Annotated in this window: 59 protein-coding genes (2 of these 59 cut by a window edge); 31 read left to right on the top strand and 28 right to left on the bottom strand. The window is 72.9% G+C overall.

What is annotated here, in order from left to right; genetic code table 11:
- Window positions 1-275: the 5' portion of an NAD-dependent epimerase/dehydratase family protein gene (locus ACSU6L_RS32650; RefSeq protein WP_437062642.1), read on the bottom strand. It extends 748 nt beyond the left edge of the window; 275 of the gene's 1,023 nt are visible here — the first part of the coding sequence; it begins with the start codon at window positions 273-275; the stop codon falls past the left edge of the window.
- A 342-nt stretch (window positions 276-617) separates the two neighbouring features.
- Between ACSU6L_RS32650 and ACSU6L_RS32645 the strand changes: the two genes are divergently transcribed.
- The gene (locus tag ACSU6L_RS32645) at window positions 618-1,802 is read left to right on the top strand and encodes a phosphodiester glycosidase family protein (RefSeq protein ID WP_437062640.1); all 1,185 of its coding nucleotides are present in this window, start codon (window positions 618-620) and stop codon (window positions 1,800-1,802) included.
- A gap of 28 nt (window positions 1,803-1,830) precedes the next feature.
- On the opposite strand, the gene ACSU6L_RS32640 is transcribed toward ACSU6L_RS32645, so the two are convergent.
- The 6 genes from ACSU6L_RS32640 to ACSU6L_RS32615 form a co-directional block, all read right to left on the bottom strand.
- A complete protein-coding gene (locus ACSU6L_RS32640; RefSeq protein WP_073943541.1) occupies window positions 1,831-2,025 on the bottom strand; it encodes a hypothetical protein in 195 nt (64 codons plus the stop codon).
- 113 nt (window positions 2,026-2,138) lie between these two features.
- Window positions 2,139-3,002, bottom strand: coding sequence for a phosphatidylinositol-specific phospholipase C/glycerophosphodiester phosphodiesterase family protein (locus ACSU6L_RS32635; RefSeq protein ID WP_437062638.1), 864 nt, complete (start codon window positions 3,000-3,002; stop codon window positions 2,139-2,141).
- A gap of 175 nt (window positions 3,003-3,177) precedes the next feature.
- Entirely contained in the window at window positions 3,178-4,257 is a 1,080-nt protein-coding gene (locus tag ACSU6L_RS32630; protein ID WP_437062636.1) for an acyl-CoA dehydrogenase family protein, read from the bottom strand.
- Window positions 4,254-5,435, bottom strand: coding sequence for an acyl-CoA dehydrogenase family protein (locus ACSU6L_RS32625; RefSeq protein WP_437062634.1), 1,182 nt, complete (start codon window positions 5,433-5,435; stop codon window positions 4,254-4,256). Before ACSU6L_RS32625 ends, ACSU6L_RS32630 begins: the two co-directional genes overlap by 4 nt.
- Window positions 5,432-6,397, bottom strand: a complete 966-nt coding sequence (locus tag ACSU6L_RS32620; protein WP_073943537.1) for an NADPH:quinone oxidoreductase family protein — start codon at window positions 6,395-6,397, stop codon at window positions 5,432-5,434. The genes ACSU6L_RS32625 and ACSU6L_RS32620 overlap by 4 nt, the downstream gene beginning before the upstream one ends.
- Before the next feature lie 86 nt (window positions 6,398-6,483).
- On the bottom strand, window positions 6,484-7,065 hold the full coding sequence (locus ACSU6L_RS32615) for a helix-turn-helix domain-containing protein (protein ID WP_437062631.1): 582 nt from the start codon (window positions 7,063-7,065) through the stop codon (window positions 6,484-6,486).
- Window positions 7,066-7,144: 79 nt separating this feature from the next.
- Here ACSU6L_RS32615 and ACSU6L_RS32610 point away from each other — a divergent pair, with 79 nt between their 5' ends.
- From ACSU6L_RS32610 to ACSU6L_RS32590, 5 genes are all read left to right on the top strand, one after another.
- Window positions 7,145-8,131, top strand: a complete 987-nt coding sequence (locus ACSU6L_RS32610; RefSeq protein WP_437062629.1) for an NAD(P)/FAD-dependent oxidoreductase — start codon at window positions 7,145-7,147, stop codon at window positions 8,129-8,131.
- Between the two features lie 29 nt (window positions 8,132-8,160).
- On the top strand, window positions 8,161-9,699 hold the full coding sequence (locus ACSU6L_RS32605) for an ATP-dependent DNA ligase (RefSeq protein WP_437062627.1): 1,539 nt from the start codon (window positions 8,161-8,163) through the stop codon (window positions 9,697-9,699).
- Entirely contained in the window at window positions 9,696-10,160 is a 465-nt protein-coding gene (locus ACSU6L_RS32600; RefSeq protein ID WP_437062625.1) for an NUDIX domain-containing protein, read from the top strand. The genes ACSU6L_RS32605 and ACSU6L_RS32600 overlap by 4 nt, the downstream gene beginning before the upstream one ends.
- 73 nt (window positions 10,161-10,233) lie before the next feature.
- The gene (locus ACSU6L_RS32595) at window positions 10,234-11,619 is read left to right on the top strand and encodes an NADP-dependent succinic semialdehyde dehydrogenase (protein WP_437062623.1); all 1,386 of its coding nucleotides are present in this window, start codon (window positions 10,234-10,236) and stop codon (window positions 11,617-11,619) included.
- Window positions 11,620-11,644: 25 nt separating this feature from the next.
- Window positions 11,645-11,884 carry a DUF6213 family protein gene (locus tag ACSU6L_RS32590; RefSeq protein WP_073943533.1) on the top strand — a complete coding sequence of 80 codons (240 nt, stop codon included), beginning with the start codon at window positions 11,645-11,647 and terminating at the stop codon, window positions 11,882-11,884.
- Between the two features lie 179 nt (window positions 11,885-12,063).
- Here ACSU6L_RS32590 and ACSU6L_RS32585 read toward each other — a convergent pair whose 3' ends face one another.
- Window positions 12,064-13,290, bottom strand: coding sequence for an acyl-CoA dehydrogenase family protein (locus ACSU6L_RS32585; protein ID WP_437062621.1), 1,227 nt, complete (start codon window positions 13,288-13,290; stop codon window positions 12,064-12,066).
- Window positions 13,291-13,459: 169 nt separating this feature from the next.
- Here ACSU6L_RS32585 and ACSU6L_RS32580 point away from each other — a divergent pair, with 169 nt between their 5' ends.
- Complete coding sequence (locus ACSU6L_RS32580; protein WP_437062619.1) at window positions 13,460-14,104, top strand: TetR family transcriptional regulator; 645 nt, start codon at window positions 13,460-13,462, stop codon at window positions 14,102-14,104.
- Window positions 14,105-14,117: 13 nt separating this feature from the next.
- On the opposite strand, the gene def is transcribed toward ACSU6L_RS32580, so the two are convergent.
- Window positions 14,118-14,657: a peptide deformylase gene (gene def / locus ACSU6L_RS32575; protein ID WP_437062617.1), complete on the bottom strand. Its 540-nt coding sequence runs from the start codon at window positions 14,655-14,657 to the stop codon at window positions 14,118-14,120.
- Between the two features lie 149 nt (window positions 14,658-14,806).
- On the opposite strand from def, the gene ACSU6L_RS32570 reads away from it, so the two are divergent.
- From ACSU6L_RS32570 to ACSU6L_RS32540, 7 genes are all read left to right on the top strand, one after another.
- On the top strand, window positions 14,807-16,045 hold the full coding sequence (locus tag ACSU6L_RS32570) for a MurT ligase domain-containing protein (RefSeq protein WP_437062615.1): 1,239 nt from the start codon (window positions 14,807-14,809) through the stop codon (window positions 16,043-16,045).
- Window positions 16,046-16,067: 22 nt separating this feature from the next.
- Window positions 16,068-16,796 carry a type 1 glutamine amidotransferase gene (locus ACSU6L_RS32565; protein WP_073943528.1) on the top strand — a complete coding sequence of 243 codons (729 nt, stop codon included), beginning with the start codon at window positions 16,068-16,070 and terminating at the stop codon, window positions 16,794-16,796.
- Window positions 16,797-17,002: 206 nt separating this feature from the next.
- Window positions 17,003-18,028, top strand: coding sequence for a 6-phosphofructokinase (locus tag ACSU6L_RS32560; RefSeq protein ID WP_073943527.1), 1,026 nt, complete (start codon window positions 17,003-17,005; stop codon window positions 18,026-18,028).
- Between the two features lie 108 nt (window positions 18,029-18,136).
- Window positions 18,137-19,087, top strand: a complete 951-nt coding sequence (locus tag ACSU6L_RS32555) for a cytochrome c oxidase assembly protein (RefSeq protein ID WP_073943526.1) — start codon at window positions 18,137-18,139, stop codon at window positions 19,085-19,087.
- A gap of 68 nt (window positions 19,088-19,155) precedes the next feature.
- Window positions 19,156-20,622 (top strand): DUF6777 domain-containing protein, encoded by a 1,467-nt coding sequence (locus ACSU6L_RS32550; protein WP_437062612.1) that lies wholly within the window; start codon window positions 19,156-19,158, stop codon window positions 20,620-20,622.
- Between the two features lie 26 nt (window positions 20,623-20,648).
- Entirely contained in the window at window positions 20,649-22,466 is a 1,818-nt protein-coding gene (locus ACSU6L_RS32545) for a protein kinase domain-containing protein (RefSeq protein WP_437062610.1), read from the top strand.
- A gap of 13 nt (window positions 22,467-22,479) precedes the next feature.
- The gene (locus ACSU6L_RS32540) at window positions 22,480-22,650 is read left to right on the top strand and encodes a hypothetical protein (protein ID WP_107468745.1); all 171 of its coding nucleotides are present in this window, start codon (window positions 22,480-22,482) and stop codon (window positions 22,648-22,650) included.
- 15 nt (window positions 22,651-22,665) lie between these two features.
- On the opposite strand, the gene ACSU6L_RS32535 is transcribed toward ACSU6L_RS32540, so the two are convergent.
- Genes ACSU6L_RS32535 through ACSU6L_RS32520 form a run of 4 tightly spaced genes read right to left on the bottom strand, consistent with a single transcriptional unit; the run spans window position 22,666 to window position 26,717 of the window.
- Window positions 22,666-23,871 carry a sensor histidine kinase gene (locus tag ACSU6L_RS32535; protein ID WP_437062608.1) on the bottom strand — a complete coding sequence of 402 codons (1,206 nt, stop codon included), beginning with the start codon at window positions 23,869-23,871 and terminating at the stop codon, window positions 22,666-22,668.
- Window positions 23,868-25,580, bottom strand: coding sequence for a cation acetate symporter (locus ACSU6L_RS32530; RefSeq protein WP_437062606.1), 1,713 nt, complete (start codon window positions 25,578-25,580; stop codon window positions 23,868-23,870). Before ACSU6L_RS32530 ends, ACSU6L_RS32535 begins: the two co-directional genes overlap by 4 nt.
- A gap of 18 nt (window positions 25,581-25,598) precedes the next feature.
- Complete coding sequence (locus ACSU6L_RS32525; RefSeq protein WP_437062604.1) at window positions 25,599-25,958, bottom strand: hypothetical protein; 360 nt, start codon at window positions 25,956-25,958, stop codon at window positions 25,599-25,601.
- A 3-nt stretch (window positions 25,959-25,961) separates the two neighbouring features.
- Window positions 25,962-26,717 carry a LytR/AlgR family response regulator transcription factor gene (locus tag ACSU6L_RS32520; protein WP_437062602.1) on the bottom strand — a complete coding sequence of 252 codons (756 nt, stop codon included), beginning with the start codon at window positions 26,715-26,717 and terminating at the stop codon, window positions 25,962-25,964.
- 111 nt (window positions 26,718-26,828) lie between these two features.
- On the opposite strand from ACSU6L_RS32520, the gene ACSU6L_RS32515 reads away from it, so the two are divergent.
- From ACSU6L_RS32515 to rocD, 3 genes are all read left to right on the top strand, one after another.
- Window positions 26,829-27,338 (top strand): Lrp/AsnC family transcriptional regulator, encoded by a 510-nt coding sequence (locus tag ACSU6L_RS32515; RefSeq protein ID WP_073943519.1) that lies wholly within the window; start codon window positions 26,829-26,831, stop codon window positions 27,336-27,338.
- A 118-nt stretch (window positions 27,339-27,456) separates the two neighbouring features.
- Window positions 27,457-28,281 (top strand): dimethylargininase, encoded by an 825-nt coding sequence (gene ddaH / locus ACSU6L_RS32510; RefSeq protein ID WP_073943518.1) that lies wholly within the window; start codon window positions 27,457-27,459, stop codon window positions 28,279-28,281.
- Window positions 28,278-29,504: an ornithine--oxo-acid transaminase gene (rocD, locus tag ACSU6L_RS32505; protein ID WP_437062599.1), complete on the top strand. Its 1,227-nt coding sequence runs from the start codon at window positions 28,278-28,280 to the stop codon at window positions 29,502-29,504. The genes ddaH and rocD overlap by 4 nt, the downstream gene beginning before the upstream one ends.
- A gap of 56 nt (window positions 29,505-29,560) precedes the next feature.
- Here the strand turns inward: rocD and ACSU6L_RS32500 are convergent, their stop codons facing one another.
- Both ACSU6L_RS32500 and ACSU6L_RS32495 read right to left on the bottom strand, forming a co-directional pair.
- Window positions 29,561-29,758 carry a hypothetical protein gene (locus ACSU6L_RS32500; RefSeq protein WP_437062597.1) on the bottom strand — a complete coding sequence of 66 codons (198 nt, stop codon included), beginning with the start codon at window positions 29,756-29,758 and terminating at the stop codon, window positions 29,561-29,563.
- A 334-nt stretch (window positions 29,759-30,092) separates the two neighbouring features.
- Window positions 30,093-30,701, bottom strand: a complete 609-nt coding sequence (locus ACSU6L_RS32495; RefSeq protein WP_437062595.1) for a hypothetical protein — start codon at window positions 30,699-30,701, stop codon at window positions 30,093-30,095.
- A gap of 65 nt (window positions 30,702-30,766) precedes the next feature.
- Here ACSU6L_RS32495 and ACSU6L_RS32490 point away from each other — a divergent pair, with 65 nt between their 5' ends.
- The gene (locus ACSU6L_RS32490; protein ID WP_437062593.1) at window positions 30,767-31,486 is read left to right on the top strand and encodes a lysophospholipid acyltransferase family protein; all 720 of its coding nucleotides are present in this window, start codon (window positions 30,767-30,769) and stop codon (window positions 31,484-31,486) included.
- A 58-nt stretch (window positions 31,487-31,544) separates the two neighbouring features.
- On the top strand, window positions 31,545-32,582 hold the full coding sequence (locus ACSU6L_RS32485) for an NAD-dependent epimerase/dehydratase family protein (RefSeq protein ID WP_437062591.1): 1,038 nt from the start codon (window positions 31,545-31,547) through the stop codon (window positions 32,580-32,582).
- Window positions 32,583-32,644: 62 nt separating this feature from the next.
- On the opposite strand, the gene ACSU6L_RS32480 is transcribed toward ACSU6L_RS32485, so the two are convergent.
- The 8 genes from ACSU6L_RS32480 to ACSU6L_RS32445 all read right to left on the bottom strand — a co-directional run bounded on the left by ACSU6L_RS32480 (window position 32,645) and on the right by ACSU6L_RS32445 (window position 40,013).
- Entirely contained in the window at window positions 32,645-34,273 is a 1,629-nt protein-coding gene (locus tag ACSU6L_RS32480; protein ID WP_437062589.1) for an alpha/beta hydrolase, read from the bottom strand.
- A gap of 132 nt (window positions 34,274-34,405) precedes the next feature.
- A complete protein-coding gene (locus tag ACSU6L_RS32475) occupies window positions 34,406-35,167 on the bottom strand; it encodes an urease accessory protein UreD (RefSeq protein ID WP_437062587.1) in 762 nt (253 codons plus the stop codon).
- The gene (gene ureG / locus ACSU6L_RS32470) at window positions 35,164-35,841 is read right to left on the bottom strand and encodes an urease accessory protein UreG (protein WP_437062585.1); all 678 of its coding nucleotides are present in this window, start codon (window positions 35,839-35,841) and stop codon (window positions 35,164-35,166) included. The genes ACSU6L_RS32475 and ureG overlap by 4 nt, the downstream gene beginning before the upstream one ends.
- A 341-nt stretch (window positions 35,842-36,182) precedes the next feature.
- Entirely contained in the window at window positions 36,183-36,857 is a 675-nt protein-coding gene (locus ACSU6L_RS32465) for an urease accessory protein UreF (protein ID WP_437062583.1), read from the bottom strand.
- Window positions 36,857-38,578 carry an urease subunit alpha gene (locus ACSU6L_RS32460; RefSeq protein WP_437062581.1) on the bottom strand — a complete coding sequence of 574 codons (1,722 nt, stop codon included), beginning with the start codon at window positions 38,576-38,578 and terminating at the stop codon, window positions 36,857-36,859. The genes ACSU6L_RS32465 and ACSU6L_RS32460 overlap by 1 nt, the downstream gene beginning before the upstream one ends.
- A complete protein-coding gene (locus ACSU6L_RS32455) occupies window positions 38,571-38,882 on the bottom strand; it encodes an urease subunit beta (protein ID WP_437062579.1) in 312 nt (103 codons plus the stop codon). The genes ACSU6L_RS32460 and ACSU6L_RS32455 overlap by 8 nt, the downstream gene beginning before the upstream one ends.
- Window positions 38,883-38,892: 10 nt before the next feature.
- Window positions 38,893-39,195, bottom strand: coding sequence for an urease subunit gamma (locus tag ACSU6L_RS32450; RefSeq protein ID WP_010355509.1), 303 nt, complete (start codon window positions 39,193-39,195; stop codon window positions 38,893-38,895).
- A 188-nt stretch (window positions 39,196-39,383) separates the two neighbouring features.
- Window positions 39,384-40,013: a TetR/AcrR family transcriptional regulator gene (locus ACSU6L_RS32445; RefSeq protein WP_437062575.1), complete on the bottom strand. Its 630-nt coding sequence runs from the start codon at window positions 40,011-40,013 to the stop codon at window positions 39,384-39,386.
- A gap of 109 nt (window positions 40,014-40,122) precedes the next feature.
- Here ACSU6L_RS32445 and ACSU6L_RS32440 point away from each other — a divergent pair, with 109 nt between their 5' ends.
- A complete protein-coding gene (locus tag ACSU6L_RS32440; protein ID WP_437062573.1) occupies window positions 40,123-41,127 on the top strand; it encodes an ABC transporter permease in 1,005 nt (334 codons plus the stop codon).
- A 56-nt stretch (window positions 41,128-41,183) separates the two neighbouring features.
- Here the strand turns inward: ACSU6L_RS32440 and ACSU6L_RS32435 are convergent, their stop codons facing one another.
- Window positions 41,184-41,462, bottom strand: coding sequence for a type II toxin-antitoxin system Phd/YefM family antitoxin (locus ACSU6L_RS32435; RefSeq protein ID WP_437062571.1), 279 nt, complete (start codon window positions 41,460-41,462; stop codon window positions 41,184-41,186).
- 72 nt (window positions 41,463-41,534) lie between these two features.
- Between ACSU6L_RS32435 and ACSU6L_RS32430 the strand changes: the two genes are divergently transcribed.
- The 3 genes from ACSU6L_RS32430 to ACSU6L_RS32420 all read left to right on the top strand — a co-directional run bounded on the left by ACSU6L_RS32430 (window position 41,535) and on the right by ACSU6L_RS32420 (window position 43,528).
- Complete coding sequence (locus ACSU6L_RS32430) at window positions 41,535-42,182, top strand: ATP-dependent Clp protease proteolytic subunit (RefSeq protein ID WP_437062569.1); 648 nt, start codon at window positions 41,535-41,537, stop codon at window positions 42,180-42,182.
- A 7-nt stretch (window positions 42,183-42,189) separates the two neighbouring features.
- Window positions 42,190-42,498: a hypothetical protein gene (locus ACSU6L_RS32425; protein ID WP_437062567.1), complete on the top strand. Its 309-nt coding sequence runs from the start codon at window positions 42,190-42,192 to the stop codon at window positions 42,496-42,498.
- A gap of 556 nt (window positions 42,499-43,054) precedes the next feature.
- Window positions 43,055-43,528 carry a C40 family peptidase gene (locus tag ACSU6L_RS32420; protein WP_437062565.1) on the top strand — a complete coding sequence of 158 codons (474 nt, stop codon included), beginning with the start codon at window positions 43,055-43,057 and terminating at the stop codon, window positions 43,526-43,528.
- Between the two features lie 68 nt (window positions 43,529-43,596).
- Here ACSU6L_RS32420 and ACSU6L_RS32415 read toward each other — a convergent pair whose 3' ends face one another.
- Window positions 43,597-44,055: an ATP-binding protein gene (locus tag ACSU6L_RS32415; protein ID WP_073943504.1), complete on the bottom strand. Its 459-nt coding sequence runs from the start codon at window positions 44,053-44,055 to the stop codon at window positions 43,597-43,599.
- A 212-nt stretch (window positions 44,056-44,267) separates the two neighbouring features.
- On the opposite strand from ACSU6L_RS32415, the gene ACSU6L_RS32410 reads away from it, so the two are divergent.
- Both ACSU6L_RS32410 and ACSU6L_RS32405 read left to right on the top strand, forming a co-directional pair.
- A complete protein-coding gene (locus ACSU6L_RS32410; protein ID WP_437062562.1) occupies window positions 44,268-45,128 on the top strand; it encodes a helix-turn-helix domain-containing protein in 861 nt (286 codons plus the stop codon).
- 10 nt (window positions 45,129-45,138) lie between these two features.
- Window positions 45,139-45,360 (top strand): DUF397 domain-containing protein, encoded by a 222-nt coding sequence (locus tag ACSU6L_RS32405; RefSeq protein ID WP_437062560.1) that lies wholly within the window; start codon window positions 45,139-45,141, stop codon window positions 45,358-45,360.
- A 42-nt stretch (window positions 45,361-45,402) separates the two neighbouring features.
- Here the strand turns inward: ACSU6L_RS32405 and ACSU6L_RS32400 are convergent, their stop codons facing one another.
- The gene (locus ACSU6L_RS32400; protein ID WP_437062556.1) at window positions 45,403-46,530 is read right to left on the bottom strand and encodes an 8-amino-7-oxononanoate synthase; all 1,128 of its coding nucleotides are present in this window, start codon (window positions 46,528-46,530) and stop codon (window positions 45,403-45,405) included.
- A 147-nt stretch (window positions 46,531-46,677) separates the two neighbouring features.
- On the opposite strand from ACSU6L_RS32400, the gene bioB reads away from it, so the two are divergent.
- The 4 genes from bioB to ACSU6L_RS32380 all read left to right on the top strand — a co-directional run bounded on the left by bioB (window position 46,678) and on the right by ACSU6L_RS32380 (window position 50,736).
- Window positions 46,678-47,904, top strand: coding sequence for a biotin synthase BioB (bioB, locus tag ACSU6L_RS32395; protein WP_437062554.1), 1,227 nt, complete (start codon window positions 46,678-46,680; stop codon window positions 47,902-47,904).
- Window positions 47,897-49,177, top strand: coding sequence for an adenosylmethionine--8-amino-7-oxononanoate transaminase (locus ACSU6L_RS32390; protein WP_437062552.1), 1,281 nt, complete (start codon window positions 47,897-47,899; stop codon window positions 49,175-49,177). The genes bioB and ACSU6L_RS32390 overlap by 8 nt, the downstream gene beginning before the upstream one ends.
- A 1-nt stretch (window position 49,178) precedes the next feature.
- A complete protein-coding gene (bioD, locus tag ACSU6L_RS32385; RefSeq protein WP_437062550.1) occupies window positions 49,179-49,901 on the top strand; it encodes a dethiobiotin synthase in 723 nt (240 codons plus the stop codon).
- Between the two features lie 154 nt (window positions 49,902-50,055).
- A complete protein-coding gene (locus ACSU6L_RS32380; protein WP_437062548.1) occupies window positions 50,056-50,736 on the top strand; it encodes a class I SAM-dependent methyltransferase in 681 nt (226 codons plus the stop codon).
- A gap of 15 nt (window positions 50,737-50,751) precedes the next feature.
- Here the strand turns inward: ACSU6L_RS32380 and ACSU6L_RS32375 are convergent, their stop codons facing one another.
- Both ACSU6L_RS32375 and ACSU6L_RS32370 read right to left on the bottom strand, forming a co-directional pair.
- Complete coding sequence (locus ACSU6L_RS32375) at window positions 50,752-51,126, bottom strand: fic family toxin-antitoxin system, toxin component (RefSeq protein ID WP_437062546.1); 375 nt, start codon at window positions 51,124-51,126, stop codon at window positions 50,752-50,754.
- Between the two features lie 3 nt (window positions 51,127-51,129).
- Entirely contained in the window at window positions 51,130-51,348 is a 219-nt protein-coding gene (locus ACSU6L_RS32370) for an antitoxin (protein WP_073943495.1), read from the bottom strand.
- Between the two features lie 162 nt (window positions 51,349-51,510).
- Here ACSU6L_RS32370 and ACSU6L_RS32365 point away from each other — a divergent pair, with 162 nt between their 5' ends.
- Window positions 51,511-52,335, top strand: a complete 825-nt coding sequence (locus ACSU6L_RS32365) for an ABC transporter ATP-binding protein (protein WP_437062543.1) — start codon at window positions 51,511-51,513, stop codon at window positions 52,333-52,335.
- Window positions 52,336-52,338: 3 nt separating this feature from the next.
- Window positions 52,339-53,068 carry the 5' portion of an ABC transporter permease gene (locus ACSU6L_RS32360; protein WP_437062541.1) on the top strand. It continues 1,838 nt past the right edge of the window, so only the first 730 of its 2,568 coding nucleotides appear in the window; its start codon is at window positions 52,339-52,341; its stop codon lies beyond the right edge, outside the window.

The raw sequence follows: 53,068 nt of genomic DNA, 5'->3' as shown, positions 1-53,068 counted from the left end.
AGGACCAGGTCGTAGGGGCCGGGCAGCGCGTCGGGGCAGCCGGGGGCGCTCACGTCCTGGCGCAGGAACCGGAGACCGGGGCGTCCGGCCAGCCGGCGGACGGTGTCCGCGGAGCCGGTCGACAGGTCGTCCGCACAGTCGACCTCGATCCCGTCATCGAGCAGGCGTTCGCACAGATGGGAGCCCAGGAACCCGGCGCCCCCGGTGACCAGGGCGCGCCGCCAGCCCGGCCGGGACAGCGGCAGCGGTATCGCGGAGTACGCCGTCGGCGTCATGAGCGCGGCCTCCCTTCCGCCGAATGGTGAAGCACTTGTCGTTGAGGAGGGGTGGTCGGCGACCGGCGCCCGAGTGCCCCGCGGGGCCGCTTTTCATACTGCGCCGTCCGGGGCGGGTGTGCCACATGGGTCCGCCGGGGCTCCTGTGACCGCTCGCCGACCGCCCGCCGGGGGTTCCGTTCGCCGGCCCGTCTCCGGCCCGTCGAGTCCCGCCACCCGATCGGACATCGCGGTCTGGTGCACTTCCCGTCGTTCCTGGGACAGTTGACGGGACCTCAGGGGGAGAGTGTGACGCATCGTCAAAGGCGGTTCCACGCAGGCAGAACGGTTCTGGTACTCCTCATGGCACTCGGCTCGCTGGCCGGTGCGGCCCTGGCCGGGGCGGCACCGGCCGGTGCCGTTCCCACGGCCGTCGACCTCGCACCGGGCGTGCGCTACGAGGAGTTCGACCTCCAGGCGGCGGGCGGCCCGGCCCGCGCGCACGTGCTCGACATCGACCTGAGCGATCCGAGGGTGCGTCTGGACCTGCTGTATCCGGGGGCGGTGGCCGCGCGGTCCACCGTGTCCCGGCTCGCCGACGCCCAGGGGGCCGTCGCGGGCGTCAACGGCGACTTCTTCAACATCACCGAGACCCAGCACCCGGGCGTGGAGGCCACCGGCGCGAGCGTCGGACCCGCCGTCGCGGCCGGCCGGACCCTGAAGGCGGCCGTGCCGGACGGGCAGCGCTTCGGCCCGGCGCTGCCGCCCGGCACCTCCACCCGAGACGTGTTCGGGGTGGGCGTCGACCGGCGCGCCCGGCTGGACGGCCTCGCCCTGGACGGGTCGGTCACCACGGCGCAGGAGGTGCTGCCGCTCGGCGGCCTCAACCAGTACGCGCTGCCGGTGGGCTCCGTCGGCGCGTTCACCGCGGACTGGGGCAGCGCCTCCCGGGTGCGCGCCACCTGCGGCACGGACACCGAGCGGGCCGCGCCCTGCAGTGCGGACACCTATGAAGTGACGGTCCGCGCCGGCCGCGTGGTGGCGGCGGCGCAGACCCCGGGCCGCGGACCGATCGCCGCCGGCACGACCGTGCTCGTCGGCCGGGAGGCCGGGGCGCGGTGGCTGCGGGGACTCGCCGTGGGTGAGGCCGTACGGGTGCGGCACCGGCTGGTGGCGGCCCGGACCCGGGTGCCGTACCGCTTCGCCGTCGGCGGGTATCCGGTGCTGTCCGGCGGGCAGCCCCTGCCGGGCCTGGACGACCGGACCACGGCCGTGCGTTCCGCGGCGGGCCTGGCGGACGGCGGGCGGCGCGTGCTGCTGCTCTCGCTGGACGGCGCGCCCGAGTACCGCACCGGGCTGACGATCGCCGAGCTGGCGGCCGTCATGCGGCGCCTGGGCGCGGTCGACGCCTTCAGCCTGGACGGGGGCGGCTCCTCCGCTCTGGTCGCCCGGGGACCGGGCGAGACCGCCGTGACGGTGCGCAACCATCCGGCGGGCGGCGCCGAGCGGCCCGTGCCGAACGGGGTCGGGGTGTTCTCGACGCGGTGACCCCCGCGTCCCTCGCGACCGGCCGCCCTTACGGCCTGAGGCTGCTGACGATGTCCGCCGTCGCCGTCAGGCCGCTGTGGATCGTGGGGGCGATGCTCGTGCTCGCCAGGTAGAAGCCGAGCAGCAGGCAGACCAGCGCGTGGGAGATCTTCAGACCGCCGTTGCGCAGGAAGATCACCGCAAGGACCAGAAGCAGCAGCACCACCGAGATGGAAATGGCCATCGTCAACCTCCTCCGCCACGCCGTCACGCGTCCGGTTCACGGCGTTCGGCCGCAAGTGTGGCGTAGCGGAGGGTTCGTCCGGGCGGCTGACCTGTCCGCCGAACGTGTGGTGTCTACGCGGGCCGGTGAGCGTCGAGGAACGCTTCGAGGCCCGCGAGGTCGTCGGTGTTGAGGTGGTCGACGCCCGCGGTGAGCAGTTCGGTCCACACCGCGTCCCGCTCCGGGCCGGGCTGGTCGGGGGTGGCCCAGAACCGCACCCGCTGCCCGCGCGCGTGCGCCGCCCGCACGATGCCGTGCAGCTTGTCCCGCTCGGCCCCGGGGAACGCGCCGGCGCCCCGCCAGGTGAACTGCCGGGTCCAGTTGTCGCTGATCAGCGGGGCGAAGGAGGCGGGTGCGGGGCCGCCGAGGTCGGTGAGCCGGCCGTCGTAGAAGGCCCGGCGGACGGTCTGGGCCTCCATGGGGGCGCGGGCCGCGCGGTCGCCGGAGATCACGGCCGTGACCGGGCCGGGGAGGACCCGGCCGTGGGCGTACGTGGTGAACAGGTGCCGGTAGCGGCGCAGGTGGCGGTCCAGCTCCGCGTAGGTCGACGAGCCCTCGGTCTTGAGGTCGACGAGCAGCTGGAGGGAGCCCCGGTACCCCCGGTACACGGAGCCCTTGTGGGCGCGGACACGGGCGGCGAGCGGGTCGAGGTACAGGGATTCCAGGGTGCGGGCCGGGTCGAGGTCCTGCGGGTCGTGGGCGACGAGGAGCTGGTCGCCGACGAGGTAGATGTCGGCCTCGACGCTGCCGAAGCGGTGGTCGAGGGCGTCGAGCAGGGGGCGGGGGTGCTCGTAGTCGTTGTGGGCGTGGGCGCGCCACAACGGGCGCTGCCGGTGGCGCTGTTCACCGGCGAGGGCGCTGCCGGCGGGCAGGGCGACGGTGCCCGCGAGGGCGGCGCCGAGGGTGGTGAGGGCTCTGCGGCGGGTGGTGAGGGCCATGTGCGCTGCCTCCCTTGAGGTGCCGGACGGATCGCAGTGAGTATGCGGTCGTCGGGGGCTCAGGAAGCAGTGCTGTGCGGTTAGTTGGCCGGAGTGCCGTCAGGTGTTCACTTCGCCGGGGCGGCGCGCGCGGAAAGGCCCGCCCCTGGTGGGGCGGGCTTCCTCCGCGTGTCCGTCAGGGGGCCTGGAGGTCCACCAGTTCGGCCAGCGCCGCGCGGTGGGCGCCCGCGGTGCCGTAGGCGATCGAGTCGGCCTTGGCGCGCTTGAGGTACAGATGGATGGGGTGTTCCCAGGTCATCCCGATACCGGCGTGCAGTTGCAGCGCCTCCTCGGCGGCGTGCACGGCGACCGGGGCGGCGTAGGCCTGCGCGACCGCGACCGCCACATCGGTGTCGGCGCCGGTCGCGAGCGCGTCGGCCGCGCCGCGGGCCGCGGCCCGCAGGTTGACGACCTCCAGCCACAGCTGGGCGAGCCGGTGCTTGAGCGCCTGGAAGCCGCCGACGGGCCGGTTGAACTGCTTGCGTTCCTTGAGGTAGCGGACGGTCTCGGTCAGCGTCCAGTCGGCGACGCCCAGTTGCTCGGAGGCGAGCAGCCCGGCCGCGGCCCGCAGGGCCCGGCGTACCGCGGGCTCCGCGTCACCCAGCCGCCGTCCCGGCGCCCCGTCGAGGACGACGGTGGCCACCGGCCGGGTCAGATCGAGGGAGGGCTTCGCGGTGACGGTCGCGGCGCCGGCGGCCACCGCGTACAGGCCGCCGTCGTCCGCGGGGACGAGCAGCACGTCGGCGACGGCCGCGTCCGCGATGCCGGTCAGCTCCCCGTGCAGGGTGCCGTTCTCCACCCGTACGGTGCGGAAGGCGCCGTCCGGGGCCGTGTTCAGGGCGACGGCGAGGGCGCCGATCGTGGTGGCGGTCGCCAGCTCGGTGAGCAGGTCGTCGGCGCCGCACTCCAGCAGCACCTCGGTGGCGACGACCGCGCTCGTCAGGTACGGCACGGGCGCGACCGCCCGCCCCAGTTCCTCCAGGACGACGGCGACCTCCCGGTGGGTGGCGCCCTGGCCGTCGAGCTCCTCCGGGATCAGCAGGCCGGCCAGGCCCATCCCGTCGGCGAGCGCCTTCCACAGCGCGATGTCGTGCGGGGTCTCCGACTCGGTGCGCGCGATGACGCCCGCCGGGTCGCAGTGGTCGGCGAGCAGACCCCGGACGGCGGCGCGCAGCGCCTCTTCCTCCTCGGAGTACAGCAGGTCGGGGTCGGTCATCGGGCGAGGTCCTTCCAGGCGACGTCCTTGTCGGTGCGCGGTTCGGAGGGCAGGCCGAGGACGCGCTCGGCGACGATGTTCAGCAGGACCTCGCTGGTCCCGCCCTCGATGCTGTTGCCCTTGGCGCGCAGATAGCGGTATCCGGCGTCCCGGCCGGTGAAGTCGACCAGTTCCGGCCGGCGCATGGTCCAGTCGTCGTACAGCAGGCCCTCCTCGCCGCGCAGTTCCACCTCCAGGCCGCTGATCTCCTGGTTGAGGCGGGCGAAGCCGAGCTTCATGCCGGCGCCCTCCGGGCCGGGCTGCCCGGCGACGAGCTGCTGGCGCAGGCGTTCGCCGGTGAGGCGGGCGACCTCGGCGTCCACCCACAGCTTCAGCAGCCGCTGGTGCAGGTCGTGGGTGCGCAGTTCGGGGCGTTCGCGCCAGGTCTTCGCGACGGGGCCGATCATGCCGCCCTCGCGGGGCAGCCGCATGCCGCCGATGGCGACGCGCTCGTTGTTCAGTGTGGTCTGGGCGACCCGCCAGCCGTCGCCGGTCTCGCCGAGGCGGCAGGAGTCGGGGATGCGGACGTCGGTGAGGAAGACCTCGTTGAACTCGGCCTCGCCGGTGATCTGCCGCAGCGGCCGCACCTCGACGCCGGGGTCCGTCATGTCGCAGAGGAAGTAGGTGATGCCCTTGTGCTTGGGCACGTCCGGGTCGGTGCGGGCGATGAGGATGGCCCAGCGGGAGTTGTGCGCGCCGGACGTCCACACCTTCTGCCCGTTGACCACCCAGTCGTCGCCCTCACGGACGGCCCGCGTGCCGAGCGCGGCCAGGTCGGATCCGGCGCCCGGCTCGCTGAACAGCTGGCACCAGACCTCCTCACCGGTCCACAGGGGCTTGAGGAAGCGCCGCTTCTGCTCCTCGGTGCCGTAGTGGAGGATCGTCGGCGCGGCCATGCCGAGCCCGATGCCGTTGCGGCGCGCGTCGTTGTCGGGGGCGCCCGCCGCCTCCAGTTCGGCGTCGACGACGGCCTGGAGGGAGCGCGGGGCGCCCAGTCCGCCGAGGCCCTCCGGGAAGTGCACCCAGGCGAGTCCGGCGTCGAAGCGGGCCCGGAGGAATTCCATCCGGTCGGTGTCGGCGGGCGGGTGCGCGGCCAGCAACTCCTGGGTGCGGCGGCGCAGTTCGGCGGCGTCGGTCATCGGGCCTCCTCCATCACTACGGCGATCCGGCCCGTGCTGCGGCCGTCCGCCACCTTCTGCACGGCGGCCGCGGCCTCGCCCAGCGGGACGCGCTCGCTGATCAGCGGCTTGATCGCGCCCCGGGCGGCCAGGTCGGTGAGCTGGTCGTGGCAGTGCCGGACCAGCTTCGGGTTCTTGGTGTTGTACAGGCCCCAGTGCAGGCCGAGGATCGAGTAGTTCTTCACCAGGGCGTGGTTGAGCGCGGGGCTGGGGATGGTGCCGCTGGCGAAGCCGACGACCACGATCCGCCCCTCGAAGGCGACGGTCTTGGCGGACTGGGCGTAGGCGGCGCCGCCGACCGGGTCGTAGATCACGTCGGCGCCCCGGCCGCCGGTGGCCTCCTTGACGGCGGCGACCACGTCCTCGGCGTGCCGGTCGATCACCACGTCGCAGCCCAGCTCGCGGGCGACGGCGGCCTTGTCGGCGCCGCCGACGACGCCGATGACGGTGGCACCGGCCGCCTTGCCGAGCTGGACGGCGGCGCTGCCGACGCCGCCCGCGGCGGCGTGCACCAGCAGGGTCTCGCCGGCCTCCAGGCCGGCCCGCCGGTGCAGACCGAACCAGCCCGTCTGGTAGCCGATGTGCAGGGCGGCCGCCTCGGCGTCGTCCAGCGACTCGGGCGCGGGCAGCAGGGCGGCGGCGTCCGCGACGGCGTACTCGGCGAAACCGCCGTACGGCAGCGCCGGGTTGCCGATGACGCGGCGCCCGTCCTCGGTCTCGCCGCAGATCTCCACGCCCGGGGTGAACGGCAGTGGCGGCCGGATCTGGTACTGGCCGCGGCACAGCAGCGCGTCCGGGAAGTTGATGTTCGCGGCGCGCACCCGCACCAGGACCTGGCCGTCTCCGGGCGTGGGCCGCTCGACTTCCGCGAGGCGCATCACCTCACTCGGCTCGCCGTTCTCGTGCACGTGCCATGCCTGCATGCGCTGCCTCCACGGGACTGCGTCGTCTGACCGGGGTCGACGGCATACTAAGCGGTCGCTTGCCCATCAGGGAACAGTTGCGTGGGTCACCCGTTCGGTGCGCCCTTCGGCCGCGCCCGCACATGCATCCGCTCGCCCTGCGGCCCGAACAGACTGAGGAACTCCACCGGGCCCTCCCCCGTCGACCCGAACCAGTGCGGCACCCGGGTGTCGAACTCCGCCGCCTCGCCGGCCGAGAGCACCACGTCGTGCTCCCCCAGCACCAGCCGCAGCTTCCCCGAGAGCACGTACAGCCATTCGTAGCCCTCGTGGGTGCGCGGGTCGGGCTCCTGCCTGCGCTGCGGCTCCAGCACCTTGAACGCCTGGAGACCGCCGGGCTGCCGGGTGAGCGGCCAGTGGGTGCGCCCGCCCCGCGTCACGGGCTTCGCCCGCACCCGCGGGTCGCCGACCGGAGGGGCGCCCACCAGCTCGTCCAGCGGCACCTGATGGGCCTGCGCGATCGGCAGCAGCAGCTCCAGCGACGGCTTGCGCAGCCCCGACTCCAGCCGCGAGAGCGTGCTGACCGAGATGCCGGTCGCCTCGGAGAGGGCGGAGAGGGTCACCTCCCGCTCCTTGCGCAGCCGCCGCAGCCTCGGACCCACACCCGCCAGCACGTCATCGGTACTCATGACCGCCATTGCAGTTTCGGCAAACATGTTTGTCAATACGGCACCGCTTCGGCGACCGTCGGGCGTGGAGGTGGTCACCATGACCGAGAACACCGGCAACACGCAGAACACCGGGAGCACCGGGAGCACCGAGGGCGCGAGCGACCGGTACGAAGTGATCGTCGTCGGCGGTGGCGCCGCCGGCCTGTCCGCCGCGCTGGTGCTGGGCCGCGCCAGGCGCCGCACCCTGGTCGTCGACGCGGGCGAGCCCCGCAACGCCCCGTCCGGCCACATGCAGGGCTATCTGACGCGGGACGGCATGCCGCCCGCCGAGTTCCTGGCGGCCGGCCGCGAGGAGATCGCCCGTTACGGCGTCGAACTGCTCCGGGACCGGGTGGTGGACGCCGTCCGCGACGGGGACTTCGCGGTGACCCTCGCGAGCGGGCGGACCCTGCGCGCCCGGCGTCTCGTCGTCACCACCGGCCTCAAGGACGAGCTGCCCGACGTCGAGGGCGTCGCCGAGCGGTTCGGACGCGATGTGCTGCACTGCCCGTACTGCCACGGCTGGGAGGTGCGCGACCGCGCCTTCGGGGTGCTGGCCGCCTCGCCGCTGAGCGTGCACCAGGCGCTGATGGTCTCCCAGTGGTCCGACGACGTGACGTTCTTCCCGCACACGGTCGCCGAGGGGGATCTGTCCGACGACGACCTGCGCCGGCTGGCCACGGCCGGCGTGAAGGTGGTGCCCGGCGAGGTGGCCGGCCTGGTGGCCGAGGACGACCGGCTCACCGGGGTACGGCTCGTGGACGGCACGGTGCACGCCCGCGAGGTGCTGTTCGTCTCGCCGCGCCCGGTGCCGCAGACGGGGCTGCTGGAACGGCTGGGCGCCGAGCTGCACGACACCCCGTTCGGCAGCTACCCGGTGGTCGACGCGACGGGCCTGACCAGCGTGCCCGGCGTGTGGGCGGCGGGCAACGCGGTCGGCTTCGCCGAACAGGTCGTCCACGCGGCGAGCGGCGGCTACCGGGCGGCCGCCACGATCAACGGGGAACTGCTGATGTCGGACCTGGACTCGGCCGTGGGGGTGTAGGCCCGACGCCGCCGGTGCACCCTGAGGGCATGCTGCTGGCCAGGCTCGCCCAGGTTTCCCGGGAGGTCGCCGCCACCTCGGCGCGCTCCCGCAAGACCGCCCTGCTCGCGGAACTGTTCCGCGACGCGGAGCCGGACGACGCGCCCGTGGTCATCCCGTATCTGGCGGGACGGCTGCCCCAGGGGCGGCTGGGCGTCGGCTGGAAGGTGCTCGGCCGCCCGGTCGCCCCGGCCGCCGGGCCCACCCTCACCGTGCGCGAGGTGGACGCCCGGCTCACCGAACTCGGCAAGGTGTCCGGGCCCGGCTCGCAGGCGGAGCGGGCCCGGCTGGTCGGGGAGCTGATGGGCGCGGCCACCGAGGAGGAGCAGCGGTTCCTGCTGGGGCTGCTCACCGGGGAGGTCCGGCAGGGCGCCCTGGACGCGGTCGCCGTGGAGGGCCTGGCCGAGGCGACCGGGGCGCCGCCCGCCGACGTGCGCCGCGCGGTGATGCTGGCGGGCTCGCTGCAGAGGGTGGCCGAGGCGCTGCTCACCGAGGGTCCGGCCGCCCTGGACCGGTTCCGGCTCACCGTCGGCCGCCCGGTGCTGCCGATGCTCGCGCACAGCGCGACCTCGGTCGCGGAGGCGGTCGGCAGGCTCGGCGCGTGCGCGGTGGAGGAGAAGCTGGACGGCATCCGCGTCCAGGTCCACCGGGACGGCGACATCGTACGGCTGTACACCCGCACCCTCGACGACATCACCGACCGCCTGCCGGAGGTGACGTCCGCCGCGCTGGAGCTGCGCGGATCGCGGTTCGTGCTGGACGGCGAGGTCATCGCGTTCGACGAGGGCGGCCGGCCGCGCTCGTTCCAGGAGACCGCCGGACGGGTGGGCTCCCGGGTGGACGTGGCGACCGCCGCCGAGGCGGTCCCCGTCTCCCCCGTCTTCTTCGACGCGCTCTCGGTCGACGGCCGCGACCTGCTCGACCTGCCGTTCGCCGAGCGGCACGCGGAGCTGACCCGGCTGGTGCCGGAGCCGATGCGGGTGCGGCGCGCGCTGGTGTCCGGCCCCGACGACCTGCCCGCGGCCGAGGAGTTCCTGGCCGGGACGCTGGCGCGCGGCCACGAGGGCGTGGTGGTCAAGGACCTCGCCGCGCCGTACAGCGCGGGCCGGCGCGGCGCGTCCTGGCTGAAGGTGAAACCGGTGCACACCCTCGACCTGGTGGTGCTGGCCGCCGAGTGGGGCCACGGCCGCCGCACCGGCAAGCTGTCCAACCTGCACCTGGGCGCCCGGCGCGAGGACGGCTCGTACGCCATGCTCGGCAAGACCTTCAAGGGCATGACCGATGTGATGCTGGCCTGGCAGACCGAGCGGCTGCGGGAGCTGGCGGTGTCCGACGACGGCCATGTGGTGACCGTCCGCCCGGAACTGGTCGTGGAGATCGCCTACGACGGTCTCCAGCGCTCCACCCGCTACCCGGCCGGCGTCACCCTCCGCTTCGCCCGCGTGATCCGCTACCGCGAGGACAAGCGGCCGGAGGACGCCGACACCGTCGAGGCCCTGCTGGCGGCGCATCCGGAGGTACGGCGGTGACCGGGCGCCGCAGCGCGGGGCTGCTGCTGTTCCGCCGCACCGAGCGGGGCCTGGAGGTGCTGCTCGGCCACATGGGCGGCCCCTACTTCGCCCGGAAGGACGCCGGGGCGTGGACGGTTCCGAAGGGCGAGTACGAGGCGGACGAACCCGCCTGGGAGGCGGCCCGCCGGGAGTTCCGGGAGGAGCTGGGGGTGACGCCGCCGGACGGGGAGGCCGTACCGCTGGGCGAGGTCCGCCAGACCGGCGGCAAGACCGTCACGGTGTGGGCGGTGGAGGGGGATCTGGACCCCGGCTCCGTCGCCCCGGGGACGTTCACCATGGAGTGGCCGCCGAGGAGCGGCCGCACCCGGGAGTTCCCCGAGCTGGACCGGGTCGGCTGGTTCGGTCTGGACGCCGCCCGGGCCGTGATCGTGCGGGCACAGGCCGCGTTTCTCGACCGGCTGGCGGAGCACTCGCCCTGAGGAGGCGCCCCGCGTTGCGGCCCCCGCCGCCGCGCGCGAAGGTCGAAGCACAACCCTTGCCAGGAGGTCAGCCATGCCCATCGCGACGGTGAACCCGGCGAACGGCGAGACGGTCAAGACGTACGAGGCCATGGGCGAGGAGGAGATCGAGCGCCGGCTCCAGCTCGCCGAGGCCACCTTCCGCACCTACCGGACGACCGACTTCGCCGAGCGCGCCCGGCTGATGCACCGGGCCGCCGACCTCCTCGACGAGGACCAGCGGGACATCGCCCGGGTGATCACCACGGAGATGGGCAAGCCGGTCAGGCAGGCGCGCGCCGAGGCGGCGAAGTGCGCCAAGGCGATGCGCTGGTACGCCGACCACGCCGAGGAGCTGCTGGCGGACGAGGAGCCCGCCGAGGCCGATGTGAAGGACTCCGGCGCCTCCCGCGTCCTCGTCCGCTACCGGCCGCTCGGGCCGGTGCTCGCGGTGATGCCGTGGAACTTCCCGCTGTGGCAGGTGATCCGGTTCGCGGCGCCCGCGCTGATGGCGGGCAACGTCGGGCTGCTCAAGCACGCCTCGAACGTGCCGCAGACCGCCCTCTACCTGGAGGACCTGTTCCACCGCGCGGGCTTCACCGAGGGCTGCTTCCAGACCCTGCTGATCGGCTCCGCCGCGGTGAACGACATCCTGCACGACGAGCGGATCAAGGCGGCCACCCTCACCGGCAGCGAGCCCGCGGGCCGCGCGGTCGCCTCCACCGCCGGCGAGATGATCAAGAAGACGGTGCTGGAGCTGGGCGGCAGCGACCCGTTCGTCGTGATGCCCTCCGCCGACCTGGACCGGGCCGCCGAGGTCGCGGTGAACGCCCGCTGCCAGAACGCCGGGCAGTCCTGCATCGCCGCCAAGCGGTTCATCGTGCACACGGACGTCTTCGACGCCTTCGCCGAGCGGTTCGTCGCCGGGATGCGGGCGCTGAAACTCGGCGACCCCACCGACGAGGAGACCGAGGTCGGGCCGCTCTCCAGCGAGCGGGGGCGGACCGACGTGGAGGAGCTGGTGGACGACGCGGTGCGCGGCGGGGCGACCGTGCTGTGCGGCGGGGAGCGCCCCGACGGGCCCGGCTGGTACTACCCGCCGACCGTGCTCGCCGGGATCACCCGGGAGATGCGGATCCACCGCGAGGAGGCGTTCGGGCCGGTCGCCACGCTGTACCGGGCGGGTGACCTGGACGAGGCGGTGCTGATCGCCAACGACTCGTCGTTCGGGCTGAGTTCGAATGTGTGGACCCGGGACGAGAACGAGGTCGACCGGTTCGTCCGGGACCTGGAGGCGGGCGGTGTGTACGTCAACGGGATGACGGCCTCGCACCCGGCGTTCCCGTTCGGCGGAGTGAAGCGGTCCGGGTACGGGCGTGAGCTGTCCGGGCACGGAATCCGCGAGTTCTGCAACATCACCACGGTTTGGCACGGTGCGTGAGGGCCGCACGGATACGATCCCGGTTGTGAACCGCGAAGTGACTCTGCCTCTGATCGTCGACGACCGCGGGACCCTTCAGGTGGCCGCGGCCGATGTGAGCAAGCTGCTCCGCGTGGTGGGCGGGCGGTGGCTGCGTCTTGTCGAGGCCGGTGAGGAGGGGCTCGACGAGGACACCGTCGCGGCGCTGACCATCGAGCTGGCGAAACTGGCCGATCGCATCGACGTGGCCTGCATCGCGCACAGCAGCGGGGCAGGGGTGGACTGAGCGGTGGACTGAGCGCCTTTCAGGCGCGACGCCTCGCCCGGCACTCCTTGTGGAACTCCCGGACGATCCAGACGCCCGCCGTGAACACGGCGAGCAGTACGGCGACGCCGCCCAGGAACGGATAGATCATGCCGTCAGCATGACAGACGTCCGTCCCGGGCGGCGCACCGGTGTCCGCGCTAGCGGATCGGCATGCCCGACAGCGTCCGGGCGATCACCAGGCGCTGGATCTCGCTCGTACCTTCGAAGATCGTGTAGATGGCGGCGTCGCGGTGCATGCGCTCCACCGGGTACTCCCGGGTGTAGCCGTTGCCGCCGAGGATCTGGATGGCCTGGGCGGTGACCTTCTTCGCCGTCTCGCTGGCGAACAGCTTGGACATCGACCCCTCGGCCGCGGTGAACGGCCTGCCGTTGACCGCCATCCAGGAGGCACGCCACACCAGCAGGCGGGCGGCGTCGATCTGGGTGCGCATGTCGGCGAGCTGGAAGGCGAGGCCCTGGTTGTCGATGATCGGGCGGCCGAACTGCTCACGGGTCCGCGCGTAGTCGAGGGCGACCTCGTACGCGGCTCGGGCGGTGCCGACCGCCATCGCGCCGACCGCCGGGCGGGACGCCTCGAAGGTGGCCATGGCGGCGTTCTTCACGCGCTCCCCGCCGGCCTTCGCCTTCTCGCGGGCCCGCGCCAGCCGCTCGTCCAGCTTCTCCTTGCCGCCGAGCAGGCAGGAGCCCGGGACGCGCACGTTGTCGAGGATGACCTCGGCGGTGTGCGAGGCGCGGATGCCGTGCTTCTTGAACTTCTGCCCCTGGGCGAGGCCCGGCGTGTTCGGCGGGACGATGAAGGAGGCGTGGCCCTTGGAGCCCAGCTCCGGGTCGACGACGGCGACGACCACGTGGACGTTGGCTATCCCGCCGTTGGTCGCCCAGGTCTTCGTGCCGTTGATCACCCACTCGTCCTTGGCCTCGTCGTACACCGCACGTGTGCGCATGGAGGCCACGTCGGAGCCGGCGTCCGGCTCGGAGGAGCAGAACGCGGCGACCTTGACGTCGTTCGCGTCGCCGTACATCTGGGGGATCCAGGTGCCGATCTGCTCGTCGGTGCCGTTGGCGAGGACGCCTACGGCGGCGAGGCCGGTGCCGACGATGGAGAGGGCGATGCCGGCGTCGCCCCAGAACAGCTCCTCCATGGCCATGGGGATGCCGAGGCCGGTGGGGTCGAAGTACTGCTGGGCGTAGAAGTCGAGGGAGTAGATGCCGACCTTCGCGGCCTCCTGGATGACCGGCCAGGGAGTTTCCTCACGCTCGTCCCATTCGGCGGCCGCGGGCCGGATGACATCGGCGGCGAAGCCGTGCAGCCAGTCCCGGACCTCCTTCTGTTCGTCGTTGAGCTCCATGGTGAACTCGGCCATGTCCCCTCCAGCGGCGCACATGCATGTTACTTGCGGTAACCGCAGTCTGTTACCGGCGGGTAGGAAAAGTCAACTCACCGGCCGCCCCCGGCAGCCCGTTCGATGCCCACCACGCGTTGAGTGTTAGTTTGCGCAGGCGTCACCGAATGAGCACGGGTGGGGAGAGCACATGGACACCACGCAGCGGACCGAGCAGCAGCGGTCCGCCGACCGCCGACGGCGCGAGCTGCTGGAGGCCGCGGACCGGGTCGTGCTGCGCGACGGCCCGCAGGCGTCCATGAACGCCATCGCCGCGGAGGCGGGCATCACCAAGCCGATCCTCTACCGCCACTTCGGCGACAAGGGAGGCCTCTACGCGGCGCTCGCCAAGCGGCACACCGACGCGCTGCTGGACTCGCTGCGGGCGGCGCTCGACGCGCCGGCCGACCGGCGCGAGCGGGTCGAGGCCACCCTGGACACCTACCTGGCGGCCATCGAGGCACGTCCCCAGGTGTACCGGTTCCTGATGCACCCGGCGGAGGGCGGCCAGGCCGGCGACCAGGGCTTCGACGTCGGCAAGCACTCGGCGCCGCTGCTGCGGCGGATGGGCGAGGAACTGGGCAAGGTCATCGAGGAGCGGCTGGACCTCGGACCGGGCAGCGAGCAGCTCGCCCGGGTGTGGGGCCACGGCATCGTCGGCATGATGCACGCGGCCGGCGACTGGTGGCTCGGGGAACGCCCCTGCTCCCGGCAGGAGCTGGTGCGCAGCCTGGCCGACCTGCTGTGGGGACGGCTCGCCGCGGCCGGGGACAAAATGGGAGGTCCGGGGTTCTGAGGCGGTCTCCCGCTCACCGGCGCCAGGAGGCCCTGGCCACCTGGCGCATCAGCCGGCGGTGGCGCCGGCCCGAGAGACGGTCGGCGTACACCTTGCCGTCCAGGTGGTCGCACTCGTGCTGAAGGCAGCGCGCGAAGAACCCCGTGCCGTGGATCGTGACCGGCTCGCCGGTCGCCGTGAACCCCTCGACCACGGCGTGGTCGTAACGCTCCGTGCCCGCCTCCAGCCCCGGAAGGGACAGACATCCCTCGGGTCCCCGGACCACGACTCCGTCCGTCTCCACCAGCCGGGGGTTCACCACATGACCGAGGTGCCGCACGTCCTCGTCGTCCGGGCAGTCGAAGACGAACACCCGCAGCGGCTCCCCCACTTGGTTCGCGGCCAGGCCCACCCCTTGGGCCGCGTACATCGTCGCGAACAAGTCCTCCACGAGCCGGGACAGTTCGGGACCGAAGTCGGTGACCTCCGCACAAGGGGTGCGCAGAACGGGGTCGCCGAGCAGGGTGAGAGGCCGGACGCGCCCGTGGGCGCCCGGGATCGAGCCGTGTCGCATGGGCGCAAGGGTACGGTTCCCTCAGCCCGCGCAGGTCGCCCGGGCATGGGCCGGGATTCGGGAGTGCGAATGGATCTCGATAGGCTGACCACCACCACGTTGCCGGCAGGCCCCAGGCACGGCGCGTACGCAAGGAGGATCGAGAACTGATGGCAGGCAACTCGGACCCGCTCACGCCGCGGGCCAAGCTGGCCGTGACCGCGGGCAAGGCGGTCGCTGCGGCATCGCGCGCCGCGGGACGCGGCAGCGGTTCGGTGATCGGTGGCCGGGTGGCACTCAAACTCGACCCCGACCTCCTGGCCAGGCTCGCCCAGAACCTGGACGTCGTCCTGGTCTCGGCGACCAACGGCAAGACCACCACCACCCGGCTGATCGCCGAGGCCCTGCGGGCCGCGGGCCCGGTGGTGTCCAACGCGCTCGGCGCCAACATGCCGGCCGGCATCACCTCGGCGCTCGCGGGCGGCTCGGACGCCCGGTACGGCGTCATCGAGGTCGACGAGAAGTACCTCGCCGGCGTCGCCCGGGACACCGACCCCAAGTGCATCGCGCTGCTGAACCTCTCGCGCGACCAGCTCGACCGCGCCGCCGAGACCCGCATGCTCGCGGAGAACTGGCGCGAGGGCCTGGCCGGGTCCAAGGCCGTGATCGTCGCGAACGCCGACGACCCGCTGGTCGTGTGGGCGGCGTCGTCGTCCCCGAATGTGATCTGGGTCGCAGCCGGGCAGATGTGGAAGGACGACGCCTGGTCCTGCCCCGCCTGCGGCGGTGTGATGCAGCGCCCCGGCGACGACTGGTTCTGCGGTGAGTGCGGCTTCCGCCGGCCCACCCCGACCTGGGCGCTCTCCGGCGACCACGTCCTCGACCCGCACGGCTCCGCCTGGCCGATCCACCTCCAGCTGCCGGGCCGCGCCAACAAGGCCAACGCCGCCAGCTCGGCCGCCGTCGCCGCCGTGTTCGGCGTGCCGCCGCAGGTCGCCCTGGAGCGGATGTACCAGGTGCAGGCCGTGGCCGGCCGCTACGACGTCGTCCAGTTCCAGGGCCGCGACCTGCGGCTGCTGCTGGCGAAGAACCCGGCCGGCTGGCTGGAGACGTTCTCGCTGATCGACCCGCCGCCCGCCCCGGTGATCCTGTCCGTGAACGCGCGCAGCGCCGACGGCACCGACACCTCGTGGCTGTGGGACGTCGACTACACCCGGCTCACCGGCCACCCGATCTTCGTCGTCGGCGACCGCAAGCTGGACCTGGCGGTGCGACTGGAGGTCGCCAACCAGCACTTCCAGGTGTGCGAGAACCTCGACCAGGCCGTGCAGATGTGCCCGCCGGGCCGGATCGAGGTCATCGCGAACTACACCGCGTTCCAGGATCTGCGCCGCCGCGTCGGCAACTGAGTGAGTCGGAAGGACAGTGACTATGAGCGACAACGGTCTGCGGATCGTCTGGATCTACCCCGACCTGCTCAGCACCTACGGCGACCAGGGCAACGTCCTCGTCGTGGAGCGCCGGGCGCGGCAGCGGGGCCTGGACGTGGCCCGGCTCGACGTGCGCAGCGACCAGCCGATCCCGACCTCCGGTGACATCTACCTGATCGGCGGCGGCGAGGACCGGCCGCAGCGGCTCGCGGCCGAGCGGCTGCGCCGCGACGGCGGTCTGCACCGTGCGGTGGGCAACGGCGCGATCGTCTTCTCCGTCTGCGCCGGCTACCAGATCCTCGGCCACGAGTTCATCAACGACCTCGGGCAGCGCGAGCCCGGCCTCGGCCTGCTCGACGTGGTCTCGGTGCGCGGCGAGGGCGAGCGATGCGTCGGTGACGTGCTCGCGGACATGGACCCGCGCCTCGGGCTGCCGCCGCTGACCGGCTTCGAGAACCACCAGGGCGTCACCCACCTCGGCCCCACCGCCCGCCCGCTGGCGCAGGTGCGGCTCGGCAACGGCAACGGCACCGGCGACGGCACCGAGGGCGCGTACAACGACACCGTGTTCGGCACGTACATGCACGGCCCGGTCCTCGCCCGCAACCCGCTGATCGCGGACCACCTGCTGAAGCTGGCCCTCGATGTGAACGCGCTCCCGCCGGTGGACGACCGCTGGTACGACGCGCTGCGCAACGAGCGCATCGCGGCCGCGCAGCAGCCCGCGTGAGAACAGCCGCGCGACAGCCCGCGTGAACCGGGAGTGAACCCGCGGTTCACCAGCCCGTCTGACGGTACGTCCGCACAGGTGAGCGGGGTCGTCCAGCAGGCGGACGCCTGCTACGGCCCCGCCCCCCGAAGCCGCTAGGGTGGCGGGGATTCCAGCCGGACAACGTGGTCCGGTCCCCGGCCCACGTTGAGAAGGTATTTCGGGCTATGCGCATTGGTGTCCTCACGTCCGGCGGCGACTGCCCCGGCCTGAACGCCGTCATCCGGTCCGTCGTGCACCGTGCCGTCGCCGACCACGGCGACGAGGTCATCGGTTTCCGGGACGGCTGGAAAGGCCTCCTGGAGTGCGACTATCTGAAGCTCGACCTCGACGCGGTCGGCGGCATCCTGGCCCGCGGCGGCACCATCCTCGGCTCCTCCCGGGTCCGTCCCGAGCACCTGCGGGACGGCGTGGAGCGCGCCAAGGGGCACGTCGCGGAGCTGGGCCTCGACGCGATCATCCCGATCGGCGGTGAGGGCACGCTGAAGGCGGCCCGGCTGCTGTCGGACAACGGCCTGCCCATCGTGGGCGTGCCGAAGACCATCGACAACGACATAGCGGTCACCGACGTCACCTTCGGCTTCGACACGGCCGTCGGTGTCGCCACGGAGGCGCTGGACCGGCTGAAGACCACCGCCGAGTCCCACCAGCGGGTGCTGATCGTCGAGGTCATGGGGCGGCACACCGGCTGGATCGCGCTGCACTCCGGGATGGCGGCGGGCGCGCACGCCATCGTCGTGCCGGAGCGGCCGTTCGACATCGACGAGCTGACCGCGCGGGTCGGCGAGCGGTTCGAGGCGGGCAAGCGGTTCGCCATCGTCGTCGCGGCGGAGGGGGCCAAGCCGAAGCCCGGCACCATGGCCTTCGACGAGGGCGGCAAGGACATCTACGGGCACGAGCGGTTCGCCGGGATAGCCCGTCAGCTCTCCGTCGAACTGGAGCAGCGGCTCGGCAAGGAGGCGCGTCCGGTCATCCTCGGACACGTCCAGCGGGGCGGGACGCCGACGGCGTACGACCGGGTGCTGGCGACCCGGTTCGGGTGGCACGCGGTGGAGGCCGCGCACCGCGGCGAGTTCGGGATGATGACGGCCCTGCGGGGGACCGACATCGTGATGGTGTCGCTGGCGGAGGCCGTGGAGTCGCTGAAGACCGTGCCGGCGGAGCGGTACGCGGAGGCGGAGACCGTGCTGTAGCGGGGCGAGCCTCCGATCCCCTGCCCCCGGTCGAAGGCTCGGCCGGGGGCAGCTCTACTCTTGTGGGCGGACATCAGCACAAACCCCCCACGAATCAGGAGCCGGCGGATGGATCACAGCGGGCACGGCATGATGACGGATCTGCCGCCGTTCACGCTGGGGCGAGGGCTTCAGTGGTCCGCGGACCCGTTCTTCCTCGTCGCGTGTCTGCTGGGGCTGGCGCTCTACACGTGGGGCGTCGTCCGGCTGACCCGCCGGGGTGACAAGTGGCCGGTCGGCCGGACCGCCTTCTTCTTCGCCGGTGTGCTGAGCATCGGGCTGATGATGAACACCAAGCTGAACGACTACGGAATGGTCATGTTCAGCGTGCACATGGTGCAGCACATGGTGATCAGCATGCTGTCGCCGATCCTGATCCTGCTCGGCGCCCCGGTCACGCTGGCGCTGCGCGCGCTGCCGCCGGCCGGACGGGGCCGCAAGGGGCCGCGCGAGCTGCTGCTGATGCTGCTGCACAGCCGGTACATGCGGATCATCACCCACCCGGTGTTCACGATCCCGCTGTTCATCGCCAGCCTGTACGGCCTGTACTTCACCCCGCTGTTCGACTTCCTGATGGAGTCCAAGCCGGGGCACATCGCGATGATGGTGCACTTCCTCGCCGTCGGCCTGGTGTTCTTCTGGCCGATCATGGGCGTGGACCCGGGTCCGCACCGGCCCGGCTATGTGATGCGGATGCTGGAGCTGTTCGCGGGCATGCCGTTCCACGCGTTCTTCGGCATCGCGCTGATGATGGCCTCGCAGCCGATGGTCGGCACCTACACCGACCCGCCCGCCTCGCTCGGCATCGACGCCCTCTCCGACCAGAACGCGGCCGGCGGCATCGCCTGGGCGTTCAGCGAGATCCCGTCCGTGCTGGTGCTGATCGTGCTGCTGTTCCAGTGGTACGGCTCGGAGCAGCGGCAGGCCAAGCGCAAGGACCGGGCCGCCGACCGGGACGGCGACAAGGAACTCGAGGCTTACAACGCCTATTTGGCCTCACTGAACGCACAAAGCCGCTGAACTTCTTTTGCGGCCGGTTCGGTTCAGTAGCATGAAACCCGTCGGGGGGACCGCCGGGGGGAGCGGTGATGACCGTTCGTGTTTTCATGCGCAGGGCCGCGATCGCGCTGGTATTCGTACTGGCATTGGGCGGATGCGATCGCGACGCACAGGTGTTCGTGGTGAAGGCGGTGGCGGCGGGTGTGCCGTCCACCGCGCCGTTCTTCGACGAGGACGCGGGGCTCGGCCATGACGCCGACGTGCGTTCGCGACCGGCGCCCGGCGGGCTTCAGCAGGGGGACGCACCGGGTCTGTACGGCGGTACGAAACAGCCGGAGATATGTGATGTGGAGCGGCTGGAGGAATTCCTCACCGATCCCGGTAATGACCGCAAGGCACAGGCCTGGGCGACCGCGCTGGACCTCACCACCGGCGAGATACCGGATTATCTCGACCGGCTGACACCGGTTCTTCTCCGTGCCGACACGCTCGTGAAGAACCACGACTACAAGAAGGGAGAAGCGGTTCCCTTCGACGCGCTCCTCCAGGCCGGAATAGCGATCCTCGTCGACGAGCGGGGGCTTCCGGCTGTGAAGTGCTCGTGCGGTAATCCGCTGCGGCCCTTCGAGGGAGACGCCCGGGATATATCGGTCCGATTCGAGGACGGCAACGACGAGTGGCGGGACTTCGACCGCTCGTCGGTGGTCGCCGTCCGGCCCGCCGCACAGCAGCTGGACCGGCTGGTGCTCGTCGACGTCGAGGACCCCGGCCGGGGCATCCACCGGCCCGCCGGGACCACCGGCGAGGACGACTCCTCCTTCGACGCGCGGGAGTCGCGCACCGTGCCCGACGTGTCCGGGACGACCTTCGGACGGGCGAGCCGGCTGCTGGCCGGGGCGGGGCTCGCGGTCTCGGTCGACGGGGGCGGGCTGCCGCCCGGCGACGCCCGGGTGACGGGGTCGGACCCGGCGGCGGGGACGAGGCTGCCGTTCGGGGAGTACGTGACGCTGAGCGTGGCCGGGGGCGGTACGGGGAGCGGACCCGGTACGTCCCCGGCGGCACCGGACTCGCCGACCGACCCGGCCCCCGGCACGGCGCCGGGCTCGCCGCAGGAGCCGGGTGCCACGGGTTCGGGCGGCTCCGCGCCGGCGGGGGGATCGTCCGGCCCGGTGTCTACGCCTCCGTCGGAGCCCGGGTCCCCGTCGTCGTCCGGGCCTCCGGCGTCCTCGTCCTCCACGGCCCCGCAGGAGCCGCCGTCACGGCCGCCGTCCTCGCCGGAGCCGGCGCACCCGTCGTCACCGCCGCCGTCCACCGACGACCCCGCGCCGAGCGATCCGCCCGCAAGCCACAAGCCCACCAACCAGGCGCCCACGAGCCAGCAGCCCACGAGCCAGGCGCCCCCCAGCCAGCAGCCACCCAGCCGGCAGCCCACGAGCCGGCCGCCGCCCGGCCAGGCCTCCTCCCCCGCCCCGCCGAGCGGCCCGGGGACCAGCGGTGTGCCCGTGCCGGGCGCCCGGACCGGCACCGCCGGACCCACCGCCACCGCCACTCCGTAGTCCTCCGCGAAACCGGGAGTCACCGGATGCCCTCAGGATCACCGACGTCGGGAGTGGGCCGGGTCATCGCCGGCCGCTATCTGCTGCTGCACCGGCTGGGCAGCGGCGGGATGGGACATGTGTGGCTGGCCCACGACCAGAGACTGGTCTGCGAGGTGGCGCTGAAGGAGATCGTGTTCCGGGATCCGGCCGAGGCGGACCACGAGCGGGAGGCGCGGGTCGCCCGGGCCCGGGCGGAGGCCCGGCACGCGGCCGGGCTGCGCGGGCATCCCCATGTGGTGACCGTGCACGACGTGCTGGAGCACGAGGGGCTGCCGTGGATCGTCATGGAGTACGTGGCGGGCGCCGTCGACCTGCGGGACCTGGTCGCCCGGCGCGGGCCGCTCGCCCCGGCGGAGGCCGCCCGGATCGGTCTGGCCGTGCTGGACGCGCTGACCGCCGGGCATGAGCGCGGCGTCATGCACCGGGACGTGAAACCGGCGAACATCCTGCTCGCGACGGACCGCACCGGGGCGCCGTACGGGCGCGTCCTGCTCACCGACTACGGCATCTCGGTGCAGCCGGACGCCGGTGAACCGCGCTACACGCTGGCGTCCGCGCTGGTGGGCACCGCGGGCTATCTGGCGCCGGAACGGGCCACCGGCGGGCCGCCCACTCCGGCGGCCGACCTGTTCTCGCTGGGCTGCACGCTGTACCACGCCGTCGAGGGCTGCGGGCCCTTCGAGCGGGAGTCGCAGCTGGCGGAGCTGACCGCGGTGGTCGCCGAGGAGCCGCGGCCGCCGGTGCGCGCGGGCGCCCTGGAGCCCGTACTGCGGGAACTGCTCGCGAAGGACCCCGCACGGCGGACAGGGGCGCCGGAGGCGGAGGCGGCGCTCGCCCGGATCGTCACACCGGAGCCGGCGGGGTACGGCCGGACGCAGACCGATCTCGGATCGCGGCCGCCGTGGAGCCCGGCGCCGGACGGCCCCGGGTTCGGGCCCGCCGAGCCGGCGCCGCCCGCCCCGCCCGCTTCACCCCGCAGGCCGCTCCCCCGGGCCCTGCAGGCGGCGCTCGCGGGCGGGCTCGGGACGGTGCTGGCGCTGGGCGGGGTCTGGTACGCGACCGCCGACCGGTCCGCCGCGGGGCCGAGCGCGGCCTCGGCGCCGTACAGCGACGCCGTGGGGCTCGCGCGGGCGCTGCGGGACGGGGACTGTGTGCTCGCGGACTGGCCCGGCGCGCGGTTCACCGGCACGCCCCGGCTGGCGCTGGACCCGAGCTGCCGGGACTCGGTGCCGGACGGGCAGGTGATGGGGTTCGTCCCGGCCGCGTCCGCCGCCGAGGCGCGGGAGCTGGGGCCGCAGCGGTGCGAGGAGCTGACCCGGGAGACGCGTCAGCGGCTGGCGGATGTGCGGAGCCTCGCTCTCGTACCGGCCGAGGACGGGTTCGAGACGGCCGGACGGCGCACCGCGTGCCTGCTGCTCGGGGCGCACGGGCCGGTGTACGGGCCGATCGGCGGGCACCGGAAGCCCGGGGCGGCGTTCACGGACACGGCGACCATGCAGAAGCGGGACTGTCTGCGGGTCCGCTCGCCGCGCGACGTGCGGCTGGTGGCGTGTACGGGGCGCTACGACGAGCAGGTGCTGGGATTCACCCGACTGGACGAGGGCGTCACCCTGGCCCAGGCCCGCACCCGGTCGGACGCCGCGTGCGCCCGGGACGTGCCGCCGAGCGACTACGGCTTCGACCCGTCGGCCTACGAGGCGGGGTCGTGGACCGGCCAGGGAGCCTGGAAATCCGCCACTCATTTCGTCGTCTGCACCGTACGGAAGCAGAACGGGGGCACCATGGAGGGGGACGAACCATGAGGAGGGTGTTGCGATGCCCGGTTCAACGGACGGCTCCACGAAGACCATGGGGGTGCTCACCGTCGGTGGGCTCGTCATGGTGACGGCCTACACGGTGGCGCTCGGCAGCAACGGCTGGCTGTGGTTCGGCTGGGTCGTGCTGGGCCTGATCACCCTGGGCATGGTGGCCACCCGCAGCACCTGACCCTGACCCTCTTCCCTACTCGCGGGCCAGGCGCCCCGCCGAGTGGACGCCCGGCTGGTACTTCGGCAGCCGGGCGGTGACCTTCATGCCCGCGCCGACCGCGGTCTCGATGACGAGGCCGTGGTCGTCGCCGTACACCTGGCGGAGCCGGTCGTCGACGTTGGACAGTCCGATGCCGCCGGACGGGCTGACCTCACCCGCGAGGATGCGGCGCAGCAGCTCGGGGTCCATGCCGGCGCCGTCGTCCTCGATGACCACCAGGGCCTCGGCGCCCGCGTCCTGGGCGGTGATGCCGATGCGGCACTGGCCCGCCTTGCCCTCCAGGCCGTGCTTGACGGCGTTCTCCACCAGCGGCTGGAGACAGAGGTAGGGCAGGGTGACCGTCAGGACCTCGGGGGCGATCTGGAGGGTGACGGAGAGCCGGTCCCCGAAGCGGGCCCGGACCAGGGCCAGATAGTGGTCGATGGCGTGGAGTTCGTCGGCGAGGGTGGTGAAGTCGCCGTGCCGACGGAACGAGTAGCGGGTGAAGTCGGCGAACTCCAGGAGCAGTTCGCGGGCGCGCTCGGGGTCGGTGCGGACGAACGAGGCGATCACCGCGAGCGAGTTGAAGATGAAGTGCGGGGAGATCTGGGCGCGCAGGGCCTTGATCTCGGCCTCGATCAGCCGGGTGCGGGAGCGGTCGAGGTCGGCGAGTTCGAGCTGCACGGAGACCCAGCGGGCGACTTCGGCGGCGGCCCGGACGAGCACGGCGGACTCGCGCGGGGCGCAGGCGACGAGGGCGCCGTGCACCCGGTCGTCGACGGTGAGCGGGGCGACGACGGCCCAGCGCAGCGGGCAGTCGGGGATGTCGCAGCCGAGCCGGAAGGCCTCGCCGCGGCCGGTCTCCAGCGGTCCGGCGAGCCGCTGGAGGACCTCGGCGCGGTGGTGTGCGCCGACGCCGTCCCAGGCGAGCACCCGGGTGTCGTCGGTGAGGCAGAGGGCGTCGGTGCCGAGCAGGGTGCGCAGTCGGCGGGCCGACTTGCGGGCCGTCTCCTCGGTGAGCCCGGCCCGCAGCGGGGGCGCGGCGAGGGAGGCGGTGTGCAGGGTCTGGAAGGTGGCGTGCTCGACGGGTGTGCCGAGGCCGCCCAGGTTCTGGGTGCGCGCGGTGCGCCGCCCGAGCCAGTAGCCGGCGGCGAGCAGCGGCAGGATCGCCACGCACAGCCCGGCGAGGAATCCGCTCACGCCTTCACCTCCGTGCGCAGCTGCTCCGGCAGGTGGAAGCGGGCCAGGACGGCCGCCGTGCCGGGTGGGACGCGGGCCGGGGTCGCGAGCGACACCAGGATCATGGTGAGGAAGCCGAGCGGCACGGACCACAGGGCGGGCCAGGCGAGCAGGGCGTGCAGCGGGCCGCCGCCCGGGAAGCCCGCCATGGTGGCGGCGACGGCGGCGAACGCGGAGCCGCCGCCGACCAGCATCCCGGCCGCCGCGCCGGGCGGGGTGAGCCGCCGCCACCAGATACCGAGGACGAGCAGCGGGCAGAACGAGGACGCCGAGACGGCGAAGGCGAGTCCGACCGCGTCGGCGACGGGCAGTCCGCCGACCAGGACGCTCGCCGCGAGCGGGGCCGACATGGCGAGCAGCGTGCCGAGCCGGAAGTGCCGTACTCCGCGGGTGGGGAGCACGTCCTGGGTGAGCACTCCGGCGACGGCCATGGCGAGTCCGGAGGCGGTGGACAGGAAGGCGGCGAAGGCGCCTCCGGCGAGCAGCGCGCCGAGGAGGTCGCCGCCGACTCCGCCGATCATGCGGCCGGGCAGCAGCAGGACGGCCGCGTCGGCGTCGCCGGTGAGGGTGAGTTCGGGGGCGTAGAGACGGCCGAGGGCGCCGTAGACGGGCGGCAGCAGGTAGAAGGCGCCGATCAGGGCGAGGACGGCGACCGTGGTGCGGCGGGCGGCGACGCCGTGCGGGCTGGTGTAGAAGCGCACGACGACGTGCGGCAGGCCCATCGTGCCGAGGAAGGTCGCGAGGATCAGCCCGTACGTGGCGTACAGCGGGCGGTCCTCGCGGCCCGCGGCGAGGGAGGTCGACATGCCGCCGTTGCTGCCGCGGTCGGCGGCCGGGACCTCGGTGCCGGTCGCGAAGGTGAGGCGGGTGCCCTGGTCGATGCGGTGGGTGCCGGCGGGCAGGCGAGCCTCGGTGTCGTCGTAGGCGCGGCCGTCGACGGTGCCGTCGACGGTGACCGTGAGGGGGCGGTCGAGGCGCAGGTCGAGGGTGGCGTCGACGCGGACGGCGCGTTGTTCGCGGAAGGCGGCCGGTTCGTCGAAGGCGCGGTGCGGGCCGCCGTCGGCCTGCCAGGCGAGGACCAGGAAGAAGGCGGGGACGAGCAGGGCGGTCAGTTTCAGCCAGTACTGGAAGGCCTGGACGAAGGTGATGCTGCGCATGCCGCCCGCGGCGACGATGGCCACGACGACGACGGCGACGATGATCCCGCCGAGCCAGTCCGGTGCCCCGGTCAGCACGGTCAGGGTGAGTCCGGCGCCCTGCAGCTGGGGCAGCAGGTAGAGCCAGCCGACGCCGACGACGAAGGCGCCCGCGAGCCGCCGTACCGCCTGCGAGGCGAGCCGGGCCTCGGCGAAGTCGGGGAGGGTGTAGGCGCCGGAGCGGCGCAGCGGGGCGGCGACGAAGAGCAGCAGCACGAGGTAGCCGGCGGTGTAGCCGACCGGGTACCAGAGCATGTCGGGGCCCTGCACGAGGACGAGGCCCGCGATACCGAGGAAGGACGCGGCGGACAGGTACTCGCCGCTGATGGCGGCCGCGTTCAGGCGGGGGCCGACGGTGCGGGAGGCGACGTAGAAGTCGGAGGTGGTGCGGGAGATGCGCAGGCCGAAGGCGCCGACGAGGACGGTGGCGAGCACGACGAGGGCGACGGCGGGGACGGCGTAGGAGGAGTTCACGGCAGGTGTTTCCCGGTCTCAGCGGTCCTCGACCAGGCGCACGAAGTCCCGTTCGTTGCGTTCGGCACGGCGCACGTACCAGAAGCCGAGCAGGACCAGGGGCGCGTAGAGGCAGAAGCCGAGCACCAGCCACTGGAGGCGGCCGGCGTTCGGGACAGCGGCGAAGACCAGGGGCAGCGGGCCGACGAGCAGGACGAGGGCGGCGCACACGGTGAGGGCGGCGCGCAGCTGGCTGCGCATCAGGGAGCGGACGTAGGTGTGGCCGAGGGTGGTCTGCTCGTCGATCTCGGTGCGGGGGCGGTAGGCGGCGGGGGCGCGGCGTGCGCGGCGGGGCGGGCCGGTGACGACGACGCGGCGGTCGGCGGGGCTCTGCGGCACGGCTCACGGCCTCCTCATCAGCAGGTCCCGCAGCTCACGGGCGTGGCGGCGGCTGACCTGGAGTTCCTCGGAGCCGACCAGGACGCTGACCGTGCCGGCGTCGAGGCGGAGTTCGCCGATGTGGTGGAGGGCGACCAGGTGGCGGCGGTGGATGCGGACGAAGCCGCGGGCGCGCCAGCGTTCCTCGAGGGTGGACAGCGGGACGCGGATCAGGTGGCTGCCGCCCTGGCCGGTGTGGAGGCGGGCGTAGTCGCCCTGGGCCTCGACGTGGGTGATGTCGCCGACGGCGACGAAGCGGGTCACGCCGCCGAGCTCGACGGGTATGTGGTCGGGGTCGGGTTCGTGCACGGGGATGCGGGGGGCGGCGCTGCCGCGCTGTTCGGCGGCGCGGCGGACGGCCTCGGCGAGGCGTTCCTTGCGGACGGGTTTGAGGACGTAGTCGACGGCCTTGAGGTCGAACGCCTGGACGGCGAAGTCCTCGTGGGCGGTGACGAACACGATCAGCGGGGGGTGGGCGAAGCCGGTGAGCAGCCGGGCGAGGTCGAGGCCGTCGAGACCGGGCATGTGGATGTCGAGGAAGACGACGTCGATCGCCTCGGGCCCGTCGGGGCCGGACTCCAGGGCGCGGTTGATGCGGCGCAGCGCCTCGGTCGCGTCACCGGCCCCCTCGGCGCTGCCGATGCGGGGATCGGCGTGCAGGAGGTAGAGCAGTTCCTCCAGCGAGGGGCGTTCGTCGTCGACAGCCAGGGCGCGCAGCATGAACCCGGAGTGTAGGAGTAATTCGTACGCCTGCACACGGGCCGCCGCACGGACGTTCCCGGGACCTTCCCGGGACGTTCGCGGGACGTTCGAGGTGGATACAGTGCCGCCATGAACAGCAGGGCGGCGTCCTTCGACGACCTCGACCGGAAGATCGTCACCGCGTTGATGGCGAACGCGCGGACCAGTTTCGCCGAGATCGGCGCGGCGATCGGGCTGTCCGCGACGGCGGTCAAGCGCCGGGTGGACCGGCTGCGGGAGACCGGGGTGATCACCGGGTTCACGGCGACGGTGAAGCCGTCGGCGCTGGGCTGGCGTACGGAGGCGTACGTCGAGGTGTACTGCGAGGGCGCGGCGCCGCCGCGGCGGCTGGCGGAGGTGGTGCGCAACCATCCGGAGATCACCGCGGCGATGACGGTGACGGGCGGCGCGGACGCGCTGCTGCATGTGCGGGCGCGGGACGTGGAGCACTTCGAGGAGGTGCTGGAGCGGATCCGCACCGAGCCGTTCATCCGCAAGACGATCAGTGTGATGGTGCTGTCCCATCTGATCCCGGAGAGTCCTGAGGCGGGTGCGAACCAGCCCGCTCCGGACGGCGCAGGAGACGTGCGTCTGAGCTGATCACAACGCAGCGATCCTGCGTGAACACGCAGCTTTCGTTTCTTGTCGACCGTCCGGGGCCCTTTCTACCGTTGTGTCAACCCCCAGTCGACACCGCAGGAAGCGGAGGAACCCCTCTGTGTCCGAAAGCCGTGTGCCGCGCCGGCGGCGCTTCCTCGTCTGCGAACCCAGACACTTCGCCGTGCAGTACGCGATCAATCCCTGGATGCATCCCGACGTCCGGGTCGACGTCGACCTCGCCCAGGAGCAGTGGCGGGCGCTGATCGGCGCCTACCGGAGCCATGGCCACACGATCGACACGGTGGAGCCGGTGCCGGGCCTGCCGGACATGGTCTTCGCCGCGAACTCGGCGGTCGTCGTCGGCGGCCGCGTCTTCGGCTCCCTCTTCCACGCCCCCGAACGCCGCCCGGAGTCGTCGCACTACGAGACCTGGTTCAAGACGGCGGGCTACGCCGTGCACCGGCCGGAGTCGGTGTGCGAGGGCGAGGGCGACCTGGTCTGGACGGGCCGGTACATGCTGGCCGGCACCGGGTTCCGGACGACCCGTGAGGCGCACCGCGAGGCGCAGGAGTTCTTCGGCCATCCGGTGATCAGCCTGACGCTGGTGGACCCGTACTTCTACCACCTGGACACGGCGCTGTTCGTCCTCGACGACTCCGCCGACGGCAACAACGTCGTGTACTACCCGGAGGCGTTCTCGCCGGGCAGCCGTGAGGTGCTGAAGCGGCTGTTCCCGGACGCGGTGCTCGCCACCCGCGACGACGCGCTGGCGTTCGGCCTGAACTCGGTGTCCGACGGCCGTCACGTCTTCATCGCGCCGCGCGCCGAGGCGCTGGCCGCGCGGCTCGACGACCACGGCTATGTCCCCGTCCCCGTCGACCTGTCGGAGTTCCACAAGGCCGGCGGCGGCATCAAGTGCTGCACTCAGGAGATCCGTTCATGACCGCACCCGCCCGCACCACCCGTGACTCCGCCGAGCTGATCGCCGCGGAGCGGCCCGTCCTCGCGCACAACTACCACCCGCTGCCCGTGGTCGTGGCGCGCGCCGAGGGCTGCTGGGTGGAGGACGTCGAGGGCCGCCAGTACCTGGACATGCTGGCCGGCTACTCGGCCCTCAACTTCGGCCACCGCCACCCCGCCCTCGTCGAGGCCGCGCACCGCCAGCTGGACCGCCTCACCCTCACCTCCCGCGCGTTCCACAACGACCGGCTCGCCGGGTTCGCCGAGCGGCTGGCCGCGCTGACCGGCCTGGACATGGTGCTGCCGATGAACACCGGCGCGGAGGCGGTGGAGAGCGGCATCAAGGTGGCGCGGAAGTGGGCGTACGACGTCAAGGGCGTCCCCGCCGACCGGGCGACGATCGTCGTCGCGGCGGAGAACTTCCACGGCCGTACGACGACGATCGTCAGCTTCTCCACGGACGAGACGGCCCGCTCCGGCTTCGGCCCCTTCACGCCGGGCTTTCGGATCGTCCCGTACAACGACCTGGCGGCGCTGGAGGCGGCCGTCGACGAGACGACGGCGGCGGTGCTGATCGAGCCGATCCAGGGCGAGGCTGGCGTGGTCGTCCCCGACGACGGCTACCTGGCCGGGGTGCGCGAGCTGACGGACCGCGCGGGCTGCCTGTTCATCGCCGACGAGATCCAGTCCGGCCTCGGCCGCACCGGCCGCACCCTCGCCGTGGAGCACGAGGACGTCGTCCCGGACGTGGTCCTGCTCGGCAAGGCGCTGGGCGGCGGCATCGTGCCGGTGTCGGCGGTGGTGGCCCGCCGGGAGGTGCTGAGCGTCCTGCGCCCCGGCGAGCACGGCTCCACCTTCGGCGGCAACCCGCTCGCCGCCGCCGTCGGCACGGCCGTCGTCGACCTGCTGGAGAGCGGCGAGTTCCAGCGCCGGGCCGCCGAACTGGGCGTCGTCCTGCGGGGCGCCCTCACCGAGCTGACCGGCAAGGGCGTGGTCGGCTTCCGCGCCCGCGGGCTGTGGGCGGGCGTCGACATCGACCCGGCCATCGGCACCGGCCGGGAGATCAGCGAACGTCTGATGCGGGAGGGCGTCCTCGTCAAGGACACCCACGGCTCCACGATCCGCCTGGCGCCCCCGCTGACCATCACCGGCGAGGAACTGCGCTCCGCGATCGGGGCGTTGGAGAAGGTACTGGCACAGGGCTGAGTGCCGGGACCTCGGGGTGGGGGCCGTACCGCCGTACCGGTACGGCCCCCACCCCTCTATCGGCGGTTGCGCCGCCGCGGGCGCCAGGGCAGCCAGTTGGCGGCGGCCTCGATGACGTCCACGGCGTCCTTGCGGTCGGCGCGGAACAGTGCGATGACGGCCGTGAGGAACACCGCGGCCACCAGGAGACCGAACGCCAGGCCGATCACCACCAGCCCCGTGTCGGGCAGCCACTGCGCGAACTCGATGAGCATGTGTCGTCTTCTCCAGGCCACGGACCGGGCGCGGCCTCAGAGTCGAACGAGGCTCACGCTGCGAGCAGGAAGGACGGCACGCCTCGGGACCCGGTCTCCCCGAACGGCCGCACGGCGCCCGCGCAGGGCGGTGCGTTGCGTGTGCCGGCACTCCTGAGCGCCGTACGGAGGAATACGCGGCCCCGGCAGCCGACGGCGTCGAGCCGGTCACGATGACAGGTCAGAATCGCCGCGCGCAACCGGATCAAGGCCATGAGCGCGGCCTTCACATGCCGTCGGGCGAAACGCCCGAGTCCCACCACGCGTCCGGCGAGCTCCAGCGCCCGCCGCCATGTCAGCCGACGGCCGCCGGTACGGACGAACTCGACGGCGAGAGCCTCGTCGATGCGCCGGCTGTTGCGGAGCAGTTCGTCGCGGGTGAGGACACTCGGCCGCTTCGGGCCGAGAAGACCGCCCAGCATGGCGGCGAGAACGGCGAGCCGACTTGAGTCCTGCCCGTGCCGGGCGGCGCGGTGACCAGGAGTAGTTCGTGCCGGTTCAGACGGCCCACCCGTTGCGTGGGTCCGGCGACGGCGGCGCGCTCGCTGGTCCACTCCCGCCAGGCACGCTCGGCCCGGCTCAGCTCGTGCAGAGCCGCGACTGCGCGAAGCGTCCGCTTGGCCTCGACGATGACAAGGCGGTCGCCGTCCTCCCAGACGAGGTCGAAGGCGGCCTTGTCGCGGACGCCGGCCGGGGCGGGCGGCGAGAAGTCGAAGATCGACGGCACGTCGATGCGCTGGTAGGGCCTGCCCAGCGATCGCTGATGAACCGCCGTCAGGATCGTCCGCGAAGCCTTCGGATCGGACAGGAAGCCGGCACACGCCACGACCTTCGGCACCGCCGGGTGATCGGAGTCTCGCCGCCGGTCGGACAGCGCCGGGGTCGGGTAGCTGTAGAACAACACGCCCCCTTCCCTTTACTCGCCGTCTCATCAAGGATACCGGCAGCCTCTGACACGAGGAGCGACCCTTGTTCTATCACCTGCTCAAGTACGTGCTGCTGGGACCGTTGTTGAGGCTCGTCTTCCGGCCCCGGATCGAAGGGCTGGAGCATGTCCCGGCGTCGGGGGCGGCCATCGTCGCCGGGAACCACCTGTCCTTCTCGGACCACTTCCTGATGCCGGCGGTGCTGAAGCGGCGGATCACCTTCCTGGCGAAGGCGGAGTACTTCACGGGGCCGGGTGTGAAGGGGCGGCTCACCGCCGCGTTCTTCCGCAGCGCCGGGCAGATCCCGGTGGACCGCTCCGGGAAGGACGCGGGGCAGGCGGCGATCCGGGAAGGACTCGGAGTGCTGGGGAAGGGGGAACTGCTCGGGATCTACCCGGAGGGGACCCGGTCGCACGACGGGCGGCTGTACAAGGGGAAGGTCGGGGTCGCGGTGATGGCGCTGAAGGCCGGGGTCCCGGTGGTGCCGTGCGCGATGATCGGCACCTTCGAGGCGCAGCCGCCCGGCCGGAAGGTGCCCCGGGTCCATCCGGTGGTGATCCGCTTCGGTGAGCCGCTGGACTTCTCGCGCTACGCGGGCATGGAGCACGAGAAGGCGGTCCTGCGTGCCGTCACGGACGAGATCATGTACGCGATCCTGGCGCTGTCCGGGCAGGAGTACGTCGACCGGTACGCGGCCGTGGTGAAGGCTGAGCAGGAGGCCGCGGCCAGGGAGCGCAGGTTCCGGCGGCTGCCGTTGAGCTGATCTCTGCTGTCGGCGAAGCCGCCGTGGCGTCCGGGTGTCCGGCGCGTACGGTCGCCGCATGAAGCGTGCTGTGGTGATCGGAGCGACAGGGCAGATCGGGCGTCCGGCGGTGGCCGCGCTGGCGCGGGACGGCTGGCAGGTGACGGCCGCGTCGCGCGGCGGCGGCCGGGACGACGGCTGGCCCGACGGGGTGCGGTCGGTGCGGCTGGACCGCGAGGACGACGCCGCGCTGGCCTCGGTGGTCGGCGACGGCTGCGAGCTGGTGGTGGACGTCGTCGCGTACGGCGCGCGTCACGCACGGCAGTTGACGGACCTGCCGGGACGGATCGGCTCCGCCGTGGTGATCTCCACGGTGTCGGTGTACGAGGACGGCGAGGGCCGCGGCTTCGACACGATGGACCGGCCGGACGGCTTCCCCGAGTACCCGGTGCCGATCCGCGAGGACCAGCCGACCGTGGCACCCGGCGACACCTCCTACAGCACGGGCAAGGCGGCCCTGGAACGCGACCTCCTCGCGGCGGGCGACCGGCTGCCGGTGACGCTGCTGCGCGCGGGCGCGGTGCACGGCCCGTACAGTCCGCTGCCGCGCGAGCTGTACTTCGTGAAGCGGAACCTCGACGGGCGGCGCCGGCGGGTGCTGGCGTTCGGCGGGCAGAGCCGGTTCCACGGCGCGCAGGTGCGCAACATCGCCGAGCTGGTGCGGCTGGCGGCGGCGCGGCCCGGTTCGCGGGTGCTCAACGCGGTGGACCCGGACGCGCCGACGGTGGCCGGGATCGGGGCGGCGGTCGACGCGGTGATGGGGGTGCGGACCGAGACGGTGTCCTTCGACGGTCCGCCGCCGGGCCCGGCCGTCGGCAAGTCTCCGTGGTCGGCCGAGCGGCCGGTGGTGTGCGACATGTCCGCCGCCGAGCGGGAGCTGGGCTATCGCCCGGTGGTGTCTTCCTACGCCGAGGGCCTGCCGGAGACGGTCGAGTGGCTGGCGAGGCGGCTGGCCGGCGGACGGGACTGGCGGGAGGCGTTCCCGCTGCTGGCCGGGGTCTACCCGGACCTCTTCGACTACGCGGCGGAGGACGCCTGGCTGGCGGCCCGCGCGTGAGCGGCGGTGAGGGGCGGGCCGTATCCGGCGCCGGCCCGCCCCTCACCTCGTACGCGTGCCGTTTACGGCTTGGGCGTGGCGTGCGGTGCGCAGGTCACGTCCTCGGCGTCCAGCTCGCCGGTGAGCAGGTAGGCGTCCACCCGCTCGTTGACGCAGGAGTTGACGAGGCTGGTCACGCCGTGCGAACCGGCGTTCTTCTCGGTGATCAGGCGGGAGCCCTCGAACCGCTTGTGCAGTTCCAGCGCGCCGCCGTAGGGGGTGGCCGCGTCCCGCTCGGCCTGGACGATCAGCACCGGCGGCAGGCCCTTGCCGGTCTTCACGTCCACCGGGGTGCGCTGCTTGACCGGCCAGGTGGCGCACGGCAGGTTCATCCAGGCGTTGGACCAGGTCAGGAACGGGTGGTCGCGGTGCAGCCGGGTGTTGTCGCGGTCCCAGCGCTGCCAGCTGGTGGGCCACTTGGCGTCGGCGCACTCGACGGCGGTGTAGACGGCGTTGCCGTTCTCGGAGGCGGCGTTGCCCGCGGTGTCGGACAGGTCGGGGGCTGCGGCGTCGACGAGGGCCTGGGTGTCGCCGGCGACGTACTTGCTGAACACGGTGGCGACGGACACCCACGCGGAGTCGTAGTACGGGGCGCTCTGGAAGAAGCCGATCAGCTCGGCCGGGCCGACGACCCCGCCGATGGGCTCCTTCTTCGCGGTGGCGCGCAGTTCCAGCCACTCGGCCTGGACCTCGGCGCGGGTGGTGCCGAGGTGGAAGGTCGCGTCGTTCTTCGCGACCCAGTCCTGCCAGTCCTGCCAGCGCGTCTCGAAGGCGACGTCCTGGTCGAGGTTGGCCTGGTACCAGATCTTCTCGCGGGACGGGTTGACCACACTGTCGGTGATCATGCGGCGGACGTGGCCCGGGAAGAGGGTGCCGTAGACGGCGCCGAGGTAGGTGCCGTAGGAGACACCGAGGAAGTTGAGCTTCTTCTCGCCGAGCGCGGCGCGGATGACGTCGAGGTCGCGCGCGGTGTTCGGGGTGGTCATGTGCGGCAGCATCTCGCCGCTGCGCTCGTAGCAGCCCTCCGCGTACTCGCGGGCCAGCTTGCGCTGGGCGAGCTTGTCGGCCTCGGAGTCGGGCACCGGGTCCATCTTGGGCGCCTTGACGAACTCCTGCGGGTCGGCGCAGGAGATGGGCGCGGACTTGCCGACGCCGCGCGGGTCGAAGCCGACGAAGTCGTACGCCTTGGCCACGTTCTGCCAGACCGGGGCGTTGGTGGTGACGCGGCGCGGGAAGCGCAGGCCGGAGCCGCCGGGGCCGCCCGGGTTGTAGACGAGGGCGCCCTGCCGCTCGGCCTTGCTGCCGGTGTTGCCGATGCGGTCGACGGCTATCTCGATCTGCTTGCCGTACGGCTTGGCGTAGTCGAGCGGCACGGTGACCCAGCCGCACTGGATCGGCTTCTCCAGGCCCCAGCCGGCCGGGCAGTCCCGCCAGTCGATGCCCTTCTTCGCGGCGCGGGCCGCGGCGATCTCGACACCGCGCGCCTCACGGTCCTGACCGTGGCGGGCCTCGGCGGCGCCGCGAGCCTCCACGCCGGCGGTGCTCGCGCTGGCCGAGGGCGCCGCGACGGCGCCGGCCATCAGGGTGGCCGCGACGAGCACACCGGCCGATCCGAGCGCAGCCGTCCGCCTGTTCGGTCTGTTGTCCCTCAAGTGGGGCCTCCCCCTGCGTGGTTGCGATGGTCAGGGGGGATCCTGACTGCTGCGGGGTGTCCGGGAACAGGGGTGGCGGGCCTTTCTTTGCCAATCCGATAACCGGATAAGCCCATCCCGCTGAGCGGGGCGCTATCCCAGCTCGGCCAGCGCCCCGTCCAGCAGCCGCCGCAGCCGCAGCGCGTCGGGCGCGACCGCTGTCACCAGCACGGCGGGCCCGGCGAGCGGCATCAGCGCCGCCCCCTCCCCCAGCACCCGCGCCACCACCGGCCGTACCGCGAACTCGGGCCGCACGACAACCAGTTGCCCCACGGCCCGACGACCCCCGAGCCCCGCAGGACCGTCCCACCCCCCAGGCGCACCGGGCCCGCAGGCGAGCTCCTGGTCGAGCACGGCCCGCCCCCCGACCCGCACGGTCAGCCGGCTGGTCAGCCGCCCGGGCTCCTCCCCCACCCGCCCCAGCACCTGCTCCTCGCGCAGCACCAGCCGGCCCGCCACACCCAGGTCGACACTCGTGCGCACGGTCAGCTCGCTTCCCGCCGCGCAGATCAACTGCTCGGGCAGCCAGTGCAGTTCGGCGCCCTCCGCCACCGTGAGCCGCACGTCGTAGCGGGCCTCGCCCTTGGCCTGGCCCGGCAGGGCGATGGTCGCCGCGGCCGAGCCGACACGCAGCCGGGCGTTCGCGGCCACGTCCGCCTCGACCGCGAGGTGGTCCCCGCCCAGCGGCCCGCTCATCGCGCCGACGAGCATGACGCGGGCCTCGGCATCGCTTCCCCGGGTGCGCCGCAGCGCCAGCGGACCCTCACCCGCCAGCACCGGCAGCGCCGTACCGCCCCGCCCGTCGTCGACGGCCCGGATCCGCGCCGTGGCCCGCACGCCGGTGGCCGGGCTCATGCCGTCCACTCGGCGAGCCGTGCCCGCACCCAGCCGGCCACGTCCGCGACCCCGGTCTCGCCGCGCAGCGACTGGAGGACGACCGGCAGTTCGCCCCGCTGCGCCTTGGCGTCCGCCGCCATCCGGGCGAGGTCGGAGCCGACGTGCGGCGCCAGATCGGTCTTGTTGACCACCAGCAGGTCGGCGGTGGTGACGCCCGGACCGCCCTTGCGCGGGATGTCGTCACCGCCCGCCACGTCGATCACGAAGATCTGCGCGTCCACGAGCCCCTTGGAGAAGGTCGCGGTGAGGTTGTCGCCGCCGGACTCCACCAGGATCAGGTCCAGCGGCCCGACCTCGTCCTCCAGGTCCTCGACGGCCTCCAGGTTGGCGGAGATGTCGTCCCGGATCGCGGTGTGCGGGCAGGCGCCCGTCTCGACGGCGGTGATCCGCTCCGGCGGCAGCACGGCCTCCCGCAGCAGGAACTCGGCGTCCTCACGGGTGTAGATGTCGTTGGTGACGACGGCGAGCGACAGCTCGTCGCGCAGGGCACGGCAGAGCGCGGCGACGGTGGCGGTCTTCCCGGACCCGACGGGCCCGCCGAGCCCGATCCGCAGGGCCCGCCGAGCCCCGTCGGGCCGACGCGCGTCGGCGCTGACGGCGGCGGGGCCGGGGTGGGAGTGGTCGAGATGCATGGCAGCTCCAGTTTCAGGGGACCGGCACGACTCAGCCCGTCCGGCACTTGAGGACGAGGCCGTTCAGGCCGATAGGGGGGTCTGGGGGGCAAAGCCCCCCAGGGTCGGGACTGGGAAGGGGCGGCGGGGGCGAAAACCTTCTAGGGGGTGTCTCGTCGATCAGGCCGGATCAGGGAGCGGCGTCTGGTGCCGTGCATCGCAAGGCGGAGGAGGGAGCCGATGCGATGGGGGTCCCCCCTGCTCGAGCGGAGCCGAGAGCTTGGGGGAATCGGCGAGTGACGACAACGCGGCGAGGCGCGGTGCCAGGCGCCGCGAGCCCGGCATGATCGGCGAGACACCTCCTAGGACGCGAACAGCCGCACAGGCCACCCGGCATGCGCCTCCGCGGAGATCTCCAGCAACGGCGCCGACACGACCGGCAACACGTCGACCCCCTCGGCGATAGCCGTCCGCGCCGCCCCGACCGCCTGATCCACGACACGGTCCAGCTCCGGCGCCAGCCGCGCCAGCACCCCGCTCGCGTCGAACGGATCCAGACTCAGCAACCGCACCACCGCGCTCGCGGGCCCGCTCACACTCTCGTACGCCGCACAGTACGCCGCGTCGACGGCCTCCAGCCCCGCCGCCCGGGCCGCCAGCCCGAGCACGACGGGCTGGTGCGCGCCCTTGGGGAACTCCAGCGCGAGGGCGTCGAGTTCACCGGACGGCCAGGTCGCCCGGGCCGCCCGCATGAGCTGACGCCCGAGCTTGCGCGACGCGCCCCGCAGCGCGGGCGACGGCGTGCGCGCGTCCGCGGCGGCGTCGAGCGCCGCGGGGTCCACTCCGAGCACGGCGGCCGCGGCCAGGGCCGCCGACACCAGACCGGCCGTGTGCAGCCGCCCCCGGCAGAACTCCGCCAGGCTCTCCGCTTCCGTGATCCGCCCGGCCTTGACGGCGGCCTCGGCCCCGCCGGAGTGCGCGTGCCCTCCGGCGGGGAACCGGCCGTCCGCGAGGACGAGCAGTGCCGCGCGCGACATCAGAAGAGGAAGTAACGCTGGGCCATGGGCAGTTCGGCGGCCGGAGTCGCCTCGACCAGCTCCCCGTCGACGTACACGGCGAAGCTGTCGGGGTCGACCCGCACGGCGGGCCGGGCGTCGTTCTCGCGCATGTCCGCCTTGGTCACGCCGCGCGTCGGCTCGATCGCCACGAACCGCTTGCCGAGTCCGAGCCGTTCCGGCAGCCCGTCCTCGAGGGCGAGCGGGGCCACGAAGTTGAACGAGTTGGCGGCCGGCGCCCGTCCGATCGCCCCGTACATCGGGCGAGGCAAGATCGGCTGCGGGGTGGGGATGGAGGCGTTGGCGTCGCCCATCTGCGCGTAGGCGATCTGCCCGCCCTTGAGGACGAGGAGCGGTTTGACGCCGAAGAACGCCGGTTCCCACAGCACCAGGTCGGCGAGCTTGCCGCTCTCGACGGAGCCGATCTCGTGGGCGAGGCCCTGCGCGAGCGCGGGGTTGATCGTGTACTTGGCGACGTACCGCCGCACCCGGTGGTTGTCCGCGCGCCCGTCCCCGGGCAGGGCTCCCCGGCGTCGCTTCATCACGTGGGCGGTCTGCCAGGTCCGCAGGATCACCTCGCCGATCCGGCCCATGGCCTGGCTGTCCGAGGAGATGATGGAGATCGCGCCCAGATCGTGCAGGACGTCCTCGGCGCCGATGGTGGACGGCCGGATGCGGGACTCGGCGAAGGCCAGGTCCTCGGGGACGGCCGGGTTCAGGTGGTGGCACACCATCAGCATGTCGAGGTGCTCCTCGGCGGTGTTGACGGTGTAGGGGCGGGTGGGGTTGGTCGAGCTGGGCAGCACGTGCGGCTCGGAGACCACGGTCATGATGTCCGGCGCGTGCCCGCCGCCCGCGCCCTCGGTGTGGTACGCGTGGATGCCGCGCCCGCCGATCGCGGCGAGCGTGTCGCCGACGAACCCGGCCTCGTTGAGGGTGTCCGTGTGTATGGCGACCTGGATGCCCGTCCGGTCGGCGACGGTCAGCGCGGCGTCGATGACGGCGGGGGTGGAACCCCAGTCCTCGTGCAGCTTCAGGCCCAGCGCGCCGCCCCGGATCTGGGACAGCATCGCCTCGTGGGAGACGGTGTTGCCCTTGCCGAGGAAGCCGATGTTGAGCGGGTACTGCTCCATCGCCTCCAGCATCCGGGCCAGATGCCAGGGTCCGGGGGTGACGGTGGTGGCCTTGGAGCCCTCGGCGGGGCCGGTGCCGCCGCCGACCATCGTGGTCACGCCGGAGGCCAGTGCCTCGTCGGCGACCTGCGGGCAGATGAAGTGGACGTGCGCGTCGACGGCGCCGGCGGTGACGATCCGCCCGTTGCCGGCGATGATCTCGGTCTCCGGGCCGATCACCAGGTCGGGGTGGACCCCGTCCATGGTGTCGGGGTTGCCCGCCTTGCCGATGCCGGTGATGCGGCCGTCGCGGATGCCGATGTCGGCCTTGACGACACCCCAGTGGTCGACGATCACGGCGCCCGTGATGACGGTGTCCGGGGTCCCCTCGGCCCGCGTGGCACGTGACTGCCCCATGGACTCGCGGATGACCTTGCCGCCGCCGAACACCGCCTCGTCACCGGCGAGTCCGGGTCCGCCGGAGCGGTCCTGCTCGATCTCGATCAGCAGATCGGTGTCGGCGAGCCGGATGCGGTCGCCGGTGGTCGGGCCGAACAGGTCGGCGTAGGCGGCGCGCGAGATCTCAGCCATCGAGGGCACCTCCGGTCTCCCCGCGCAGTCCGGGCACCACGCGGGCGCCGGCGATCGGGACGAGTTCGACGTCGACGGGGATGCCGGGCTCGAAGCGCACGGCGGTGCCGGCGGCGACGTCGAGCCGCTTGCCGCGCGCGGCGGCACGGTCGAACTCCAGGCCGGGGTTGGCCTCGGCGAAGTGGTAGTGGGAGCCGACCTGGACGGGCCGGTCGGCGGCGTTGAGGACGGTCAGCCGGGTGACCTCACGGCCTTCGTTGCAGGCGATCGGGTCCTCGGCGAACAGGATCTCCCCGGGAATCATCGACGCCCCCTCAGACGATCGGGTCGTGGACGGTGACCAGCTTGGTGCCGTCCGGGAAGGTCGCCTCGACCTGGACGTCGTGGATCATCTCGGGGATGCCCTCCATGACGTCGTCCCGGGTGAGCAACTTGCGTCCGGAGGCCATGAGTTCGGCGACCGTACGGCCGTCCCGGGCGCCTTCGAGGATGTGCGAGGTGATGAGGGCGACGGCCTCGGGGTGGTTCAGCTTGAGGCCGCGGGCCCGGCGCTTCTCGGCGACGTCGGCCGCCACATGGATCAGCAGCCTCTCCTGCTCGTGCGGAGTCAGTTGCACGTCCCACCTCATTCCTCGCTCCGGGTCGTGCGGGACCCGGTCGCCGCGGCCACCTGCGTCAGGGGATAGATGTAACACACAGACAGATGGCGCGATTCTGCGCGATCGGGAAAGAAAAACCCCTGGTGGCGTGGATCGGCAGGCTAGTTCGCCGGAGTTTCAACGACGTTAACCAGACTTTGAACCCCTCATGACCCGCCGCTGGGCTGCCCCATGCTCGTCAGTGCCCGGAGTCCGTTGCGCAGCACCTCGACCGGCACCGGCCCGAACAGCGACTGCTGCACGACGAATCCCTGCACGGTGGCGATCATCGTGCGGGCCACGTCGTCCGCGGGCAGGTCGGCCCGCATCATCCCGGCCTCCTGGTAGGCCTCGACGACCTCGGTCCAGGCGGCGCGCACCGCGCCGTAGCCCTCCCTGAGGACATCCGCCAGCTCCTCGTTGCGCACGACCTCCGTCCAGACGGTGACGATGAGGCGCGGGAAGGCCGGTTCCCCGTCGACCGAGAGATGCCCGCGCGCCTCCAGGGTGTGACCGAGCACCGAGGCGACCAGGGCGTCCGGCGGCGGAGGCGGGCTCTGCCGGGTGGCCTCCTCGAAGGCGGCCCTCACCTCCCCCAGGACCTCGGCGACGATCGCGGCGATCAGCTCGTCCTTGCCGCGGAAGTAGCGGTAGACCGCGCCCGCCGACAGGTCCACCTCCTTGAGCACGTCCTGCATGGAAGTGGCGTGGAAGCCGTTGCGGGCGAAGCAGAGCGCGGCGCCGTCGAGGATCTGCCGGCGGCGGGCGTCGAGGTGTTCCTGGGATACGCGGGCCATGACCAAAAAGTAAAACGAACGTTCCTTCTTGACAAGGCGGGGTCGCGGCGGGACGGTGGTGGCGAGCTAAAACGAACGATCCTTCTTTTTACCGCCCCGGGAGACCCCCATGTCCGCCACGCGCCCCACACCCACGGCGCGCCGCCTGCTCGCGGTCGTCGTCCTCGTCCCGCTTCTCGCGGCTCTCGCGCTCTGGGCCTTCGCCTGGCCCGCCGCCCGCACGGCACCGCGCGACCTGCCGCTCGGCGTCGCCGGGCCCGCCGCCGCGACCGCGCAGGTCGAACAGCGGCTGAGCCGGCACGACGGCGCCTTCGAGATCCACCGCTACGCCGACGAGACGGCCGCCCGCGACGCGATCGAGGACCGCGAGGTCTACGGCGCGGTCGTGGTCACCGAGCAGGGGCCCCGGCTGCTCACCGCGTCGGCGGCCAGCCCGACGGTCGCCCAGCTGCTGCAGCAGGCGGTGAACGGGCAGGCGGCCGCCGAGGGCACGCGGGTCACGACGCTCGACGTGGTACCCGCCCCGGAGAACGACCCGCGCGGCGCGGCCCTGGGCGCGAGCGTGCTGCCGCTCACCATGGCCGGGATGGCGGCCGGCGCGGCGGTGACCCTGCTCGGGGTGCGCGGCATGCGTGCAGTGACGGCGCTCGTCGGCACCTCGGCGCTGGTCGGCCTCGCCGCGGCCGCGATCGCGCACAGCTGGCTGGGGGTCCTGACCGGCGACTGGTGGGCGGAGGCCGGGGTGCTCGGGCTGGCCGCGCTGGCGGTGTCCGGTGGTGTCGCCGGGCTCGCCGCCCTGCTGGGCCCCGCCGGGACCGGCCTCGCGTCGGCCGTGGTGATGCTGCTCGGCAACCCGTTCTCCGGCGCCGCGGGGGCGCCGCAGCTGCTGCCGGAGCCGGCCGGGGCGATAGGCCAGTGGCTGCCGCCGGGCGCCGGGGCGTCCCTGCTGCGCTCGGTGTCCTACTTCGACGGAGCCGCGGCGACCGGCCCCCTCCTGACCCTCGTCTGGTGGGCGGCGCTGGGCCTGGGGGCGGTGCTGCTCGGCGCGGCGCTGAAGTCCCGTGCCCGCGAGGCCGAACCGGCCGCCGGCCGGGAGCCCGCGCTCGCCGGCTGACCACCCGCCTCCCCGGGGCCCGCTCTCGTCGTTCACGACGGGGCGGGCCCTCGGCGTTACGACGGGGCGGGCCCTCGGTGTTCCGCGGCGATGCCGAACCGCTGCTGTTCGCGGGGAGCGGACGCGACCTCGTGGACCCGGGAGACGGCGCTGATCACCTGCTCCTCCTCGGGCTCCTTGGACTCTTCGAGTCGCTGCAGGTCAGCGGCGGAGACGAGGGCGACGAGGGGCTTGCCGTGGCGGGTCACGACGACGCGCTCCCCACCGTAGACCACCCGGTTGATCAGATCGGCGAGCTCAGCCCTGGCTTGCGTCACCGGAATCTCGTAGGCCATGGTCTCCACATTACGTCATGTACGTCCTGTACATTTTTTACGGAGACAGCTCCGCTGTGAGGAGGGGTCCGTATGACCCGAGAGCCCGCCCCGCCGTCCGCCCGTCACGTCCTGCCCGAGTTCACCGAACGCACCAGCCTCGGCCGCCGGACGACGGATCCGTACTCGAAGCTGCTGGAGGAGCGCATCGTCTTCCTCGGCACCCCGCTCGACGACGCCTCGGCCAACGACGTGATCGCCCAGTTCATGCACCTGGAGTACCAGGCTCCGGACCGGGACATCTCGCTGTACATCAACTCCCCCGGCGGCTCGTTCACCGCCATGGCGGCGATCTACGACACCCTCCGGTTCGTGACCTGCGACGTCGAGACGATCTGCCTCGGCCAGGCCGGCTCGTCGGCCGCCGTGCTGCTGGCCGCGGGGACCCCGGGCAAGCGCTACGCCCTGCCGGGCGCCCGGGTGATGATCCATCAGCCCGCCGCGCCCGGACCGGTGCACGGCCAGGCGAGCGACCTCGCCGTCCAGGCCGAGGAACTGACCCGCGTACGGGGCCGCCTGGAGGAGATGCTGGTACGGCACACCGGACGCACCCCGGAGCAGGTGAGTGCCGACATCGAGCGGGAGAAGATCCTCACCGCGCGGGAGGCGCTGGAGTACGGCCTGGTGGACCGGATCGTCACCGGCCGCAAGACGTCGGCCGCCGCGCCCGGCGCGAGGTGAGCCGCCGATGCTGCCGCCGGAACTCCCGCCGCTGCCCGCGCTCACCCGGGCCGAGAGCGAGTTGATCGACCGTTACCTGGAGGTGGTGGACCTGCTCGGCCGGATCAACCCCGGCCGGGAGGGTCACACGTATGGCGGACTGCGGGCCGCCCAGGCGCTGGTGACCAAGGCGGTGGCCCTGCGGGACGCGTTGGCGCTGATGCACCAGCGGGGCGAGACCGAGCTGCACGCGCCGACTCTCGCGCGGGCGCTGCGCGTGCTCGACGGTGAACGCCGCACGGCGCGCGTCACCCTTCCACCGCTCTCCGACAGTTGACGCACGGCGTGCTTGGCCCGCGTCTCCGGCGCAGGTGACGGGGCGTCCGCGGCGGGGTTGAAACGGACTGAACGGATTACCCACCATCGGCGTATCCAAGGGTCCTTTTTCGAGGTGGCCCAGGTTGCGCCGAGGGAGGACCTTCAGGGCGGAATCGAGCGTTCCGCCGCTGGTCCGGGGGGCTTTGACGGTCTTGACACCCGACGCGTCGTCAGGGTGTCCACCCGAACGGGTGAGTGGTGAGGAAGACCACAAATCCCCGGTTCCGTTGGGATTTTCGGACATGTGTGAGTCAAGATCCCTGTCTGACGACAAGACCCCGCCACCGCGGCGGGGCGATCCGGGCGGACGCCGAGTCCTGCCGCCGCCCGGATGACCGGTCGACAGGAGTGGATCGGCAGGAGTGGAGGACCCAAGCACGACGGGTCGCCGGAACGGTCACGCCACGACCGGGCCGAGCGGTCCTTGGGGTGAAGCCGCGGCAACGCGGCCGGGCAACTTCGCCAGCCCGAATCCGACAGGTCATCCTTCACAGGCGGCTGACGAAGGGTTGCGCATGACCGCGCTCAATCGTGTCCCGTCACTCATGGCCCGGGCCGGTACGGCCTCGGCCCTCACCCTCGCCGCGGTGGGCGGCTCCGTGATCGCCCCTGGCTTCGCCCAGGAGGCCGCGGCCGCCACGCCGGCGAAGAAGGCGCTCCAGGTCGCCGCCTCGAAGAAGGGCTCCCCGTACAAGTGGGGCGCCACCGGACCGTCGAGGTTCGACTGCTCGGGACTCACGCTCTACTCGTACAAGAAGGCGGGCAAGACCCTGCCGCGTACGGCCGCTCAGCAGTACAACAAGACGCGCCACGTCTCGGCCAAGAACCGCAAGGCCGGGGACCTGGTGTTCTTCCACTCGGGGTCCAGCGTGTACCACGTGGGCATCTACGCCGGAAAGGGGAAGATCTGGCACTCCCCGAAGACCGGGGACGTCGTGCGGCTGCAGAAGATCTGGACGAAGAGCGTCTGGTACGGCCGGGTCAAGTAGTGACGGTCGACTGATCACGAGCCGGGTCCGACCGCGTACGCGCGTGCGGGCCCGGCCGCGTTCCGGGGTCAGGGCTCCGGCTGCCCCGCGACCGGCACCGGCCGGGACGGGACCGTCCACGGCAGTTCGATGGCGACGGTCTTGCCGCCCTCCCGGGTGGGGCGGACTCTCAGCCGGCCGCCGCACTCCGCGGTCAGCCAGCGGATGATCACCATGCCCCGCCCGTTGTCCTGCTGCACGGCGGCCGGCAGCCGCTTCGGGAAGCGCGGGTGACTGTCGGTCACGCCGATCCGCAGATGTTCGTCACGTTCGAGCTCCACGTCCACCGTGAAGGTGGGTGACTGCCCGAAGGTGTGCTGTACGGCGTTGGTGGCGAGCTCGGAGACGATCAGCCGGACGGTGTCGGCCACCTCCGTGTCCGACGGCAGACCCCACTCCGCCAGGGTGCCGACCACGAAGACGCGGGCCGCGGAGACCGATGCGGGATCGCTCGGCAGAGTGACGGATGCTTCCAGATGGTCTGCCATGGCGATGTCGTCCCTTTCCCAGGGGACCGCGGACCGACACGAAGGCGGATGGTTCGAGTACGGTCCCGGACTGGTGCTTCGCCGCCAGAGTGCCACCAGCGCACCGATCCAGGTGGCGATCCACCAAGATGTGCATATATCTGTCGCTCGAAGCGGTGAACTCTGCGACGGGAAACCGTGCTCGGACGGCTCGGTTGGAGTAAGGAGGAGCCATGCAGCACGGTCCCGCGGTGCGCCGCCGGAAACTGGGCGCCGAACTGCGTGCGCTGCGCACGAACGCGGGGCTCACCAGTGGGGAGGCGGCCCGGCTGGTGGGCTGGCACCAGTCCAAGGTGAGCCGGATCGAGACCGGCGCGAGCGGGGTGAAACCGGCCGACGTGCGGATACTGCTCGACGCCTACGGGGTGCGGGACCCCCGGCTGCGCGAGCTGCTGCTGGCCCTGGCCGGCTCGGGCGGCGGGCAGGGCCGGGACCACTGGTGGCACGCCTATCGCGGGGTGCTGCCGCCCACGTACCGGGACTTCATCAGCCTGGAGTCCCAGGCGAGCGCGATGCGCACCCTGGAGACCTCGGTGGTCCCCGGCCTGCTCCAGACCCCGGAGTACGCCCGCGCGGTGACCCGGGCGGCCGTGGAGGGGCTCGACGAGGACGGGCTGGACGCGCTGGTGGAGGTACGGCTGGCCCGGCAGGACGTGCTGCGCTCCCATCCGCCGCTGAGGCTGTGCGCGGTCCTGGACGAGGCCGTGCTGCGGCGCGAGGTCGGCGGTCCGGACGTGATGCGGCGGCAGCTGCACCGGCTGCTGGAGGCCGCGCGGCTGCCCCAAGTGCGGCTTCAGGTACTGCCGTTCTCCGCCGGGGCGCACATCGGGGTCACCGGCCCTTTCGTTGTTTTCTCATTTTCGAACACTTCTGATCTGGATGTTGTTGTTCTCGACCACTTGACGAGTAGCCTCTACCTGGAAAGGAAAGAAGATGTTGAGGCCTACACCGAGGCCTTCGACGCTCTTCGCAGGAATGCCCTGTCACCCGAGGAATCGTTGGACTACATCGCCGTGATAAGTGACGGCGCGTAGGGAGGCATCCATGACCGCACTGCCTCGGAACGTACCTTCCGGCACCGATCTGCACGACGTGCGCTGGCTGCGCAGCAGCTACAGCACGGGAGCCAACAACTGCGTGGAGACGGCCAGGCCCCGCTCGGGCACCGGCGCCGGGCTGCTCGCCGTGCGCGACTCCAAGGACCCGGCCGGGCCCGCGCTGCTCTTCTCGCCCGAGAGCTGGGCGTTCTTCACGGCCGCCGTCTGACCCACCGTCCGCCAGGGGCGACGCACGGCCGTGGACGCCGACTTACGGCCGCGTTTCGCCGATCACCCGTACAGCGCGTTCGATCTGGTCCCCGGAGAGGTCCGCCCGGGCGGTCAGCCGCAGCCGGGACACACCGTCGGGCACGGACGGAGGGCGGAAGCAGCCCACCGCGAGCCCGGCGGCCCGGCAGTCGGCCGCCCAGCGCACGGCACTCTCCGGGGACGGCGCGCGCACCGAGACGACCGCCGCGTCCGGACGGACCGCCGCATGGCCGGCCGCCGTCAGCCGGGCGTGCAGCTCGCCCGCCACCGCGCGCGCCCGCTCCGCCCGCTCCGGCTCGCGGCGCAGCAGCCGCAGCGCCGCCAGCGCCGCGCCCGCCGCCGCCGGGGCGAGGCCCGTGTCGAAGATGAACGTCCGGGCCGCGTTGACCAGGTGGTCGATGACCCGGGCCGGGCCGAGCACCGCGCCGCCCTGACTGCCCAGCGACTTCGACAGCGTGACCGTCACGACCACGTCGTCGGCGCCCGCGAGGCCCGCCGCGTGCGGGGCGCCGCGGCCCCCCGGTCCGAGCACGCCCAGGCCGTGCGCGTCGTCGACCACCAGGCCCGCCCCGTGCTCCCGGCACGCCGTCGCCAGCTCCGCCAGCGGAGCCGCGTCGCCGTCCACCGAGAAGACCGTGTCGGAGACCGCCACGGCGGGTCCGTCGTGCGTCCGGAGCGTCTTGCGCACCGCGTCCGGTTCGGCGTGCGCCACCACCTGGGTGGCCCCCCGGGCCAGCCGGCAGCCGTCGATCAGGGAGGCGTGGTTGCCCGCGTCGGAGACGATCAGCGAGCCGTGCGGGGCGAGCGCGGTGACCGCGGCGAGGTTGGCCGCGTAGCCGGAGGAGAAGACCAGCGCCGCCTCGAAGCCGCAGAAGTCGGCCAGCTCGCGTTCGAGTTCGTGGTGCAGTTCGGTGGTGCCGGTGACCAGCCGGGAGCCGGTCGAGCCGCCGCCCCAGACGCGCGCCGCGCGGGCGGCGCCCTCGGTGACCTCCGGATGCCGGGCGAGGCCCAGGTAGTCGTTGCTCGCCAGGTCCAGCAGCGGCGAGTCGGCGGGCCGGGGCCGCAGCGTCCGTACCAGCCCGGCCCGGCGGCGCAGCTCCGCCTGGTCGTCGATCCAGCCGAACGCCATGGGTCCTCCGGGGATTTTGTAGGCAGTGCACAGACACTAGCGGCCTGGCCCGCTGGCCAGGATGTGGCAATCCACACACGGCGAAGTGGCGCTCTTGTGCGAACTCTCCTTGGCCCGGGGCACCTCCGTAGGACAGGATCGGCTCTCATGGACCTGCTGAACACGCTGGTGGAAAAGGGGCTTCGGCGCGAGCTGCCGACCCGCGAGGAGGCGCTGGCCGTCCTCGCGACCTCCGACGACGAACTGCTCGACGTGGTGGCCGCGGCCGGAAAGGTGCGCCGTCACTGGTTCGGCCGACGGGTGAAACTGAACTATCTCGTCAACCTGAAGTCCGGGCTGTGTCCGGAGGACTGCTCCTACTGCTCCCAGCGGCTCGGTTCCAAGGCCGACATCCTGAAGTACACCTGGCTCAAGCCCGACGAGGCCTCCCAGGCCGCCGCCGCGGGTCTGGCCGGGGGTGCCAAGCGGGTCTGCCTGGTGGCCAGCGGGCGCGGGCCGACGGACCGGGACGTGGACCGGGTCTCCGAGACCATCAAGGCCATCAAGGACCAGAACGAGGGCGTCGAGGTGTGCGCCTGCCTGGGCCTGCTCTCCGACGGCCAGGCCGAGCGGCTGCGCGAGGCGGGTGCCGACGCCTACAACCACAACCTCAACACCTCCGAGGGCACCTACGGGGACATCACCACCACGCACACCTACGCCGACCGTGTCGACACCGTGCAGAAGGCGCACGCGGCGGGTCTGTCGGCGTGCTCCGGTCTCATCGCGGGCATGGGCGAGAGCGACGAGGACCTGGTCGACGTCGTCTACTCGCTGCGCGAACTCGACCCGGACTCGGTGCCGGTGAACTTCCTGATCCCGTTCGAGGGCACCCCGCTGGCCAAGGAGTGGAACCTCACCCCGCAGCGCTGCCTGCGGATCCTCGCCATGGTCCGATTCGTCTGCCCCGACGTCGAGGTGCGGATCGCGGGCGGCCGTGAGGTGCACCTGCGCAGCATGCAGCCTCTCGCGCTGAACCTGGCCAACTCGATCTTCCTGGGCGACTACCTCACCAGTGAGGGCCAGGCCGGCAAGGCCGACCTGGAGATGATCGCGGACGCCGGGTTCGAGGTGGAGGGCGCCGGCGAGGTGACGCTGCCGGAGCACCGGGCGGCGGCCGGCGGCGGCTGCGGCTCGCACGCGGGCGCCGGGTGCGGTTCGCACGAGGCCAGTGGGTGCGGGTCGCACGAAGGTGCCGGGTGCGGGTCCCACGAGGGCGGCGGGGTGTGCGGCACGGCCGGCACGGCCCCCGAGGTGCCGGCCAACGAGCCGCGCACCGATCTGGTCGCGGTGCGCCGCCGGGGTGCCGGAACGGACCTCGCGCCCAATGCGTGAGCTGACCGCGCCGGAGCTGCTCGACCTCGACCGACGGCATGTCTGGCATCCGTACGGCCCGATGCCGGGCCGGCAGGAACCGCTCGTCGTGGAGTCGGCGAGCGGGGTGCGGCTGAAGCTCGCGGGCAGCTCCGAGGAGCTGGTCGACGGCATGTCGTCCTGGTGGTCGGCGATCCACGGCTACAACCACCCCGTGCTGAACGAGGCGGCGCGTGAGCAGCTGGCGCGGATGAGCCACGTGATGTTCGGCGGGCTCACCCACGAGCCCGCCGTCCGGCTGGCGAAGCACCTTGTCGACATGTCGCCGGACGGCCTGGAGCACGTCTTCCTCGCCGACTCGGGCTCCGTGTCGGTCGAGGTCGCGATCAAGATGTGTCTGCAGTACTGGCGTTCTCTCGGCCGTCCCGAGAAGCACCGCATGATGACCTGGCGGGGCGGCTACCACGGGGACACCTGGCAGCCGATGGCGGTGTGCGACCCCGACGGCGGCATGCACGAGCTGTGGACCGGGGTCCTGCCCCGCCAGGTCTTCGCGGACCCGCCGCCCACGGAGTACGAGGAGTCGTACACGGACCGGCTGCGCGCGCTGGTCGCCGAGCACGCGCACGAGCTGGCCGCGGTGATCGTGGAGCCGGTGGTGCAGGGCGCGGGCGGGATGCGGTTCCACTCCCCCGCGTATCTTCGGGTGCTGCGCGAGGCGTGCGACGCGCACGACGTGCTGTTGGTGTTCGACGAGATCGCCACCGGGTTCGGCCGTACCGGCGCGCTGTTCGCGGCGGAGCACGCGGCGGTGACGCCGGACGTGATGTGCGTGGGCAAGGCGCTGACCGGCGGCTATCTGACGATGGCGGCGACGCTGTGCACCGCGCGGGTCGCCGACGGGATCTCCCGGGGCGAGGTGCCCGTGCTCGCGCACGGTCCCACCTTCATGGGCAACCCGCTGGCCGCGGCGGTGGCCTGCGCGTCGATCGAACTGCTGCTCGGCCAGGACTGGCTCGCCGAGGTCAAGCGGATCGAGGCGGGACTGCGGGACGGGCTCGGCCCGGCCGCGGAACTGCCGGGCGTGCGGGACGTACGGGTCCTCGGCGCCATCGGGGTCGTCCAGCTCGACCATCCGGTCGACATGGCGGCGGCCACGGCGGCGGCCGTCCGCGAGGGCGTGTGGCTGCGGCCGTTCCGCGATCTGATCTACACCATGCCGCCGTACGTCACGGGAGACGCGGACGTGGCGCGCATCGCGCGCGCGGTGTGCGCCGCCGCACGGGAGGGATGACATGCCGATCCTGGTGATCACTGGAACCGGCACGGAGGTCGGCAAGACCGTCACGACGGCCGCCGTCGCCGCGGCGGCCGTCGCGGCCGGGCGGTCGGTGGCCGTGCTGAAGGCCGCGCAGACCGGCGTACGGCCGGACGAGCGCGGGGACGCCGACGAGGTGGTGCGGCTCGCCGGCGCGGTCACGGCCGGCGAGCTGGCCCGCTATCCCGAGCCGCTGGCTCCGGGGACGGCGGCGCGGCGGGCCGGGCGGGCGCCCGTGCACCCGCAGGACATCGCCGAGGCGGCCGCCAAGCTGGCCACCGAGCACGATCTGGTGCTGGTGGAGGGCGCGGGCGGGCTGCTCGTGCGCTTCGACCCGGCGGGCGGCACGCTGGCCGACGCGGCGGAACTGCTGGGGGCGCCGGTGCTGCTGGTGGCCTCGGCGGGCCTGGGCACGCTGAACTCGACCGAGCTGACGGCCCGTGAACTGCGCCGTCGCGGAGTCGAGCTGACCGGCGTGGTCATCGGCAGCTGGCCCGCCGAGCCGGACCTCGCCTCGCGCTGCAACGTCGCGGACCTCACGGACGTCTCCGACGCCCCCCTGCTCGGCGCCCTCCCCGAGGGCGCCGGCGCCCTCACCCCCACCGACTTCCGCACGACGGCCCCGAGCTGGCTGGCCCCCCGCCTGGACGGAACCTGGGACGCGGAGGCGTTCCGGGTACGGGCGGCGGCGGGACGGTAGGGCTCCGCTTGCGCCGGGGGCGGGGAGGTCTCGCCCCGCCCCCGGCCGCAGGGCCCCCGCCTCGGCGATCCGAGCCTCTCTGTTCCGGTGAGGGTGCACGAAGGGCCGTGCGGGGGAGAATCCCGGGAGGAGCTGTCCGCCTAGGGAGGTCTCCATGGCCCTGCGGTTCGCCGGTGCCGGCAAGGTCGCGCGGGATGCCGTGCACCATCCGCTGTTCGCCCGTTGCTACGCCCGGATCAGCGTGTCCGCCGAGACCCGGATGGGCATGGCGCAGGTGCGCGAGCGGCTGCTCGCGGGGCTGTCGGGACGAGTGCTGGAGGTCGGGGCGGGCAACGGCCTGAACTTCGCGCACTATCCGGGGACGGTCGCGGAGGTCGTCGCGATCGAACCGGAGCGGATTCTGCGGCAGTTGGCCGTGGAGGCCGCGCTGCGCGCCGAGACGCCGGTGGACGTGGTGCCGGGGGCGGCGGAGGCGCTGCCCGTGAAGAGCGAGGGCTTCGACGCGGTGGTGCTGTCGCTGGTGCTGTGCAGTGTGCGGGACGTGCCACGGGCGCTCGGCGAGGTGCGCCGGGTGCTCAGGCCGGGCGGCCAGGTGCGGTTCTTCGAGCACGGCCAGGGCGGCGGCCGGGCCATGCGGCTCTCGCAGCGCGCCCTGGACCGTACGGTGTGGCCGCGGCTGAACGGCGGCTGCCACCTGGGCCGGGCCCCGGTCGCCGCGCTGCGCGACGCCGGGTTCGAACTGGGCCCGTACCGGCAGCTGCTCATGCCGGAGCGGGGCCCGGTGCTGCCCGCCTCGTACTGCGTCCTGGGCACGGCCTGGCGGCCGACGGCGTAGGTCCGGTCCGGTTCCCTACCGGCACCACTGGCGCAGTTCGCGGGCGATCTCGTGGACCGACGCGTCGCCGTTCTTCACCAGCCGCGCCAGGTCGCGGACCTGTTCGGGTGACGTGACGACCTTGAAGCCGCTGGCGATCAGGTAGGCGTAGGCGACCGCGGACGCGAACAGCGCGTTGGAGCGCTCCAGGGCGGGGATGTGGATCAGCTGCTGGAGCAGCGCGGCGGCGCGGGCGTGCGGGGTGTCGTAGACGGGGACGTCGAATATCTCGGCCTGGTGCCGGGCGATGGCGGCGACGAGGGCGCCCCAGTCGGTGACCTGGGGGTCCCCGGGGGTCTGCCGCTCGGCGAGCATCAGCAGCCAGGCGAGGTCGATGCGCAGGTCGCTCAAGGGTCAGCGACCGCCCTCGCCGAACTCCTCGGCGAACACCTTCTCGTACTGCTGCATGAAGTCGGCGGCCGCCTCCACGAAGGTGTGGCCCACCTCGCCGGCGTCCTGCCGGACCAGTTCCTCGATGTAGCGGTTCACGCTCATCCCGCGGGCCAGGGCGCGCTCGCGGGCGGCCCGGGCCGTGTCCTCGTCCACCCGTACGTTCAGCTGGGTCTTCGCCATACCTCGACGCTAGCGCCGAGCCGCTAGCACCGGCAAGGGCGCACTTGGGGGATACCAGGTGTGGGCCGGATCACATTACGCTCGGCCGGGACGAGGAAGTGCGCTCGGCCGGGACGGGGAACCGCGCTCGTCCGAGCTCGGAGTCCGAGCCAGGAGGCAGTCGTGTCCACACCAGCCGCGGAGCACGCCCCCGGTCTCGCGTCCGCCGACGGGGTCGCGGCCCGCGCCCGCGGGCTGACCAAGGCGTACGGCTCGGGCGAGACGACGGTGCTCGCCCTGGACTCGGTGGACGTGGACGTCGTACGCGGCCGCTTCACGGCCGTCATGGGACCGTCGGGCTCCGGCAAGTCCACGTTGATGCACTGCCTGGCCGGGCTCGACACGGTCTCCGCCGGGCGGGTGTGGCTCGGCGACACCGAGATCACCGGGCTGAAGGAGCGGGAGCTGACCCGGTTGCGCCGGGACCGGATCGGGTTCATGTTCCAGTCGTTCAACCTGATCCCGACGCTCGACGCGCTGGAGAACATCACCCTGCCCATGGACATCGCGGGCCGCGCACCTGACCCCCGCTGGCTGGACCAGGTCATCGACACGCTCGGCCTGCGGGACCGGTTGAGGCACCGGCCGTCGCAGCTGTCGGGCGGGCAGCAGCAGCGCGTCGCCTGTGCGCGGGCGCTCGCCGCGCGCCCGGAGCTGATCTTCGCGGACGAGCCGACCGGGAACCTGGACTCGCGGGCGGGGCTGGAGGTGCTGGGGTTCCTGCGGGAGGCCGTGGACGACCTCGGGCAGACCGTCGTCATGGTCACCCACGACCCGGGCGCCGCCGCCCACTCCGATCTGGTGCTGTTCCTCGCGGACGGCCGCATCGTCGACGAGATGGCGCGGCCGACGGCTCAGAGCGTGCTGGAGCGGATGAAGCGCTTCGACGTCACCCGCGGCCCGTCCGACCAGGCTCCCGACCGCGGCCGGGCTCCCCGCGAGGGCTGACCCGTGCTCAAGGCGACGCTCAGAAGCTTCCTCGCGCACAAGGGCCGGCTGCTGCTCTCGGCGCTCGCCGTGGTCCTGTCCGTGGCGTTCGTCGTGGGCAGCCTGATCTTCTCGGACACCGTCGGCCGCACTTTCGACCGGCTGTTCGCCTCCACCGCGGCCGACGTCACCGTCAGCCCCAGGGAGACCCTCAACGAGACGGTGCCCTCCGGTGCGACGGCCTCCCTGCCCGCCGCGCTCGCGGACCGGGCCGCGCGGATCGACGGGGTGGCCGCGGCGCGCGCGGAGGTGGAGGTCCACAACCTCACGGTCGTCGACGCCGCGAACAAGTCGGTGAGTCCCACGACCGGCGCCCCCACCATCGGCACCGCCTGGAACCCGACCGACCGCAGCCCCGTGGAGCTCACCTCCGGGCACGCCCCGCGCGGTCCCGCCGAGGCGCTGCTCGACTCGGAGACCGCCGACCGCACCGGCGTCTCCATCGGCGACACCCTGACCGTGATCGCGCCGCCGGGCTCGTTCAAGGTGGAGGTCGTCGGCATCGTCACGTTCACCACCACCAACCCGGGCGCCGCCCTGCTGTTCGTCGACACGCCGACCGCCCAGACCAGGCTGCTGGGCCGTCCGGGCGCCGCCACCAGCATCACGGTCGACGCGGCGGAGGGGGTCGCGGACTCGACGCTGAAGGGGCGGGTGGCCGCCGCGCTGGGCGCCGACCGCTACGACTACCGGA

Source organism: Streptomyces sp. enrichment culture (assembly GCF_964272855.1).
Classification (GTDB): domain Bacteria; phylum Actinomycetota; class Actinomycetes; order Streptomycetales; family Streptomycetaceae; genus Streptomyces.
Note: the sequence above shows the minus strand (reverse complement) of the source record. Positions and strands in the feature narration are given on the sequence as shown.

What these genes read in the sequence shown, in the direction of transcription:
- ACSU6L_RS32640 (WP_073943541.1), bottom strand. Translation starts at nt 2,025, where the DNA reads ATGGCCATTTCCATCTCGGTGGTGCTGCTGCTTCTGGTCCTTGCGGTG.
- ACSU6L_RS32630 (WP_437062636.1), bottom strand. Translation starts at nt 4,257, where the DNA reads ATGACCGACCCCGACCTGCTGTACTCCGAGGAGGAAGAGGCGCTGCGC.
- ACSU6L_RS32500 (WP_437062597.1), bottom strand. Translation starts at nt 29,758, where the DNA reads ATGCTCATCGAGTTCGCGCAGTGGCTGCCCGACACGGGGCTGGTGGTG.
- ACSU6L_RS32390 (WP_437062552.1), top strand. Translation starts at nt 47,897, where the DNA reads ATGCGTGAGCTGACCGCGCCGGAGCTGCTCGACCTCGACCGACGGCAT.
- ACSU6L_RS32475 (WP_437062587.1), bottom strand. Translation starts at nt 35,167, where the DNA reads ATGAGCCCGGCCACCGGCGTGCGGGCCACGGCGCGGATCCGGGCCGTC.
- ACSU6L_RS32565 (WP_073943528.1), top strand. Translation starts at nt 16,068, where the DNA reads ATGAGCGACAACGGTCTGCGGATCGTCTGGATCTACCCCGACCTGCTC.
- ACSU6L_RS32595 (WP_437062623.1), top strand. Translation starts at nt 10,234, where the DNA reads ATGCCCATCGCGACGGTGAACCCGGCGAACGGCGAGACGGTCAAGACG.
- ACSU6L_RS32645 (WP_437062640.1), top strand. Translation starts at nt 618, where the DNA reads ATGGCACTCGGCTCGCTGGCCGGTGCGGCCCTGGCCGGGGCGGCACCG.
- bioD (WP_437062550.1), top strand. Translation starts at nt 49,179, where the DNA reads ATGCCGATCCTGGTGATCACTGGAACCGGCACGGAGGTCGGCAAGACC.
- ACSU6L_RS32545 (WP_437062610.1), top strand. Translation starts at nt 20,649, where the DNA reads ATGCCCTCAGGATCACCGACGTCGGGAGTGGGCCGGGTCATCGCCGGC.
- ACSU6L_RS32585 (WP_437062621.1), bottom strand. Translation starts at nt 13,290, where the DNA reads ATGGCCGAGTTCACCATGGAGCTCAACGACGAACAGAAGGAGGTCCGG.
- ACSU6L_RS32465 (WP_437062583.1), bottom strand. Translation starts at nt 36,857, where the DNA reads ATGTCGCGCGCGGCACTGCTCGTCCTCGCGGACGGCCGGTTCCCCGCC.
- ACSU6L_RS32405 (WP_437062560.1), top strand. Translation starts at nt 45,139, where the DNA reads ATGACCGCACTGCCTCGGAACGTACCTTCCGGCACCGATCTGCACGAC.
- ACSU6L_RS32580 (WP_437062619.1), top strand. Translation starts at nt 13,460, where the DNA reads ATGGACACCACGCAGCGGACCGAGCAGCAGCGGTCCGCCGACCGCCGA.
- ACSU6L_RS32455 (WP_437062579.1), bottom strand. Translation starts at nt 38,882, where the DNA reads ATGATTCCCGGGGAGATCCTGTTCGCCGAGGACCCGATCGCCTGCAAC.
- def (WP_437062617.1), bottom strand. Translation starts at nt 14,657, where the DNA reads ATGCGACACGGCTCGATCCCGGGCGCCCACGGGCGCGTCCGGCCTCTC.
- ACSU6L_RS32625 (WP_437062634.1), bottom strand. Translation starts at nt 5,435, where the DNA reads ATGACCGACGCCGCCGAACTGCGCCGCCGCACCCAGGAGTTGCTGGCC.
- ACSU6L_RS32620 (WP_073943537.1), bottom strand. Translation starts at nt 6,397, where the DNA reads ATGCAGGCATGGCACGTGCACGAGAACGGCGAGCCGAGTGAGGTGATG.
- ACSU6L_RS32570 (WP_437062615.1), top strand. Translation starts at nt 14,807, where the DNA reads ATGGCAGGCAACTCGGACCCGCTCACGCCGCGGGCCAAGCTGGCCGTG.
- ACSU6L_RS32635 (WP_437062638.1), bottom strand. Translation starts at nt 3,002, where the DNA reads ATGGCCCTCACCACCCGCCGCAGAGCCCTCACCACCCTCGGCGCCGCC.
- ACSU6L_RS32555 (WP_073943526.1), top strand. Translation starts at nt 18,137, where the DNA reads ATGGATCACAGCGGGCACGGCATGATGACGGATCTGCCGCCGTTCACG.
- ACSU6L_RS32415 (WP_073943504.1), bottom strand. Translation starts at nt 44,055, where the DNA reads ATGGCAGACCATCTGGAAGCATCCGTCACTCTGCCGAGCGATCCCGCA.
- ureG (WP_437062585.1), bottom strand. Translation starts at nt 35,841, where the DNA reads ATGCATCTCGACCACTCCCACCCCGGCCCCGCCGCCGTCAGCGCCGAC.
- ACSU6L_RS32430 (WP_437062569.1), top strand. Translation starts at nt 41,535, where the DNA reads ATGACCCGAGAGCCCGCCCCGCCGTCCGCCCGTCACGTCCTGCCCGAG.
- ACSU6L_RS32380 (WP_437062548.1), top strand. Translation starts at nt 50,056, where the DNA reads ATGGCCCTGCGGTTCGCCGGTGCCGGCAAGGTCGCGCGGGATGCCGTG.
- ACSU6L_RS32615 (WP_437062631.1), bottom strand. Translation starts at nt 7,065, where the DNA reads ATGAGTACCGATGACGTGCTGGCGGGTGTGGGTCCGAGGCTGCGGCGG.
- ACSU6L_RS32610 (WP_437062629.1), top strand. Translation starts at nt 7,145, where the DNA reads ATGACCGAGAACACCGGCAACACGCAGAACACCGGGAGCACCGGGAGC.
- ACSU6L_RS32425 (WP_437062567.1), top strand. Translation starts at nt 42,190, where the DNA reads ATGCTGCCGCCGGAACTCCCGCCGCTGCCCGCGCTCACCCGGGCCGAG.
- ACSU6L_RS32435 (WP_437062571.1), bottom strand. Translation starts at nt 41,462, where the DNA reads ATGGCCTACGAGATTCCGGTGACGCAAGCCAGGGCTGAGCTCGCCGAT.
- ACSU6L_RS32400 (WP_437062556.1), bottom strand. Translation starts at nt 46,530, where the DNA reads ATGGCGTTCGGCTGGATCGACGACCAGGCGGAGCTGCGCCGCCGGGCC.
- ACSU6L_RS32605 (WP_437062627.1), top strand. Translation starts at nt 8,161, where the DNA reads ATGCTGCTGGCCAGGCTCGCCCAGGTTTCCCGGGAGGTCGCCGCCACC.
- ACSU6L_RS32370 (WP_073943495.1), bottom strand. Translation starts at nt 51,348, where the DNA reads ATGGCGAAGACCCAGCTGAACGTACGGGTGGACGAGGACACGGCCCGG.
- ACSU6L_RS32515 (WP_073943519.1), top strand. Translation starts at nt 26,829, where the DNA reads ATGAACAGCAGGGCGGCGTCCTTCGACGACCTCGACCGGAAGATCGTC.
- ACSU6L_RS32550 (WP_437062612.1), top strand. Translation starts at nt 19,156, where the DNA reads ATGACCGTTCGTGTTTTCATGCGCAGGGCCGCGATCGCGCTGGTATTC.
- rocD (WP_437062599.1), top strand. Translation starts at nt 28,278, where the DNA reads ATGACCGCACCCGCCCGCACCACCCGTGACTCCGCCGAGCTGATCGCC.
- bioB (WP_437062554.1), top strand. Translation starts at nt 46,678, where the DNA reads ATGGACCTGCTGAACACGCTGGTGGAAAAGGGGCTTCGGCGCGAGCTG.
- ACSU6L_RS32460 (WP_437062581.1), bottom strand. Translation starts at nt 38,578, where the DNA reads ATGGCTGAGATCTCGCGCGCCGCCTACGCCGACCTGTTCGGCCCGACC.
- ACSU6L_RS32410 (WP_437062562.1), top strand. Translation starts at nt 44,268, where the DNA reads ATGCAGCACGGTCCCGCGGTGCGCCGCCGGAAACTGGGCGCCGAACTG.
- ACSU6L_RS32520 (WP_437062602.1), bottom strand. Translation starts at nt 26,717, where the DNA reads ATGCTGCGCGCCCTGGCTGTCGACGACGAACGCCCCTCGCTGGAGGAA.
- ACSU6L_RS32560 (WP_073943527.1), top strand. Translation starts at nt 17,003, where the DNA reads ATGCGCATTGGTGTCCTCACGTCCGGCGGCGACTGCCCCGGCCTGAAC.
- ACSU6L_RS32445 (WP_437062575.1), bottom strand. Translation starts at nt 40,013, where the DNA reads ATGGCCCGCGTATCCCAGGAACACCTCGACGCCCGCCGCCGGCAGATC.
- ACSU6L_RS32540 (WP_107468745.1), top strand. Translation starts at nt 22,480, where the DNA reads ATGCCCGGTTCAACGGACGGCTCCACGAAGACCATGGGGGTGCTCACC.
- ACSU6L_RS32420 (WP_437062565.1), top strand. Translation starts at nt 43,055, where the DNA reads ATGACCGCGCTCAATCGTGTCCCGTCACTCATGGCCCGGGCCGGTACG.
- ACSU6L_RS32440 (WP_437062573.1), top strand. Translation starts at nt 40,123, where the DNA reads ATGTCCGCCACGCGCCCCACACCCACGGCGCGCCGCCTGCTCGCGGTC.
- ACSU6L_RS32485 (WP_437062591.1), top strand. Translation starts at nt 31,545, where the DNA reads ATGAAGCGTGCTGTGGTGATCGGAGCGACAGGGCAGATCGGGCGTCCG.